The 57671-nt window shown below is 39.4% G+C and carries 50 protein-coding genes (2 of these 50 running past the window's edge); 20 read left to right on the top strand and 30 right to left on the bottom strand.

All coding sequences use genetic code 11. From position 1 onward, the window contains the following. From ACP14V_RS14625 to nagB, 3 genes are all read left to right on the top strand, one after another. On the top strand, nt 1–1382 hold the 3' portion of the coding sequence (locus tag ACP14V_RS14625) for a SusD/RagB family nutrient-binding outer membrane lipoprotein (RefSeq protein ID WP_272608737.1). Its footprint begins 139 nt before the window's first position; the window shows 1382 of its 1521 coding nt (coding positions 140–1521); its start codon lies beyond the left edge, outside the window; it ends in the stop codon at nt 1380–1382. 134 nt (nt 1383–1516) lie between these two features. Then, the gene (locus ACP14V_RS14620; RefSeq protein WP_272608736.1) at nt 1517–4858 is read left to right on the top strand and encodes a VCBS repeat-containing protein; all 3342 of its coding nucleotides are present in this window, start codon (nt 1517–1519) and stop codon (nt 4856–4858) included. A gap of 190 nt (nt 4859–5048) precedes the next feature. Further along, nucleotides 5049–6971 (top strand): glucosamine-6-phosphate deaminase, encoded by a 1923-nt coding sequence (gene nagB, locus ACP14V_RS14615; protein ID WP_272608735.1) that lies wholly within the window; start codon nt 5049–5051, stop codon nt 6969–6971. A 74-nt stretch (nt 6972–7045) separates the two neighbouring features. Here nagB and ACP14V_RS14610 read toward each other — a convergent pair whose 3' ends face one another. From ACP14V_RS14610 to ACP14V_RS14595, 4 genes are read right to left on the bottom strand one after another with little or no spacing between them, the layout of a single operon-like run. Next, on the bottom strand, nt 7046–7708 hold the full coding sequence (locus tag ACP14V_RS14610) for an NAD(P)H-dependent oxidoreductase (RefSeq protein WP_272608734.1): 663 nt from the start codon (nt 7706–7708) through the stop codon (nt 7046–7048). A 1-nt stretch (nt 7709) separates the two neighbouring features. Continuing rightward, a complete protein-coding gene (locus ACP14V_RS14605; RefSeq protein WP_272608733.1) occupies nt 7710–8441 on the bottom strand; it encodes a GNAT family N-acetyltransferase in 732 nt (243 codons plus the stop codon). Next, entirely contained in the window at nt 8438–8887 is a 450-nt protein-coding gene (locus tag ACP14V_RS14600; RefSeq protein WP_272608732.1) for a DMT family transporter, read from the bottom strand. The genes ACP14V_RS14605 and ACP14V_RS14600 overlap by 4 nt, the downstream gene beginning before the upstream one ends. A gap of 35 nt (nt 8888–8922) precedes the next feature. Further along, nucleotides 8923–9546: a Crp/Fnr family transcriptional regulator gene (locus ACP14V_RS14595; protein WP_272608731.1), complete on the bottom strand. Its 624-nt coding sequence runs from the start codon at nt 9544–9546 to the stop codon at nt 8923–8925. Nucleotides 9547–10234: 688 nt separating this feature from the next. Here ACP14V_RS14595 and ACP14V_RS14590 point away from each other — a divergent pair. The 3 genes from ACP14V_RS14590 to ACP14V_RS14580 all read left to right on the top strand — a co-directional run bounded on the left by ACP14V_RS14590 (nt 10235) and on the right by ACP14V_RS14580 (nt 11843). Continuing rightward, nucleotides 10235–10714 (top strand): hypothetical protein, encoded by a 480-nt coding sequence (locus tag ACP14V_RS14590; RefSeq protein WP_272608730.1) that lies wholly within the window; start codon nt 10235–10237, stop codon nt 10712–10714. Next, a complete protein-coding gene (locus tag ACP14V_RS14585; protein WP_272608729.1) occupies nt 10711–10926 on the top strand; it encodes a hypothetical protein in 216 nt (71 codons plus the stop codon). Before ACP14V_RS14590 ends, ACP14V_RS14585 begins: the two co-directional genes overlap by 4 nt. Before the next feature lie 80 nt (nt 10927–11006). Beyond that, nucleotides 11007–11843 carry a DUF6414 family protein gene (locus tag ACP14V_RS14580; protein WP_272608728.1) on the top strand — a complete coding sequence of 279 codons (837 nt, stop codon included), beginning with the start codon at nt 11007–11009 and terminating at the stop codon, nt 11841–11843. Between the two features lie 200 nt (nt 11844–12043). On the opposite strand, the gene ACP14V_RS14575 is transcribed toward ACP14V_RS14580, so the two are convergent. From ACP14V_RS14575 to ACP14V_RS14560, 4 genes are all read right to left on the bottom strand, one after another. After that, on the bottom strand, nt 12044–13048 hold the full coding sequence (locus tag ACP14V_RS14575; protein WP_272608727.1) for a phospholipase D-like domain-containing protein: 1005 nt from the start codon (nt 13046–13048) through the stop codon (nt 12044–12046). A gap of 62 nt (nt 13049–13110) precedes the next feature. Further along, nucleotides 13111–14619 carry a TRM11 family SAM-dependent methyltransferase gene (locus ACP14V_RS14570; RefSeq protein WP_272608726.1) on the bottom strand — a complete coding sequence of 503 codons (1509 nt, stop codon included), beginning with the start codon at nt 14617–14619 and terminating at the stop codon, nt 13111–13113. A 2-nt stretch (nt 14620–14621) separates the two neighbouring features. Beyond that, complete coding sequence (locus ACP14V_RS14565; protein ID WP_272608725.1) at nt 14622–15743, bottom strand: DNA methyltransferase; 1122 nt, start codon at nt 15741–15743, stop codon at nt 14622–14624. 5 nt (nt 15744–15748) lie between these two features. Next, the gene (locus tag ACP14V_RS14560) at nt 15749–16075 is read right to left on the bottom strand and encodes a helix-turn-helix domain-containing protein (RefSeq protein WP_272608724.1); all 327 of its coding nucleotides are present in this window, start codon (nt 16073–16075) and stop codon (nt 15749–15751) included. 388 nt (nt 16076–16463) lie between these two features. Between ACP14V_RS14560 and ACP14V_RS14555 the strand changes: the two genes are divergently transcribed. The 6 genes from ACP14V_RS14555 (at nt 16464) to ACP14V_RS14530 (ending at nt 25692) form a co-directional block, all read left to right on the top strand. Next, on the top strand, nt 16464–18239 hold the full coding sequence (locus ACP14V_RS14555) for a hypothetical protein (RefSeq protein WP_272608723.1): 1776 nt from the start codon (nt 16464–16466) through the stop codon (nt 18237–18239). Between the two features lie 8 nt (nt 18240–18247). After that, entirely contained in the window at nt 18248–19933 is a 1686-nt protein-coding gene (locus ACP14V_RS14550; protein ID WP_272608722.1) for a hypothetical protein, read from the top strand. Nucleotides 19934–19992: 59 nt separating this feature from the next. Continuing rightward, nucleotides 19993–20871, top strand: a complete 879-nt coding sequence (locus tag ACP14V_RS14545; protein ID WP_272608721.1) for a hypothetical protein — start codon at nt 19993–19995, stop codon at nt 20869–20871. A gap of 22 nt (nt 20872–20893) precedes the next feature. Beyond that, nucleotides 20894–21628, top strand: a complete 735-nt coding sequence (locus ACP14V_RS14540; protein ID WP_272608720.1) for a glycerophosphodiester phosphodiesterase family protein — start codon at nt 20894–20896, stop codon at nt 21626–21628. After that, on the top strand, nt 21625–22524 hold the full coding sequence (locus tag ACP14V_RS14535; RefSeq protein ID WP_272608719.1) for a hypothetical protein: 900 nt from the start codon (nt 21625–21627) through the stop codon (nt 22522–22524). Before ACP14V_RS14540 ends, ACP14V_RS14535 begins: the two co-directional genes overlap by 4 nt. A 63-nt stretch (nt 22525–22587) precedes the next feature. Continuing rightward, a complete protein-coding gene (locus tag ACP14V_RS14530; RefSeq protein WP_272608718.1) occupies nt 22588–25692 on the top strand; it encodes a KAP family P-loop NTPase fold protein in 3105 nt (1034 codons plus the stop codon). A 68-nt stretch (nt 25693–25760) separates the two neighbouring features. Here the strand turns inward: ACP14V_RS14530 and ACP14V_RS14525 are convergent, their stop codons facing one another. Next, on the bottom strand, nt 25761–26393 hold the full coding sequence (locus ACP14V_RS14525) for a Hint domain-containing protein (RefSeq protein WP_272608717.1): 633 nt from the start codon (nt 26391–26393) through the stop codon (nt 25761–25763). Between the two features lie 747 nt (nt 26394–27140). On the opposite strand from ACP14V_RS14525, the gene ACP14V_RS14520 reads away from it, so the two are divergent. From ACP14V_RS14520 to ACP14V_RS14500, 5 genes are all read left to right on the top strand, one after another. Continuing rightward, nucleotides 27141–27482 (top strand): single-stranded DNA-binding protein, encoded by a 342-nt coding sequence (locus tag ACP14V_RS14520; protein WP_272608716.1) that lies wholly within the window; start codon nt 27141–27143, stop codon nt 27480–27482. 62 nt (nt 27483–27544) lie between these two features. Then, the gene (locus tag ACP14V_RS14515) at nt 27545–27994 is read left to right on the top strand and encodes a JAB domain-containing protein (protein WP_272608715.1); all 450 of its coding nucleotides are present in this window, start codon (nt 27545–27547) and stop codon (nt 27992–27994) included. Between the two features lie 438 nt (nt 27995–28432). Continuing rightward, the gene (locus ACP14V_RS14510; RefSeq protein WP_272608714.1) at nt 28433–28855 is read left to right on the top strand and encodes a BfmA/BtgA family mobilization protein; all 423 of its coding nucleotides are present in this window, start codon (nt 28433–28435) and stop codon (nt 28853–28855) included. Between the two features lie 6 nt (nt 28856–28861). Beyond that, entirely contained in the window at nt 28862–29890 is a 1029-nt protein-coding gene (gene mobB, locus ACP14V_RS14505) for a MobB family relaxase (RefSeq protein WP_272608713.1), read from the top strand. Between the two features lie 11 nt (nt 29891–29901). Next, nucleotides 29902–31476, top strand: a complete 1575-nt coding sequence (locus ACP14V_RS14500; RefSeq protein WP_409557917.1) for a type IV secretory system conjugative DNA transfer family protein — start codon at nt 29902–29904, stop codon at nt 31474–31476. On the opposite strand, the gene ACP14V_RS14495 is transcribed toward ACP14V_RS14500, so the two are convergent. From ACP14V_RS14495 to ACP14V_RS14395, 21 genes are all read right to left on the bottom strand, one after another. After that, nucleotides 31477–32283 carry a DUF4138 domain-containing protein gene (locus tag ACP14V_RS14495; protein ID WP_272608712.1) on the bottom strand — a complete coding sequence of 269 codons (807 nt, stop codon included), beginning with the start codon at nt 32281–32283 and terminating at the stop codon, nt 31477–31479. 16 nt (nt 32284–32299) lie between these two features. Further along, entirely contained in the window at nt 32300–33217 is a 918-nt protein-coding gene (gene traM, locus ACP14V_RS14490; RefSeq protein WP_272608711.1) for a conjugative transposon protein TraM, read from the bottom strand. Next, entirely contained in the window at nt 33198–33824 is a 627-nt protein-coding gene (locus ACP14V_RS14485; RefSeq protein ID WP_424987567.1) for a conjugal transfer protein TraK, read from the bottom strand. The genes traM and ACP14V_RS14485 overlap by 20 nt, the downstream gene beginning before the upstream one ends. A gap of 6 nt (nt 33825–33830) precedes the next feature. After that, nucleotides 33831–34670, bottom strand: coding sequence for a hypothetical protein (locus ACP14V_RS14480; protein ID WP_272608709.1), 840 nt, complete (start codon nt 34668–34670; stop codon nt 33831–33833). Next, nucleotides 34670–35275: a conjugal transfer protein gene (locus ACP14V_RS14475; RefSeq protein ID WP_272608708.1), complete on the bottom strand. Its 606-nt coding sequence runs from the start codon at nt 35273–35275 to the stop codon at nt 34670–34672. Before ACP14V_RS14475 ends, ACP14V_RS14480 begins: the two co-directional genes overlap by 1 nt. After that, a complete protein-coding gene (locus ACP14V_RS14470) occupies nt 35262–37682 on the bottom strand; it encodes a TraG family conjugative transposon ATPase (RefSeq protein ID WP_272608707.1) in 2421 nt (806 codons plus the stop codon). Before ACP14V_RS14470 ends, ACP14V_RS14475 begins: the two co-directional genes overlap by 14 nt. Then, the gene (locus ACP14V_RS14465) at nt 37675–37953 is read right to left on the bottom strand and encodes a hypothetical protein (RefSeq protein WP_272608706.1); all 279 of its coding nucleotides are present in this window, start codon (nt 37951–37953) and stop codon (nt 37675–37677) included. The genes ACP14V_RS14470 and ACP14V_RS14465 overlap by 8 nt, the downstream gene beginning before the upstream one ends. Nucleotide 37954: 1 nt before the next feature. Further along, nucleotides 37955–38242, bottom strand: coding sequence for a hypothetical protein (locus ACP14V_RS14460; RefSeq protein WP_272608705.1), 288 nt, complete (start codon nt 38240–38242; stop codon nt 37955–37957). A gap of 310 nt (nt 38243–38552) precedes the next feature. Further along, the gene (locus tag ACP14V_RS14455; RefSeq protein WP_272608704.1) at nt 38553–39137 is read right to left on the bottom strand and encodes a hypothetical protein; all 585 of its coding nucleotides are present in this window, start codon (nt 39135–39137) and stop codon (nt 38553–38555) included. A 296-nt stretch (nt 39138–39433) separates the two neighbouring features. Then, the gene (locus ACP14V_RS14450; RefSeq protein ID WP_424987564.1) at nt 39434–40393 is read right to left on the bottom strand and encodes a hypothetical protein; all 960 of its coding nucleotides are present in this window, start codon (nt 40391–40393) and stop codon (nt 39434–39436) included. Continuing rightward, the gene (locus tag ACP14V_RS14445; protein WP_272608702.1) at nt 40365–43661 is read right to left on the bottom strand and encodes a hypothetical protein; all 3297 of its coding nucleotides are present in this window, start codon (nt 43659–43661) and stop codon (nt 40365–40367) included. The genes ACP14V_RS14450 and ACP14V_RS14445 overlap by 29 nt, the downstream gene beginning before the upstream one ends. Next, a complete protein-coding gene (locus ACP14V_RS14440; protein ID WP_272608701.1) occupies nt 43651–44331 on the bottom strand; it encodes a condensin complex protein MksE in 681 nt (226 codons plus the stop codon). Before ACP14V_RS14440 ends, ACP14V_RS14445 begins: the two co-directional genes overlap by 11 nt. Then, on the bottom strand, nt 44304–45623 hold the full coding sequence (locus ACP14V_RS14435; RefSeq protein ID WP_272608700.1) for a hypothetical protein: 1320 nt from the start codon (nt 45621–45623) through the stop codon (nt 44304–44306). The genes ACP14V_RS14440 and ACP14V_RS14435 overlap by 28 nt, the downstream gene beginning before the upstream one ends. Nucleotides 45624–45625: 2 nt before the next feature. Continuing rightward, nucleotides 45626–47086, bottom strand: coding sequence for a hypothetical protein (locus ACP14V_RS14430; protein ID WP_272608699.1), 1461 nt, complete (start codon nt 47084–47086; stop codon nt 45626–45628). Between the two features lie 55 nt (nt 47087–47141). Next, nucleotides 47142–48674 carry a UvrD-helicase domain-containing protein gene (locus ACP14V_RS14425; protein WP_272608698.1) on the bottom strand — a complete coding sequence of 511 codons (1533 nt, stop codon included), beginning with the start codon at nt 48672–48674 and terminating at the stop codon, nt 47142–47144. Then, entirely contained in the window at nt 48655–50562 is a 1908-nt protein-coding gene (locus ACP14V_RS14420) for an ATP-dependent nuclease (protein ID WP_272608697.1), read from the bottom strand. Before ACP14V_RS14420 ends, ACP14V_RS14425 begins: the two co-directional genes overlap by 20 nt. A 130-nt stretch (nt 50563–50692) precedes the next feature. Next, nucleotides 50693–51355, bottom strand: coding sequence for an ATPase (locus tag ACP14V_RS14415; protein ID WP_272608696.1), 663 nt, complete (start codon nt 51353–51355; stop codon nt 50693–50695). Further along, complete coding sequence (locus ACP14V_RS14410; protein WP_272608695.1) at nt 51352–51891, bottom strand: hypothetical protein; 540 nt, start codon at nt 51889–51891, stop codon at nt 51352–51354. Before ACP14V_RS14410 ends, ACP14V_RS14415 begins: the two co-directional genes overlap by 4 nt. A gap of 2 nt (nt 51892–51893) precedes the next feature. Next, the gene (locus tag ACP14V_RS14405; protein WP_272608694.1) at nt 51894–52172 is read right to left on the bottom strand and encodes a helix-turn-helix domain-containing protein; all 279 of its coding nucleotides are present in this window, start codon (nt 52170–52172) and stop codon (nt 51894–51896) included. Nucleotides 52173–52455: 283 nt separating this feature from the next. After that, complete coding sequence (locus tag ACP14V_RS14400; protein WP_272608693.1) at nt 52456–53295, bottom strand: RteC domain-containing protein; 840 nt, start codon at nt 53293–53295, stop codon at nt 52456–52458. A gap of 12 nt (nt 53296–53307) precedes the next feature. Beyond that, a complete protein-coding gene (locus ACP14V_RS14395) occupies nt 53308–55713 on the bottom strand; it encodes an aminotransferase class I/II-fold pyridoxal phosphate-dependent enzyme (protein WP_272608692.1) in 2406 nt (801 codons plus the stop codon). 197 nt (nt 55714–55910) lie between these two features. Between ACP14V_RS14395 and ACP14V_RS14390 the strand changes: the two genes are divergently transcribed. From ACP14V_RS14390 to ACP14V_RS14380, 3 genes are all read left to right on the top strand, one after another. Next, nucleotides 55911–56282 carry a hypothetical protein gene (locus ACP14V_RS14390; protein WP_272608691.1) on the top strand — a complete coding sequence of 124 codons (372 nt, stop codon included), beginning with the start codon at nt 55911–55913 and terminating at the stop codon, nt 56280–56282. Nucleotides 56283–56332: 50 nt separating this feature from the next. After that, the gene (locus ACP14V_RS14385) at nt 56333–57259 is read left to right on the top strand and encodes a helix-turn-helix domain-containing protein (protein ID WP_272608690.1); all 927 of its coding nucleotides are present in this window, start codon (nt 56333–56335) and stop codon (nt 57257–57259) included. 96 nt (nt 57260–57355) lie between these two features. Beyond that, on the top strand, nt 57356–57671 hold the 5' portion of the coding sequence (locus tag ACP14V_RS14380) for a MauE/DoxX family redox-associated membrane protein (RefSeq protein ID WP_272608689.1). The gene runs 137 nt beyond the window's last position; 316 of the gene's 453 nt are visible here — the first part of the coding sequence; its start codon is at nt 57356–57358; the stop codon falls past the right edge of the window.

The raw sequence follows: 57671 nt of genomic DNA, 5'->3' as shown, positions 1-57671 counted from the left end.
CGTCCAGTGAGCGTTATGACAACTGGAGGGCCAACTTAATATACCAATCCACCATGATGCAGCACATTGCTACAACGGCTGGGTACTGGAGTGGTGATAAGTATACTTGGAACAGAGGATATGCTTCCTCACTAATGGACAGATATTATACTGGGGTAGTGAAGCAAGTTGAAGATATGTTGCTTCAATTGGATACCGAAAGTAGTCCTGATGAAATGAAAGCCATTACACGTATTTTGCGAGTTTTTGCTTTTTCCAGATTGACAGACCTATACGGAGACATCCCTTACAGCGAAGCAGGTAAGGCTGTAATTGGACAGATTGTACAGCCTAAATACGATCCGCAGAGTGAAATTTATGCAGACATGCTAAAAGAATTGGAAGAGTCTGCTGCTGCCTTAGGTTCTGGAACTTCTGGTTTTGGTTCGGCAGATGTAATTTATAATGGGGATCAAGGCAAATGGAAGCGTTTGGCAAATTCCCTAATGTTACGATTGGGATTCCGTTTGATCAAAGTAGATCCTGCCGGTGCCCAAGCTTGGGTAACCAAAGCTATCAATGGTGGGGTTATGGAGTCTAACGCAGATATTTTTTATGTGCCTCATTCCAATGGTCCAGAGGGAATCAACCAAAATGGAAACGGAGAAGTTTTCCTTGCTGATGGAAATCCACGTCTAAGTAAGACATTTGTTGATTTTATGATCAACAACGGTGATCCTAGACTGACCGTTTTGGGATCCTTGCCTCTAAGTGTTGGTGATGATACAGAAAGGACTGATGCTGAGCGTTTAGATCCTGCAGCGCAAAAAGGACTTCCTAATGGATTGGATGCTGGATTGTTGGAAGATCTTACAGGAGAAACCAATGTTCAAGCATATTCAGAGCCTAATAGGTTGTTGATTACAGGAGTTGATGCTCCAATGTTCTTCCAAACCTATGCCGAAGTTGAGTTTATGTTGGCTGAGGCCAATGTAAGATGGGGACTTGCTGGTGATGCCGAAACCCATTACAACAATGGCGTTAGGGCTGCTATGGAAATGTTGGCCATGTACGGACCTGGAGGTGAAATTGCCTCTGCCGACATTGATGACTATTTGGCTAATAACCCTTATGATGCTGGTAATGCCTTGGAGCAAATCAATACACAGTATTGGGCCGCTACTTTCTTGAATGAGTACGAATCATTCTCCAACTGGAGAAGAACTGGTTTCCCAGTTTTGGTTCCCGTGAACTATCCTGGTAATGTTACCAATGGTACCATCCCAAGAAGGTTGACCTATTCGGAAAGTGAGCAGGTAAACAACCCTGAAAACTATAACGAGGCTATTTCACGTCAAGGACCAGACGTCTTGACCACTCGTGTTTGGTGGGATGCTCAGTAGGAACCAATCAGTAGTTTTTATAAACTTTAAGTTTAATTTTCAAGTTAATTTTAAGCTGAGTTAGTAGTTGATAAAGGGAAGGAAACTTCCCTTTATTTTTGCTATATTTTCAATGAAATAAATTCATTTGATCAATGCTAAAGCTATCTCTTTGCCAGTTTTTTACGGTGACTCTGGCAGCTATCCCTTTTTGGGTGGCCATTGCACAGGAAAAGAAAGATTCGCCTCGTTTTACATTGATGGATTCCGAATACACGGGAATATCTTTTTCTAACGAGGTAAGAGATCTTAAAGAGCACAATATTCTTCGCTATGCCAATTTTTATGGAGGTGCTGGTGTGGGGGTTGGGGATTTTAACAATGATGGCCTCCAAGACCTGTATTTTGCTGGAAACATGGTTCCAGACAAACTTTACCTTAACCAAGGAAATTTAAAGTTTAAGAATGTCACGGAGCAATCTGGAATAAAGGATGACGGTGGCTGGTCCACAGGTGTTACCGTTGCAGATGTAAACAATGATGGACATTTGGATATCTATGTAAGCCGAGAACTCTATGATGATAAACCAAAATGGCGTACCAATCTTCTTTATATCAACCAAGGGGATGGTACTTTTGAGGAGAGTGCCAAAAAGTTTGGCGTGGACAATGACCAACGAACCAGACATGCCACTTTTTTGGATTATGACAAAGATGGATGGTTAGACCTTTTTCTTTTGATCCAGCCGCCCAATCCCGGCAGTTTATCCGATTATAAGGGAACAACACTCTTGCAAGAGCAATACAATCTTAAATTCTATCGGAACCTTGGAGATGATAAATTTGAGGATGTTACTACTTCTGCGGGTTTGGATATGGTTGGATTTCCAAATGGAGTTTGTGCAGGTGATGTAAACAATGATGGATGGACTGATCTTTATGTGGCCAATGATTTCTATGCCCCGGACTTTTTGTTCATCAATAACCAAGATGGTACGTTCACAAATGCTCTAGAAAATGCCATGAACCATATCTCATACTTCAGTATGGGAGTGGATATTGCAGATATCAATAACGACAACCTTTTGGACATCTTTGTGGTGGACATGGTTTCTGAAGACAATTATAGACTGAAATCCAATATGAGCGGCATGGATCGCAACTCTTTTTGGGATGTGTATAACGATGGTGGTTACTATCAATACATGTACAACAGTCTTCAGCTGAACAATGGGAATGGAACATTCAGCGATGTGGCACAGATAACGGGAATGGAGGCAACCGATTGGAGCTGGTCAAACCTTATTGCCGATTTCGATAATGATGGTCTAAAAGACGCCTTTGTTACCAATGGTCTGCTACGCGAAATACGGAACACAGATGCAGATAAAAAAGTAGCGGAATATATTGCAAAGACAAGGGCAGATTGGATTAAAAATCATCCTGATGGAGGAAATCTAGCCTCAATCTTTGATATTATCGACCTTAAAAAGGCGCTTGAACCAATTCCATCACAACCTCTAAAAAACTACGCTTTTAAAAACAATGGAAACTTACAGTTTGAAAAAGTCAGGGAGGAATGGGGCTTGGACCAAGAGTCCTTTTCCAATGGAGCGGCATACGCCGATTTTGATAATGATGGGGACTTGGATTTGGTGGTCAACAATATCAATGAAATAGCATTTGTGTATCGAAACAATTCAGAGTCATTGGGCAACTCCAATTACATCAGGATTAAGTTAAAGGACAAAGACCATAAGTCGGTTTTTGGGGCCAAGGTCAATGTGTATTTGGGTAATGAATCCCAATTGGGGGAAACAACCAATGTGAGGGGGATTTACTCCACCAGTGAACCCTATGCTCATTTTGGAGTAGGTAATCATGCCCAGGTGGACAGTGTTTCAGTTCTATGGCCCAATGGCACCAAAACTCTCTTGTACAACGTTAAGGCCAATTCAGTATTGGAGCTTTCTATGGATGAAGGAAAACCATATACAATAAAAGATAAGGAAAAAGTACCAATCTTTAGTGATGGAAGTGAGATAGTGGGATTGCAATATCAGCACGAAGAAAACAAGTTTGATGATTATGATATACAAGTGCTGTTGCCCCATAAAATGTCCCAGTTTGGCCCTTCTCTGGCCAAGGGAGATGTAAATGGAGATGGTTTGGATGATGTCTTTGTGGGTGGTGCCACAGGGCTTCCTGCAAATTTATTTGTCCAACAAAGCAATGGAAACTTTATAAAAAGCAACGAAACACTTTGGGATAAGGAAAAGCCTTTTGAAGATGTCGATGCACTTTTTGTTGATATCAATGGTGATGGGCATTTGGATTTATATGTGGTAAGTGGAGGCAATGAATATCCAGTGAACGATTTTCGCTATGTAGATCGCCTTTACATGAATGATGGCAAGGGAAATTTTTCAAAAGCGGCAATCCCCAACATTGGAAGGGATAGCGGATCTGTGGTGAAAGCTTCCGATTATGACATGGATGGGGATATAGATCTTTTTGTGGGAGGTAGGCTTTGGCCTCATCAATATCCATTACCTGCCAGTAGTATGCTTCTTCAGAACAATAATGGCCAATTGGTGAACGTGACCAAACAAATGGCTCCTGAATTGGAAAATACTGGTATGGTGACCGATGCGGTTTGGAGTGATTATGATGCTGATGGGGATTTGGACCTTACCCTCGTCGGCGAGTGGATGCCCATTACAATCTTTAACAACGAAAATGGTCATTTGAGTAAAGTTACCGCAAATGGTTTAATGGAATCTTCAGGGTGGTGGTTTAGTATTGAGCAGGGTGATTTTGATCATGATGGTGACATGGATTACATTGCCGGAAACTTAGGGCTCAACTACAAGTACAAAACTTCCAAGGAAAAACCCTTTGACATCTATTATAATGATTTTGATGGCAATGAGAAGTATGACATAGTTTTAGGATACTACAATGACGACAAGCATTATCCCTTGCGGGGATTTTCTTGTTCGTCAGAGCAGGTGCCCATGCTCAAGGAAAAATTTAAGAAGTACAATGTATTTGCCGCTTTGGAATTGGATGAGGTATATGGAAATCAAAATCTAAAAAGCGCATTGCACTATACAGCAAGTACTTTTGCTTCCTCTTATGTTGAAAATTTGGGGAATGGTGACTTTAAGATACATCAACTGCCCAGAATGGCCCAGTTGTCCAACATCAATGATATTTTGGTCAAGGATTTTAATGAAGACGGTAATCTGGATGCATTGGTAGTAGGGAACCTTTTTGTTTCGGAAATTGAAACCCCAAGAAACGATGCCGGTACCGGTGCTCTATTGTTGGGAGATGGCCAAGGGACTTTTAAAGCACTGATGGGAAATGAAAGCGGATTCTTTAATAATGCCGATGCCAGAAAAATGACGGCAATGAAAATATTGGGCCGCAATTTTGTAATTGTGGCAAACAATGATGGACCATTGCAAGTTTTTGAGATGAACCCAAAATAGTCAGATCAGAGGTCGAAAGATGACCCTTGTGTGATTTTGAGGTTAACTTTAATCAAGATAAACTTAAGAATTTCAGATACAACAAATGGCATAAAAACATAGCATTATCATAACCTATTTCACCTTGTTTTGATAAGGACTTGGGGAAAAATTGAAGTATCTTTGTCAATTAACACTATAAGCAACTGTTATGGAAGTAGCCATAGAACCAAAATCAATCCAATACCAACCTGCGGGTCAATTTGAAGATACCCGCTTTGAGAAAATCCACAATGTTATTTTCAACGATTCCAAAACAGGTTCGTTCGAAGTGGCCAAGGAAATTGCAAAGCTGATTCGGAAAAAGCAGGAAGCAGGCAAAAAATGTGTATTGGGATTGGCAACGGGGTCATCACCCATAAAAGTCTATGAAGAGTTGGTGCGTATGCACAAAGAAGAGGGACTTAGTTTTAAAAATGTGGTAACCTTCAATTTGGATGAATATTATCCCATGGAACGGAACAATATTCAAAGCTACCATTACTTTATGCACCAGCATTTGTTCGATCACGTGGATATAGATCCGGCAAACGTGAACATCCCAGATGGTACCGTATCACCTGATAAACTACAAAAATATTGTCGCAGTTATGAAAGCCAGATTGAAAAGGCTGGAGGATTGGACTTTCAATTATTGGGGATAGGCCGAACCGGGCATATTGGTTTTAACGAACCGGGATCTCACTTTAATTCTGCTACCCGGGACATTACCTTGGACCACATTACCCGTGTGGATGCGGCTCCCGCTTTCAAAGGCCTTGAAAATGTGCCTAGAAAAGCGGTTACCATGGGGATTGGTACCATTAGAAAAGCAAAGCGGATTGTTCTTTTGGCTTGGGGTCAGAACAAATCAGAGATTGTTCGGGAAACCATTGAAGGGGAGATAAGCTCCGAAGTGCCCGCAACATATCTTCAGGAACACTCCAATGCTACCTTTGTATTGGATAAAGAGGCTGCAGCGCACCTTACACGTATAGATACACCTTGGTTGGTACGCACTTGTGACTGGACCAAAGATCTTACCCATAAAGCAGTGGTTTGGCTCAGCTTGCAAAAAGAAAAACCTGTATTGCAACTAACGGATAAGGATTACAATGATTCTGGAATGTCCGATTTGTTGAGTACGGAACAATCCTCTTACGAAATCAATATTAGGACCTTTAACCGTTTGCAACATACCATTACCGGATGGCCAGGTGGTAAACCCAATGCGGATGACACCAACCGTCCAGAACGGGCTACACCGGAAAAGAAACGTGTGATCATATTCAGTCCGCACCCGGATGATGATGTAATTTCAATGGGAGGTACTTTTGATCGCTTGGTTTCCCAAGGACATGAGGTGCATATTGCTTATCAAACTTCAGGGAACATTGCCGTAGCAGACCATGAAGCATTGAAGATAGCCGAAGTGGCCAACTCTATTACCAAAACAGATATATTCTCAAAAGTCATTGAAGACCTGAATGGTAAAACCGAGGAAGACTTTGATTCAGAATTGGTAAGAAAGATCAAAGGCAATATCAGGAGAAGTGAAAGTTATGGTGCTACCCGTTATATGGGAATCCCAGACAGCCAGGTACACTTTTTGGATCTTCCCTTTTACGAAACCGGAGCAATCCGTAAAAAACCATTAGGAGAAGAGGATATCAATATCATGAACGATATTATCGAAAAGGTAAAACCCCATCAAATTTATGCAGCGGGCGATTTGGCAGACCCCCATGGCACACACCGGGTATGCCTTGAAGCCTTATTTGCTTCATTGGGGCAGTTAAAAAGCAAATCTTTTATGAAAGATTGCTGGGTATGGTTGTACCGTGGCGCATGGCATGAGTGGGAAATCCATGAGATTGAGATGGCTGTGCCCATGAGCCCTGCGCAGGTATTAAGAAAGCGAAAAGCCATTTTTTATCACCAGACCCAAAAAGACGGAGTTATGTTCCAAGGAGAAGACCTAAGGGAGTTTTGGGTAAGAGCTGAAGATAGGAACAAAGAAACTGCACAAAAATACCAGTCTTTGGGATTGGCAAGTTATGCTGCCATGGAAGCTTTTGTGAGGTATCACTACTAAGAATAGGATTCTATTTATAACCATAAAAGGCCCATAACATAGTTATGGGCCTTTTAATTTCTGCTTTCAAGAATTTAAATGGATTCAAATAGGAGTTCTAAGGGTTTTCTCACCTTTGGCAAGTTCTGCGTGTTGTCCTCCGGACTTCTATAGCCAATGGGGGCCACTAAGGAAGCATTAAGGCCTTTTTCGGTCAATCCCAATATCTCATTGTATTTTTCGGCCTCAAAGCCTTCCATGGGACAGGCATCAATTTGAAGGTCGGCACACACAGCCAGTAAGTTACCCAAGGCCAAATAGGTCTGATGTTTGGTCCAGGAAGCTTGGTTCTCGTTGGATTGCTCCCCAATTTTCAACTTCATGAAATCTCCATAACCCTTCAGGTCTTCCATATTGAGTTGCCTTGTTTTTGCCGTAAGGTCTAGATATTGATCAATATGATGTGGTTTCACTTCAGCATAATTGCAGAAAACAAATAGGTGTGAGGCATCCACGATCTGACTCTGGTTCCATGATGCTGGTAGCAATTTTTTACGGGTCTTGGGGTCTTCTATGATCAATACTTTGTACAGTTGCAGTCCATATGAGGATGTGGACAGCTGCACGGCCCGTTTTATGATTTCAAGATTTTCTTCAGATACTTTTTGGTGAGGGTCGAACTTTTTGGTGGCATACCGCCATTCTTGTTTTTTGATGAATTCCATTCCTGTGGTTTTAGGTGTTATACTAGATCGCATATCAGTTGTTTTGTGTTGTCAATTGGTAGTTTTCCATTAAAAAATCATGGGAAAATCCCATTTTTAGATACATGTTCTTGGCCATTCCTGAGGCCTGTAAAGCTGCCATTGATGCTCCTTGGGCAAGGCCCATATTCAAAACATGGCGCATAATTTCAGTGGCATAGCCTTGTTTGCGGTGGTCGGGATCAATGCCCAGAGCGTGTACTCCCAAGATAGTTCCAGTAGTGTACATAATAACGGTGCCAACTGGTTCTTCTTCATGATAGACCAAGAAAAAGGGAATATCAGTGGCGGTTTTTAGGATGGTTTCCGCGCTTATCTTATAATTGAAGGCCTTAAAAAAAATGTTACTCCATAGATCTGCTTCCAAATCATGGGCTACACGGACCAATTCAATTTTTCTCTGGGTTTCAAACGCTGTATCGAGCGGAAGGCTCATTCCGTATTGTATGGATTTAAGGGAAAAGCCCGCTTCAGCTATTGATGCATTCTTTGTGGAATCCAAGTTGAAGTTTGAAAAGGTCATACCCTTGTTGCTCTTCATTTGAGCCTCAATTTTTTGTAGCGATTTTTCGGAAAGGACGGCATTGGTCCAAATCCGATTGGGCCACTGTGAATTTTCTATGGTTGAGGTGTGGATGCCTTCATGGTTGTGGTAACCATGAAACGTTTCCCCTGCAAGGCTCCACAATTGGGTTAAGTTGTCAATATTTAATACTGTGGTGTTCATTTTGAATTGATTAAAAATATTCCTGTGATCATGGCAAAAACGCCAATTAATTTTTTGGGTGTAATGGGTTCAATAGGAAGGTTCAGCCAACCAAACTTACCCGCCAAAAGGGAAAAGAGCAGTTGTCCGCATAGTCCCAAAGCAATCATTTTGGAAATTCCCAATTTGGGGATGGTATAGAAATACAGCGAAATACCGATCATACTGAACAACCCGCCCACAAACCACAAATACCAAGGTATCTGATGTACTATCTGGACTGATACATTTCCTTTGTTTGTAAATAATATAAAACAACTCCCGAAAATAGCACTGGCAATAGAGGTGGATACCACCGCCACGACGGGGTGTTTGGCCAAAGCCCCCAATTGGGTATTGAAACCAGCCTGAACGGCAAGAAAAATACCGCCTGTGAAGGCCAAAACATAAAGTACGATTAATTTCATGGGACAAAGGTCCGTAAGGAAACGGACTTTTGTCTTTACATATGTTGATTGGAGCTTTTTTCTTTGATTTTTTTTCGAATACGGCTCAATTGGGTAGGGGTGATGCCCAAATGCGAAGCGATAAATTGTAGTGGAATCCGGGCTTCAATGTTTGGGTGAAGGGTTATAAAGTCAAGATAACGCTCCTTGGCCTCTTTCAATACAATTTCGACTTCCCTTTTTTCTTTATCGATGACCCAGTTCTTTTCAAGGTAGGAAACGTAAAAATTCTTGAGGTCCGATTGGGAGTCTATCAGTTCTCTATATTTTCTGTAGTCAAAACTGATGAGGGTTGACTTTTCAACCACCTCAAGCGCAAAATGGGAGGGTTCATTTTTTAGGGCTGAGACCATGGAACCCACAATGTTGCCCTCCAAGAAAATGTTCTTATGGTACATATCGCCCTCCTTGTTCAAATAATAGGAAACAATGGCCCCTTGGTACAGAATGTGGATATGCCTCGATGTTTCCCCAATGGAAAGTAATGTGGAGCCTTTGTCCAGATGCTGGATCTTCCCCATTGAAATCAATAAGGAAATGGATGCCTCACTGATTGGGCTGTACCGGTTGAACACCTCTATGATAAACTCCCTGTGCGTTTCTATTGGATTGTCCTCCATTTGAGCTTAATAAGGAATCAAGTTACAGTTTTCTTACAGAAATAGGAAAGAGTGGAATTTACAGAATATTAAAAACCAAAAAAGCTCCGAGAAATCGGAGCTTTTTGCGGTCTGGACGGGACTCGAACTTTTTACTTAAAAAGCCCATTTTTCAGGACTTCCGAAAGGGTCAAAATCAAGAGGCACCGAATTGCTCACCTTTTAACAAATTTTAACCTTTTTAACATTAAAAATGATGAATTTTAATCCAGAATAGATCTTTAGTTTCAAAAGAAGTCAAGTCACCTATTTTGAGTTATATATGTGTATTTGAGTGATTCATTTTTTGAAATGGACTTTTTAATCTTTTCGTAGGCTATTACAACAAAATGTATTTGAAAAGTTTTCTGAACATTTCTTTTTTGTTTCCAAATCTTGGGTGTCTGAATGTTCTACTTTGACACAAGGGTAAAGTATTTATCCTCCCTATAAGAAATTAGTAAGAAAAACCAACCAAAATCCGTATTTTATGTGTCGGATTTGTACGAGGTAGTTTGACTGTCTCAGTACTATTGGAACGATTAGATGATTTAAGGACATATTAGTTTTTAGTAGGGCCTATACAAAAGTTTGAGAAGACAACAGTAATTGGAATCTATGTTAAAAAAGTCAAGCATATAAAGAAGTTCTAGGGAATTAAAAAAAGATAATGATAACAGAAAAGCAATATCAATACGTTTATAACATTTATCGTGAAGAAGCAGATATAATTGATAAATTGGATAATAAAGCAAAAATTTATTTATCAATCTGTTCTTTCATTTTAACGGCGCTTTTATTTAAGATTAAAGACATCTCCGAAGTTTTAATGGGATCAGAATCTGTTTTTGCCAAATATTTTTTAATAGCAACATACTCTTTTATTTTTTTTGCGCTCTTTTTCACAATTTTTACTTTGAAAATTTATTCTTACGAGTATCCTACTTTCATTGAAAAATTAACTTCAGAATTTGATGATAATGTTATAGATGAAATTTTCATCAAAAATAGGACAGCTGATTTACTAGTGGCAACTGAAATTAATGCTACGGTAAATTTCAAAAGAAGTAGGTATCTTGTTATTGCTTCGATATGCCTGCTTCTCGGAAGTGTATCTGCATTTACATTCCTAACATTGATAATTTTATGAAAGGAAAAAAAGTACCAGAAAAAAAGAAAAAAAGTAGCTCAAAAAAAGTCACAGAAACTAAAGAGACAAGTGAAAAAAAATTCTCTGAGATAAAAGAAGAAAGAGAAAAACAATCCTCGTTTTATAGAGGTGGTAAATTGAGGAGGAGACGTAAAATAGCTACTTATAAGCGGAGTATTAGAAGAAGCGAAATTCGTCACAAGAAAAAATAAACACTTACAAAAAATAGTTAACAGCTAGTTTTGTTGTGTAGTTCTAGCCGCTACCATTGGTATGAAATAAATCAAACACTATGAGTCCATATATCCATACTTATTTAGACGTAGAAGCTATTGATGACCTTTGGTCTCAAATTAAACAAACAGGTGTAACAACTGAAAAAATTCGTGAAGTCCAAAAAAATATTAATAACAAAACAACGATTGGTCTTGGGAATTTTGTTAAAGCTCTATTTGCTGATTTAAGCACTGAATTTGAAGCAGAGATAGGTACAAACAATGTTGAAACCACAATATTGTTACCCTCTTTAAAATTCATTATGCTGGAAGAGATTCTCGAAAATGTAAAAAAAGTTGAAACGGAAAATTATCAATATAGCAATCTTGAAATTGGAGATTTTGTTAGAATTTCAACGGATAAAATTGAACTTTACCCAGTGCCAAGTCAGGAGGATTTTCTTTTTGTAAATATGTTTTTTGAAATAGTTGATGATAATATTAAACCTCTTGATGTATTAAAGGAAGTGAAGGATTGCACAAATGCTCTCATATTTGCAAGTCATTTAGATGACGTCGGTATTTTTGAAAAAGGGGGTACGTTGAATCAGTTGCAAAAGGTTTTCGAAAAGGAATTGAGCAATCTTTTGCAAATCAGCGAAGATGACCTGACTCTTGGAATTTCTGCATTGAATTATGCCGTGGATGACACTACAATTGATGTATTTGTCTCTACAATACTAAAAAGAAAATTTATTCGTAAAACTAGGGCAACTTATATGATAAATAATAGGGTAGAAATCTTTGGAAGGATATTATCAAAAAATAAAAAGAAGAGGGAATTAGATGATTTCAGCGGGCCTGAATTTAGAGAACATTTTGGAATTGAATGTATTTCGATTAGGATTAAATAGTAAGCTCCTATTGAATCATGAGATTTTACTATAAGCGTATAGTGGTAAAAGCAAACCTCATTTTGTTCCCATAGCAATTTAATTACTAAACCGTTGGGTGTAAACGGAAATACTCAAAGATGAATGATATTCAGGATTTTAAGGAACATTTTTAGTCAATCTTGTTTTGTTCAACAGTAAGTTAACGCAATCAGAACTACCTATTTCAGAGCCTTCATAAATTCTGAGTTTGATAAGTAGCCAAACTTTTTCCCTTGGTGACCTATGAAATTTATGGCGTGAGGTTCTAGATTGGAGAAATCATCTGTCTCCTTTTTTATAATTCTTAATTCATAATCGTTTTCACCAACCCTGGTTATTGCAGCTAAATCTCCTTCTTCTGCAATCTTGGTATATCTTAATTTTCCTGTGCCTAATCTAAAATCTAGATTATTCTCAGCTTCAAAGGTCACTCGGCATTTGTCATCAACTATCCCTAAATCCACATAATTCATGTTTACCAGAGTTGAATACGTGGCCTTGATTCCTAGTTTGTTTCGAATGGTTAAGGCAGGAAAAAAGTCGTATGAATCTTTACTTAACCAAAAATATTGTGACCCAAGTCCAGCTTTTTCACCAGGATTAGCTTGAATTCGTGCAGTATCGGCATGACTTAATGTTACAAGAAGTGTAACTTCCTGCTCATCTTCAATTTTTATGGCACCACCAATTTCGTCATACAATAGCTTCCAGGCTGGCAGAGTCCTGTCAGCTAGATCCGGTTCATAAATATCCCATTTCTGTTTGAAAAAATTGGCAATGACATTGTTCCATTGAAATCCAGTTTTCGTTATTTCTTCATCTTCGATCATTAATGATGCCTCAATGTTCTGGGACATTCCTGGTCCTGTAAAATTGCCTGAAGTGACAATCAACGATTGGCTATTGTTGTAACTATGTCCATAACATTTTGCATGAAGTAGCCTCTTCCTGTTGATCAAATAAACCTTACAACCCACTTCAAGAAGTTTTTCCACTACTTGTTGACTCGACAATCTTTGAGAAGTGCTACCACCAAGAAAAACAATACATTCTCCGCCAGCTTTAATATGATCTTCGAAAACATCATAAAAACGTACTCCTCCATTAAAGTTTGAGAATCCAGATATAATATAGAAGGTGCCATTGCCCGGTGTTCTTCCTCTCACCCATGATTTTTCAAGCATATTGAGAAGACCTTTGGATGAAGGGTCCGTGAAATAGACATTGGGATGTATTGCGAATTGCATTACTTTCTTTTTCTAAAAACTATCAATGATTCTTTATTTACCGCATTTTGTGAATTTATCCCATATCTGTGATATACTTCCAGAGGAGTATTCTCGGATAGCTCCAAACCCACTGATTCAGCAATGGCCACCAACAATTTGGGAGTGTCGATATCAGTTCTTGTTCCTCCAATGGTAGTGTGGTTATGGCCTACAATCAAAGCAAAATGACTGTTTGGCTTGAGTTTTCCCTTTACGGTTTCGAACATATTCATCATTTGGAAAAAATACCTGTACAGCAAAGCGGGGACTGCCTTTTTTCTAAATCCATCCTTTGCGCCTAGTTTCAGGAAGAGGTCCTTGCAAAACACATGGACCTCTTCTGGAAGATTTTTTGAATTTTCAACCAAAATTGAGTTCCATTTGTCCTGTTCATTCTTCACTTTGAATTCGCGACTGCCGATTAACTCCGTTTCCAGACCTTTGATATCCTTTGATTCTACCATGGAAAGCCATACTAAACTGAGTCGTTGGGTATCAATATAGGGGAGTGCAGTGGCGTATGGAGGGCTGGTAATGGCAAAATCAATGGAATCATCAGGAATTTGATTCGGGGTACAATTGTTGATGTCAGTATTTAAGGCCCTGTTGCTTGATTCGATGAGGCCGAAATTATCCTGAAAATCCTTCATTGCAACGACAACCGAATCCATCTTGGTTTTCAGTTCTTCAATAAGAGGTATTACAGGTAACGGGGATTTTCTTCTTCTGATTCGCAGATCTTTGGGCTCTTGATAAGAATAATCCCGAAGTAGATTGCTTGTGGCCACTAAAACCAGATTTGTGATATTTTTGAGTTCGAGAGATGAGAGACGAAGGCATTCGATATCGAGTAGCACGTCTTCAGGGAACCATTTTTTCAAATAGGTTATACGGGTATCGGTTTCACTCTCGAGGGTAAAATCAGGTCTTTTTGTCGTGTATATGTCAATTAGATGTTCAAACTCTTCTTTGATTTCTAGCCATTCAAGACCTAGGGTTCTAATTTTTGTATTGGCAATAAATACAGCCAATGGGTTAATATCCGTACCAACACCCTGCGCTCCAATATGGGAGGCCTCAACCAGGGTTGTTCCGCTACCACTAAAGGGGTCTAAAATTCTACTGCTTTTTGAAATACCGTAAATATTGAAAAGAGAGCGAACTACTTGGGGGTTGAACTTCCCCTTGTACTCATGCAATCCATGCACGGAGTATCGTGTATTTTGCCTTTTGCTTGCTCCGCTATTTTTGTGTTCGGCCTTGTTTTGTCGCGTTTCTATGAAACGGTTGTCGATGGCCGCATGAGAGAAATATACCAGACTTTCAATTTTGGATGCTGAAGGAAAAGATTTCAGCGTTACTTTTTTGTTATCCACGGCTATTTGTGCAGGTGATAATAATGTTTCTATTTCACGAAGCGCAAGTTTCTTTTCGTAAGGGAAAAATTTATAATCCCTCCAATAAATGTTTATCTCTGACAAATCCATACTTAGGCCTTTTGGTGAATGACTATAAATTCCTCTTTTATCCTTGCATGCGACAAGTTAAATGATTTGCGCGAGGATTTGACAGCTCTTTTCAAAGTAGTGATGTGATTGAACCCACTCTTTATACCGGCATTCTCGATTATCACATCGTTGTTGACGATTTCCCCATGGATCTTGGAACGTCCTATGACAAATACCGAATAAGCTCCGTTCTCGGATTTGGCATATAAGAAATCAAATAATATTTCCATTTGATTGATGAAGTCATCTGCCGTTTGATGATTTTTTTTGAAATAGTGGGGCCGCGCACCAATTTCATCAATCTTGACCTTTTCTGCATCATATCCGAGCCACCACATTCTGTATTTGTGATAGAGCCAGTATTCATACGCGTTAGGATATGGAGGGGAAGTAATGGTCAACCCGATTTTCTGGGTAAAATCACTGGAATCAAGGAGCAGCGAGTTTTTGTTTATTACAGTTGAGGTTTCTTTTATTTTTTGGGATTTCTTGGCCTTTTCAAGTTTTTCGGCAGTTTTGAGGAACAATGAAAAAACATCTTCACCGTTCACATTTTTTTCCACTGCGGCGTATCTCGTATCACTATCTTGATTGGATAATCTGACCAAGTTCGAGGATAAACAGAAATTTAAGGCATCCCTTAACTCGGGGTGATCTACTTGGTTAATTTGTTCAATTAAGATGGATACTTTCTTTTGAACATCCTTTTTGAACCAATGATCCAGATTTTTAATGGCAGGGATCTGCACTGGTTTAGAGCCTTTTTGACATCCTGCAACTATCTTTTTTGCATAATTTGATAGTTCGAAATCAAATAGGGACGTTTTGACCCTTGATATAAGACAGGCAATCGGGTTGAGGTCGACACCAATTGATGGGATTCCAACTTTCTGGGCTTCCGTTAAGGTAACCCCGCTGCCGCAAAATGGATCGAACACAACGGAATTTTCAGGGATGTGAAGTTGTCTCAAAATCTCCCGTGGCAGCTCAGGTATAAATTTAGCTGGATAAGGATGTATTGAATGTAGTGCGCTGGATTTTGAATCCTTAATGTCCCAATCAAAAGCTGTTAATTCATCCAATAGTATAGTTTCTTCTTGCATATCGTCTATAGGTTGAGGGCCGTCTGTTTTGTGTTCCTTAATTTCATGTATTTTATTTTTTCCTCGACCAATTCGAATACCCTGTCGCTACATTTGTTATCATATAGTTTTTTGGCAACCATTTCACTGAAGTACTCATCTTTAAGCACATTCAGGTCAAGTCCGAATTCCTCGGCAAGGAGTTCCAGCCTTTTTTCATCAAATTCCCTTTTCCCTGTTTCAATCTTGCTCAGATTGGCAGAGTCCATATTGAGTTTAGCGGCTAGCTGCGTTAGGGTAAAGTCTTTGGACTTTCTCAACTGCCGAATGTATTCACCGAAAGTTGCTTTCATTGGACTTGAATATATTTTCTTGTCAACTACTGACAAATTTAGAATCTTATGCCCGTTTTCAAAATTTTAATTCAGTCTTTTTGCATAGTAAAGAAGTAAACCTTCGAATACTTTTGCTTTTATATTGCTATAACATGGCTATGGACCAATTCAAAGGCTTGTTGCCACAATGTATTTACGAGGTTGCGAAATGCATAGTTTTACCACAAGCGGCTAACTTTATAAAAAGTTGATTTTTTACGGAAAAACCCTAGTTTTTTTAAGGATTTCACCCAATTACATTTAAATTCTTTTCTCTAAATTTAAAGCAATTACTTCCCCCACCTATTTTCTATAAAATTCGTAAACGATTTGGCTATCAGTCAGATACGCATAAATTTTTTATGTGATGATTTTTTACACTGTTTATGGGTATTCCATTGTTCCACATGTTTCATACATCATGGAGCAAGGTGCGGAAGGGGACATGAGCCTTACCGAATTTTTGATAGCATTCAGCATTGTTATGATGATGTTGAGTTTTGTATCTGAAAGGGTATCCAATTTCTTAAAACTGCATTTTCAAGGTAAGAGCATATGGATACCCTACCCCCACACGAATAATGGATTTAAATGGGGGATGCGTACGAATATCAAAATATTGGCACATAAGCAACCTACCGATGTCATGGAGAAGGAAAGAGAGTATCGGATACTTCTCATAAACATTATTGTAGGTATTGCCATAGCCACTTTTTGTAATGCCAACTTCTTTGAGATTGTCAATAATATTTCTCGATTACCTGATGATGATTCGACAAATAAGACATTCAGTATCATATCGGGATGGAGATTTAGCGATCTGGAAGAATTTAAGTGGGAATTGATTGTGGGAGGATTTTATCTACTGGCCTTGGTTTGGTCACTGAGCTTAATATTCTTCAATCGTTTGCCCGAAAACAATGCTAAGATTTCCCCCAGTGCCATTAGAATACCGTTTTACTCCATTTTGACAGTGACCCTTATTTTGTTGTTGGTCCATATTATAGAAGACAACTTTCCTTTCACCATGATTGAACATGCTTTTGGATTTATTATCACTGGCTTGTTTTTGAGTTTGGGATCTAAATTTTGGCATGATTTATTGGATTTTCTGTTTCGGGTCAAAAATGTACAACAACGTGTCAATGAGAGGGACACATATACGCAATTTGACAAACCGGATAGGATTTTGGCATTGGCCAATACATCCCATTACCAAATTGCCGAAGAATTGTTCAAGGAGTATGAAGATGAAATCTGGAAAATACATGGGGTGGTTTCAGTTGGATTAAAATCAAAATTTGATACTATCGATGGCTTCTTCAAAAGAAAAATAGAGGTGGAATACACCACAGCAGAAGCACAGGAAAGACTTCAACAACTATCGGAAAGAGGTATGGTCACCATTGAGTTGAATTCTTACTATTTAAGGGATTACTTAGTAACCCTTTATACCGAGGAACTAATTGCTGCATACCCTTTAACAGAAGTTGCCGCTACAGTCGGTTCTGAGAGAAGCATTAAGGAGGTGCGTCCCGTTTGTTATGCCTATAACATGGATTCCACTTCCTCAATGGGTTCATTCGGTGTGTTTAAGGAAAATGAAAAATACTTTGCCCATAGTAACCTTCATGTATTTGCCACTCCGACTGATTTAAAGCGGTTTGATCATGGTAGTGTTAAAGAATTAAAAAGCAACCACGTAGGTTTTAGAATCAATGAAAATGATTATCAAAACAGCAAAATCTTAAGTTTCAGCTTTGGCAATGGCGGAACCTATGGTGAAGATTACTGTTTGTGCGAAATATCAAAGGAAATTTATGATGCTTATAGAGCTCATGTTGGAATGGATCAGCTTGAAGCTTCGGTTTCAGAGGATAAGATGACAATGTTTGGGGCGGTGAGCAAGACAATGTCCTTTAAGAAATACAGGGAGATAACAAGATGTAGGGTCAATTATGGATCCTTTATCAAAGAACTGAAGTTGATAAAAATTGAAAGCACTTATTTAAATGTGAGTAAAGGGGACAGTGGTTCGATTGTCAAATACAAAGTCTATGGAGTAGGGGGGCAACTGTTTTCCCGTGAAGGAATGATTGTAGCAAAAAGTAGAAAATATGCATATATGATGAAATTATCCTAACCTAAAATATGAGCAATATGAAAATCCAAATGCTGTTCCTGCCGTTGTTTTTGATACCACTTATTGGTCTGTCCCAATACGAGGTGAAAATTGAAATAGAGAACGCTGTCCCGATTATTGAAGTGGATCCCCTTAGTGAAGATCTAATTAAAGAACATGATGAATTTAAACATCTGTTGCTTCTCAGCCAAGCTGTGGAGTTCAAAAGTTTAAGTGCGTCCGAATTTAAGGAAACGGGCGAAAAGATGTTTTACTACTACAGTATCGATACGCTTGATAACAAGATTAGCTTGAAAAAAATTAAAGACGAAGTAAATTTAAAGAACAAGGATTTTAGACTTCAAATCATCACAGAGAGTAACAGTAAATTCACCTTTCGAATTCAAGCCAGTATTGCGGATAAAATAATTGACCAAGGAGGAGAAAAGACATTCTTGTATTGCAAGAAATCGGATGTTTTTAAAACTGATGGGGAGCCCTGTAATGACTATGATCAAATCACACAAGTGCCTTTTCCCCAATTCCAAGATTTTGAGGATGAACTTCCAAAGAGTAGAAATCATAGGTATCTGGTCATAGATGCCAACCCCAATCCATTAAAAAAATCAAACGTAACGCTCTACAAGTTCAGGAATTCCGTACCCGAATATGATAAGGGTTCTACGTTTACCGATAACTTTCAAGCTCGCTTGAAAAAAACCAGGTCCATACCTCGGAACAGCAGTTTTTCGGTTTTTGTGGCATATCACAGTTTGAGGACCATTAAAAGTGTATCCATTGAGATCAGTGGTTTGGATTATAGCTTTAACAAAGGTATAAGTGACATTCTGGGTTTGATAAATACTACTGAAAATAAAGAGCAGCAAGAGGAAAAGAAAGATGGGGAAGAAGGGATGGAAGCAGCTTCATTTGACAAAAACGATACCAAAGAAGAGTCCTATCTGAAAACCGTTGAAAAATACCTTTACGAGACCGAATCCATCCAATATCTTAATATCAACGACCTTCTGGCTATAGAGGAGTACAAGAAAACATTAAATAATGCCATCCAAAATGGTAACATCCCGCTGAATGCAGAAGGTATCCAATCACTTTCTCGCATTATGGAATGGTACCCAAAATGGATTTCAATCACACCTATTTCACTTATGGTTCCTGATGCGGACGAATTTGAAATAAAAACAGTGATCGCATACAATAATGGTACAAGTATGAAGAACACTGTGGCAAACTATCGGGTTTCGGGGGGAATGGCCTTTAATTTAGGAAGCAGGGTTTATCTTACTGGGCTTAAAAATAATAAAGTGTACACCGAGGACATTGAAAATGGAGATGGGGCAATGGAAAAAAGGGCACGAATCAATAAGGACCATCAAACCTCGGTCGGGGTCGGTCTTAATGGTGAGATTGCCTTTAGGACAGGAGGAATAGTAAATCCTACGTTGAACCTTGGGTTTTTTGTGCCGTTTGAAGAGGACATTTCGCCTTATCTGGCGTTTGGTCCCGGATTTACTTTAACAGCGGCCAAGGTAAAGTTTAGTTTTAGTGGGGGGGTGGCCATTGGAAGTGTCAATGCGGTGGCCGAAAGGTTTATTGATAAAGATGTCTCAAGTGTCACGGATGTTACCACTTTGTCCGAAAAGGTTTGGGACAGTAGCTGGTATTTGAGCATTGGGCTCAGCTACAAGCTATAATTTTTGAAATACCATAAGATAGCCAAACAGTTAGAATCCTTATAAACCTCAATCCCATCATGGATTTTTTGGGCAGTATCAACTTTATAAAGATAGCCTCATTGCTTTTTTCAATTTCTCTATTGACATGGGGATTAAAAGTCTATGTTGAGAACAATGATGTGGCCGAAGAGTATCAGGGACAGTTTGATAAAATTTATTCAAGTCAGCATCCCGATGAGAATGACCTATATGGGCTTTTCAATCTAAAACTTGGACATTATAAGGATATCGTCAAAAGTTTGGGAGAAATTCAAAAAGGAATTATAATCATCATCATCATATCACTGCTCATGTTGTTTTTTGGGGCTGATAAGCTGACCGTGTTCGGGTACACTGTTCCGGATAACCTTGCCTTCATGATCATTTTTTTTGGAGGTCAATATCTCTGGGCCAATTTTGGGCTTACCTTGAATGCCCTTATCGAAAATCGTTTGTCTCTCCATGCATATATCAATGAACTGGAACAACTGAAGGGAGGACTGGAATATAGGAACAGTCTTCGACACGTTTTGTCGGATTCCACGTTAGGGGATAATTGGTTCAGTCACTATTTTGATATTTATAAAGGCCGAATGCCGAACAACGATCAAATGGTCACCTCCAAAGCGATTGGTTGGTTAGGGCTTTACGGAATATATGCCGTTGTATTGGGAGTTTTCAAATTTAGTGTAATAGCAAGCACGCTTGAGTTCATCAAAAGAAAAGGCCAGTCAATGCCGTTGTGGGCTAGAATTGTAATGCCATTTTTTCTTTTCATGATGCTGATGGTCAGTACACTGACATTTGGATTAAAAATGAAGTATTGTATGATCTGGCTTGGGTCAATTTGGTTGGTCAATACGTTGGCCTTATTTTTTTGGCATTCCATAGGGCTGTCCCACCGATTTAAAAAATAACACTTGCAAACTAATCTGTCATATGAAAAAAAGGAACATTTGGATATATCATAAACCAATTGCCCATAGGGGACTCCATTCCGGAAATGCTTTGATACCGGAAAATTCGTTGAAGGCATTTGAAGCCGCCATTGATAAAGGGTATCCTATTGAACTTGATGTCCACCTGTTAAAGGATAATGAAGTTGTGGTTTTCCATGACGAATCACTTGAAAGAATGTGTGGTTCCAACGAGGTAATAAATAACCTCACATCCAAAGAGATTAAGGAGTACCGCTTATTGGAATCCAGTGAACAAATTCCACTTCTCAAGGAGGTTTTTGATTTTGTCGAAGGTCGGACACCCATTCTGATCGAAATTAAAAGTTCCAAGGAAAACAAAGGCGTACTGTTGCCATTGGCCAATCTGATTAAAGGCTATTCTGGGTATGTTGCCATTCAATCCTTCAATCCATTTTATCTGAGATGGTTTGCAAAAAATGCCCCCTTGGTTGTCAGGGGTCAACTTTCAGGTTCTTTTGAAGGGGAACCTCTGGGGTATCTGATAAAGTTCTTGCTAAGGAATTATGTATTCAATTTTATGGGCAAGCCTGATTTTATTGCCCATGAGGTTGAGGATTTGAAAGAGAACCGAAAAGTGAAGCGGTTGCGAGAGAAGAACATGCCTGTTTTGGGATGGACGGTAAGGGAGGTGAAAACATTTCAAGAGTTCAAACCTTATCTTGATAATATAATCTTTGAAAACTTCCTGCCATGAGAGAACAATGGGAAGGATTGAAGGAAATGTTGAATAGTCCGGCAACATTTATAATGAGTATCACATGGACCTTGCTGTTTTCTTTATTAACCTACTTTTTGGGAGTGTTCACCGGTTGGTACCGAAAGAATATATTTTTATTTCGTTATACCTTGAGAAGAATTTGGAATATCATTCCACATAAAAAATATGTTATTCTATGGAATGACGATAATGAATCGGTGAGTGAGAATATCAAAACGCTATTGGGATCAAGGGCACCAGGGTTTAAATACAGGATAATCAGTGAACCTGATAAGTTGTTGGGGTTTCCACTTGCACCAAAACATGTACATATCATATTTTTAATCGTTTCGGATGTAACCAAGCTGGCAGAAGTCGAAAAAGTTAGGGAGCTTATCCAAAAAAGACTTATAGACTACGTTAGAAAAGGAGGAAATCTATTTGGAACCCATGATATTATTTATAAAAGATGCCGGAACACTAGTTTGCAAAAGGCGTATGGTTGTGAGATATCGAATTTTAAAAGATTTTCAAGACCAATCAAAGTAAAGATAGACGATGAGAATAAAAATCACCCCCTATTGGAGGGAATTCCCGAGGAATTTGCAATTGACGATGGTGAATTGTGTTGGGGCCAATGGGGCAATGGGGCAAAGACTTTGATAAGGACAGTAGCCCAACATAAGAACAATTCGGATGATAAGAGAATCAATGTGCCCACCTTGGTAATTCGCCATACGGGTGAGATCGGGACCTTTATCTGGTTCAATAGTGCCGATAAGTACAATGATATTGCACGGAGCATAAACGAGCCCCAAGAAGAGGTTATTCGAATCTTTGAAAACGCAATTAAGAATTCTGATAGAATAAAGAAATTTGACAACCCCATTTAATGATGTCATATAAAACTAAGATTGAATCATCTACAATGGGGATCGTGAAGATCGTTTGACAACATGGCAACCCTCACTATTAATACAGCAGCTAAGAATTACAAAGTGGTTTTGGGAGATTCTCCCAACAACTATGATTTGGCCATCGTTTCCATTGACAGTCAAGGTAACTCCGGGGAATTAAACGATTATGTACTGGAAAAATATGGTTATGAATTTCTGGGAGTAAGTGAAGAAAGTTTAAAGAAAGGTTTTCATTTCCTACGGACCCCGGATAAAAAGCCAATATTGTTTGTTGTAACCGTTGGAGAAAGCAATACATCCGAAAATCTTATTAGAAATTTGACCAATGCCCTTTTTGAAACCTCAAAATTTCTCACCTCAAAAGATATTTGGATTCCCCTCATGGGAACGGGAACGGGAGGCTTGGATTTCTTAAGCAGTTATAATGCCATTATCGGTGTCATCCAGCAATTTCATGACCTTTTTTTTACTGTAGCAATACCAAGGGATGAACGGGGAAAAACCTTCGTCGAGGAAAATAATATCGAGGTGTCTGACCCTTTGAAGAATTTACTGCCTGACATCAATTATTATTTGGGGGGCCATCTTTGGGGGGCTGATAATGACCAAATGGATCGCTTTGTTTCAAATGGTATTTGGGAGAATGGCCATGATAGCAAGGATATTGAAATCGTGAATTCGGCAAAAATTGGGGACATTGTTTTGCTTAAATCCACCTTTCAGCAAGGGGGCACCAGTTATTTACGATTAAAGGGTATTGGCTTTGTTCTAAAGAATCATGCTGATGGCCATAACCTGGAAATGAACTGGCACATCTTTGACAACTATGTGGACATTCAGAATCTAGGGAAATACAGAAATACTTTTACAAGATTGAGTGCCGAAGATGTGGAGCTGGTTTTGAATCGATTAAAGGAAGAGGTCCCCAACTTTTATCTAGTGATTGATGTGCTTTCTGCCCAACCGGCCAATATGGACATTGAGTCCAATGAATCTGAAATGGATGAAAATGCGACCATGTTTTATGGGCAGGAAGTTGGCCAGGAAATAAGGGATTATGATATCATCTTTCTTCCCAAGAGCTCATACGGTGGAGTTGGTAACAATAGTATCGCGACCCATGTGCTGGATCTTTTGGGCATTGATAAAAACGTTCTTTTGTTTTCAGAAGAAAATCTTATAGAAAATCGATATTCATTAAATGATATTGAGGCAAATGGTAAGGTCTACTTCATCGCGTTTATTGTTACCAGGGATGAGTTGAAGGAGTCCCTACCATTTGAAAAGCATTTTTTTATTGCGATTGAAAATTTTAGGAAGTCCCAATACTTTATTCGTCTCAAAGAGGAAGGGAAACATCTTAAAATCTTTGTGCCGTTTTTGGGGACTGGGCAAGCAGGAATGACCGTATACGACAGTTATAAGAATCTAATTCCTGGTATAAAGAGGATTAAATCTTTGGACATACCAAAAACGATTCGCATAAATTATCCAAGGGAATCGGATATATTCGAAATAACCAAGTTCAATGCGCGGTTCTTAATACAATTACATCTTCGGCCTTATAAAAGTGAAAGTGCTGGGGCCAGTACCATAGACAAGATTCCGTTTCATCTTGATCAAGTTGTGGATGAGGATGAATTGGGAAGGGAACCAGTTGCGAAGGCATTTGTAAACCTCATTAAGAAGGACATTTTTACCGATAAGCTTAATTATTCCTTTATGGTTCACCTACAAGGTGAATGGGGGGCCGGTAAATCTTCTTTTTTGAACTTCATCAAAAAGCATTTGTGCCTGCATGGTGAAAAATGGATAATTGTAGACTATAATGCATGGCAAAATCAACATATTGATCCGCCGTGGTGGACCATGATTGATCATATATATAGAAAATCAAAACCACAATTGGATCGCCGGGCTCGATTTCAGCTATGGCGAAAAGAAACCATTAGAAGGATTTGGCGCTATACCGGTTGGGAAAAAGTAACAATTTTACTGGTTTTTCTAGTCTGCATACTCTGTATTACTTATTTCGGGGAAGGAATTATTTCATTCTTCAATGGCATTAAAGAAAGTGAGAAGGGAATAATGACCAATGTCGAGAGTTTTGGAAAGCTCATCATAACTGCATGTTCCATAGTTGGAGTTTTGTACACATTTTCCAAATTCATTACCATTCCTTTTTTTATCAATTCATCCAAAGAGGCCAAATCTTTTGTTTTAAGGGCTTCGGACCCAATGAATAAAATAAAGAAACACTTTAATGACCTGGTAGATGATATCAACTCAAAAAAGCAAAAGCAGCAATTGGCAATTTTTATTGATGACATTGACCGCTGTGATAAGGAGTTTATTGTAAATCTATTGGAGGGTATTCAAACCCTGTTCAAAGAGAAGCGGGTCCTATACATTGTCGCAGGGGATAAGAACTGGATCACTACCAGTTTTGGTAAAGTATATAAGGACTTTGTATCCCCAGAGACCACTGAACAACGACTAGGAGAGTTTTTCCTGGAGAAAGCATTTCAGCTTTCTTTTCGAATGCCCAATATTTCAGAGGAAGCGAAGAAAAATTATTGGAACACTATTCTTGGTATTGGAAATGACCAAGGGGAAGCAAAAATAGAGCATGTGGACCAGTTATCGGAAACAAAACAAAGAGAGATTAAAAATAAGCTTTCAAATTCAAAATCTGAATTGACAAGTCCCGAATTCATGAAGCAAATGGAAGTGGATTACAATCTTTCAGAAGATACGGTATCCGATATAATAATAGAGGAAAAAAACAAGGACACAACGGAAATAAGACATTTGCTAAATGATTTTCATGAGGTGATCGATACGAATCCAAGATCTATTATCCGTTTGGCCAACAACTATACCATGATAAGGTCAACCTTGATAGCTGAACGTAGAAAGATTGATGAGCAAAAAATATTTAGATGGCTTGTGATAGAAGATTTAATGCCCGAAATAAGTAATAATTTTGTAAATCTTACAGATGTTTCCCTCATAGAGGAACGTTTGAAGGAAATAAAGGACCCAACTAAACGGAAAAACTGTTTAAGGCTACTTTTAGGCGCAAATTCAAACAATGAAGATGCTATGACCATTGAAGAGATCAAACAGATAAAAGGCTTGTGAATATAAATTACCATGGCCATGGCCATCATTCTTCATGGCCCAATTGTCGAAACTGTTTTTGATTTCAACTATCCCTCCCATACAGGGAGTGAAGTGTCGGGAAAACTTTGCGGGTTTATATACTTGAAAACCTCTCTACCTTTTTTGATGGTTTGCCAGAATAAAGTTCGAATAACTTTACAGTTTGCAAAACAATGTGCCGGAAAGCCTTCTGCTATAAAGCTGAAATGCCCATCCACGATAAGATTATATACTTCTACTTCATGATCGACCGGTATCAGGTTTTTTATTTCCAGTGAACCCGATGTTCCATCTTGGGCATGTCGGACCATTTTTTGACCTGACTTTAGTTTTTTAGCCTTTATCCATTTGCCATTACTGAGGAAGGGATGATTTTTGGTGACTTTCAAACTACTCCCATTATCGAATTGTATTTCTATTACATTTTTACTGATATGTCCTTTGACAAAGTGTAAAACGGCTTTCTCTTCAAGCTTGTTCGTTCTGTTGCAAAAAGAGAGAACTTTAGTTTCCCTCCTGATATCCTGAATCTTTAAATATCCATTGGAAGTCAATATCCTTGTATCTTTTGGAAAACAATCAGGGCCTCCTGTACGATTGTTTTCTGGACGATAGGAATGTTCTTGTTGTCTTTTTCTTTGTTCGTTATAGGTCCTGTTATTTTCTTCATTGGTCGGCATAGTCTTTTGGTTTAGATTGTTCCTAAGAAAGATAGTGATATTAATCTTTGGATTCTTGTAAGGGATATCAATTTTATGTAAACTTTCGAAAATTTAATAGAATCTTCTTTTTAAGGGATAAATAGCATTCACATAGCGGTTTAACTTATGGCAAAATGATTGTTTTTTGCCAAAATTTAATTCTTCAAGGGTCTTTAAAAATTGGTTTTTACCATCGGTAAGCCGCCCCTTGGTTTTCGTAACGGAATGTATGGCAAAACCTTCTTATGGCTTTGCTCATCCCTTCCTAAAAACCTATGGATTGGCTTGCTCATTTTAAGGGGTTTATAATAAAAGAAGCCCTTCGTTGTTTTTCGGGACATCGAAAAACAGGGCAATGCCCAAGGACTTCCAATCAGGACACCATCGCCTGCAGTCGCTTAACTTCCCGTTCGCTCCCTTAACAATGGGTCAGATGGAATTCCTAGGGCCCTCATCGAACCTGTCAAGGCCAAGACAGGTTTTGTCCATAAATAGGGTTTCCACTTCCTTGAAAATCCTAGGATTTTGCTACGTCGCGGAGCCTCCCGATTTCAGTCCGAAAGCCTTGACAGAACCCCCTTATTTTATGGTGCTACGCACGTAAGAAGCAAACAAACGCCCCTTAAAATTTGGGAAACAAAGACCAAAAAATGGAGGGGGAATTTTTAACCCTGTTTGCTGATTTATTCCAAAATGGAAAACGGCAGGCCTTTAAAACTTTTTATCATGAGTACATTGAAAAACAAAGTGCAGTTGATCGGAAACGTGGGGCAAGACCCCACCATCACAGACCTTGACAAAGGGAAACGAGTAGCGAGGTTCACCATGGCTACCAATGAACACTACAAGAATTCAGAAGGGGAACGCATCACCAATACCGAATGGCACACTGTCATCGGTTGGGGAAAATTGGCCGACATCATTGAAGGGTTCGTGACCAAGGGCAAGGAAGTTGCCATCGAAGGAAAATTGACCTCCCGTTCCTATGAGGACAAAGAGGGCAACAAACGGTACGTGACCGAGGTAGTGGCGAGTGAAATTCTATTGTTGGGCGGTAACAACGATTGATGAAATAGGGGTGTCCAAGTTTTTGGGCACCTCCTTTTTATCCATCCTTAAAAACACATGATATGGAACATCGTGTCAACGAAATACAGATCAGTTATAGGGAAAAACTCAGTACACTGAAATCCCTTTCCGTGACCAATTCCAATGAGGTAGCGAACCTATTGTTCCAAAATTGGGACAATAAGACGATAGGCCTACACGAGACCTTTAAGATCGTGCTGCTCAACCAATCCAACAAGGTCAAAGGTATCTATCCGCTCTCTCATGGGGGCATAACTGGAACCTTGGTGGATATGCGTATCCTATTTGCCATCATCCTAAAGACCCTCTCCGTGGGAATCATTTTGGCCCATAACCATCCCTCTGGACAACTCAAGGCAAGCGAACCTGACAAGCAATTGACCCGAAAGATTAAAGAGGCTGCTCAGCTTTTTGATGTCAAGGTGTTGGACCATATCATCCTTGCACCTGACGGTCGTTATTACAGTTTTGCGGACAATGCAATGATGTGAACAGAGGCTCATAGTTAAAGACCATTACTGACAATAAAACTGTCAATTGGAACCAAAACGACCCAATCATTATGATTGGGTTTTTCTGCATTTAAGCACTTAATTTCCATATCTTTATGGGATGGGTTATACCCTGATTCCAGTACGGCGATCTAATTGATTTGACTTTCCAAAAGTCCGTACCCATCGATTTAATTTTTACATAAAAGGGCAACTGGCCTTGGCCAGGTTGTTCGAGTTTTTGGTCCCGCATCGCGGGACAAAGGAGAAGCAAGAGGGTAACAGGCTGACGCCATGTTACGGTTTTGCGGTTTTTGTCAAAGCACTGATATATAGGTGATTATATGATTGTTGAAAATGAATTTTAGGGAGTTGTTGTGCATTTTTCACGGAAAAACGCCGCCAGCCCCCTAAAACTGGCAAATTTTTCACGGAAAAATGGATAAAGGATACGAAAAGGAACGGTTTGAAAGCTTGAGCATCAAAACATCGATTGCCCAAAAATTCAAGAAATTCAGTAAACAGATGGGAGCTTCCCAATCGATGACCTTGTTGTTGATGTTGGACTTTTTCGAGGCCAATAGGATTTCCCCAAAAGAATCCCTGGGACCTCATATCCATACCTTGGAAAGCCTGATCAAAAAACGGATCAATGCGGTGATGGCCGTGATCAAGGATATCGAAAAGAACCAGACCAAACCCACCGCGGCCATGATGCATGCCCTCTTCGAAGGAGAGGACCCTTCCGAAAAGAAGCCCCTGTTGACGGAACGCAAGCAAACGGCCAAGACCCTGGAATCCGAACTTCAGAACTGGATAAAGAAGAAGGAGGCACAAAAACACCTAGAACCTAAAAAATGAATCGCTATGTATATCACCATCACCCCACAGCAGACCAAGGGTAATTTCAGCCAAAGTGCGGCTGATTATGTGGCCTATCTGGAAAAGGAAAACGAGTCGCTTTCCCTTTCTGAACAGGAACACTTTTTCAATCAGAACGGGGATAAGATTACCGCGGAACAGGTCATATCGGAAATCGATGGCAATACCAAAAAGCTCAGCAAGCACGAGCCCAAGTTCTATGCCATTACCGTCAGTCCTAGCCAGGTGGAGCTGGGGCGGTTGAAGGACCATTCCAAGGACCTGAAGACCTATACCCGGGAACTGATGAAGGTCTATGCCCAATCCTTCCACCGGGAAATCCATGGCCGGGCACCGAACGTTGATGACATAAAGTATTTCGCCAAAGTGGAACACCAACGCTACTTCAAGGGAACGGATCGAGAGGTCAGGGAAAATCAGCCCATGGCCTCAAAGATCTTGGAACTCCAGCATCAAAAACGCAGGATAGTGCGAGGGGAGGAAACAGGTAATCTTGATCGAATCAAAGAAAAAATTTCCGTATTGGAACAATCCGCTCCCCACCAATTGGATGGTAAACGCATCGTCCAGGGGATGGCCAAACCCGGCCATCAGACCCATGTGCACCTTATTGTCAGCAGGAGGGATGCCAGTAACTCCGTCAGCCTTTCGCCTGGGAGCAAGTACCGGGCCTCTGAAGTGATGCTCCATGGAAAGTTGGTCAAACGGGGTTTTGATAGGGATCAGTTTTTTACCCAAGCGGAGAAAGTATTCGATGCAAAATTTGAATACCAACGGAATTTTGTGGAATACTACCCGTCCCGGAAACTGATGGTTCAGAACCCAAAACTGTACTACAGTACGATTTTAGGACTGCCCACTAATGAAAAGGCCCTTGCCCTTAAGTTGCTGGGCAAGTCAGGTCTTCACCTTCCACAGATCCCGACCAACAAAGTACAGCTGGCCCTAAAGACCATCAAGGCCCTGAAACGGGGCGTGGATGTGGCCATCAAATCAGGCTCAATCGGTATCTAAATACATCGCTTATGGAAGGAGAATGGAACATACTTTTTGTAATCGCAGTCGTGGGGGCTTTGCTTTCACTTGCACTTTACCGGTGGATACGTTTTGCCTTGGGAATCGGTTTGCTGTTCATGGTTTGCCTGGCCATAGGCCTACATAGTTTTGCTGGGTTTCCTGGACCGCAGTTGATTCTGGGATTGGTCTGTCCGCTGCTTTTGATTAATGTGGTCGGTTATGTCTTTGTAACGCCGGAAGCCCTTACGATTAAACCCACTCCTTTTCTGGTCGATATACCCTTGCAAAAGGGAAAACTCGTTTTGCAGAACATCCGGAGGGGCATCTCCATCATAGGAGCCGCAGGCAGTGGTAAAACGGAAAGTGTGGTCGCACCCCTGTTGGACCATTTTGTCCAAAACGGATTTTCAGGGGTCATCCATGATTACAAGGATTTTGAGCTTACCGAAATCGCCTATCCCTTGATTGATGCTGAAAAGGTGGACTTTTACCCCGTCGGTTTTGATCCCATCCATTATCGGGTCAATCCCATTGCACCCCGGTATATGGACTCGGAGGAAAGTGTCAACGAACTCTCCCGCGTATTGGTCGAAAACCTTTTGGAACAAAAGGAATCCGGTGCCACGGGCAGCGGAAAGTTTTTTACGGATGCCGTGGAGGGATTGTTGGGTGGGATGATCTGGAAACTGAAATCGGACTATCCTGACTATTGTACCCTGCCCCATTTGATGGCCCTTTACCAATATCTTGATATGGAAAGTCTGGAAGCCTTTCTGAAAGGGAACCATACGGCCAAGGCCATGGCCGATGCCTTTGTCAATGGCATCAAGTCGGAACGCCAGACTGCCGGGGTCCGCAGTACGCTTTCCAATGCCCTGAAGAAAATCTCCACCCAACGAAATTTTTATGTGCTTTCCGGAGATGAAGTACCCCTTGATATCAAAGAACAAAAACACCCCGTTATCGTGTCCTTGGTCAACAATCCCAAGTATGAAACGGCCTATAGTCCTACTATTGCCACCATCATCCATACCTTGACCAAGCAGATGGCCATACGCAACGCCAAGCCATCCTTTCTCTTGATGGAGGAGGCACCAACCTTACGGCTATTGAACATGCACCGTATCCCGGCTACCTTGCGGAGTTATGATATTGCCACGGTATATGTAATGCAGGACAAGGTACAGAACGATATCCTCTATGGGGACAAGGCCAGTAGAGCGATTCTGAGTAACCTATCCTACCAATTTTTTGGAAAAGTAAACGACCCGGAGACGGCCAAGTACTATGAGCGGTTTTTTGAACTCGTAAAGAAACCCACCACCAGCATCAATCGTAGCCATACCATTAATTTTGATACCCGTGTGACCACAGGCGAACGGGAGGTGAGCAAAATACGGGCCGATGTGTTCTTTCGGTTGCAACAAGGGGAGTTTATCGCCTTTGCGGATGGGAAGGAAAAAAAGGTGCAGTTCAAAAGGCCCCAGCTCCAAAAGGGGTTACCTGAACCCCCTAAGGATATAGATTTGGAGGGGAACTTTTATCGCATCCATGCGGAAATTAGGGCCCTGTTCGGGAAATGATCAGCGTAGTTTTAAGGTAAGATTTCGGCTTCCTTTGGCCTCCAATACCTTTACTTGTAGGCGTTCCTCCGAGTTCAAGGTAAACTTGGGATAGACCATCACAAAGCGAACCGAACTATTTTTGCCTATTCGTTTGGGCATTTGGAATTCGAACAGGGGAGTGATAGGCAATTCCTGGTAAGAGGCTTTCCGTTTTGGGGTGCCCAATACCTTGGATAATTGGAACTGTCCAAGAGCATATGGAACAGTGGATCGGTTCCTCAGTTCATAAACCATATAGACATGGTCATCATGGTACACTTGGTCCATGAGTTTGACCCTTATTCCTTTTTGATGTTTGCTGTGGCGGGTAGATGATTTTTTGTGCAACAATTGGGTACAGAAAAGTGTAAAGTGTTCCTCTTTGGTAGAAGCGGTTTTCTGTATGCAATCTTGTGCTGAAGGACCATTGGAAGAATGCTGAAAAGGGTTTGCCAAGCGTTGGTCGGGGTTTATGAAATAATGCAATTGGGGAAGGTGTTCCCGATAGGCGAGGTTAAAGGAATAGAGGTCCCCTGTGGTGGTCCGTACCAATAAATTGCTTTCTTGATTTTTTTCAGCCTGCAGCAATCCCAAGTTGTCCGCTTGTTCCCTATTGAAATTAAAGGCAAAGTTAGAGGAACCGGTCATGCCCGTTTGGATGGGATCCGTAAAGGAAAGGGACACCACCTGATGGTCATTGGCATAGATGGTGTCCAAGCTTTGACCTGGGGCTTGGATAGCGAAAAGGAGACATGAGATGATGGGGAAAAGGTTATGATTTTTCATGGTTTTGCTTTTTATGTTACTGTTTTGGTTTTAGAAGCAGGCGATGGCCATCCAAAATGGTCACCTTCTGCTTGCGCTGGCTGCGTTGGAATATGCTCTTAAGACCCCTTACTTGGGGCAAACCGGCAATATTGATATCCTGTACCATATCGTCCATGACCTCTTGGGCAGCTTCCTCCCGCAGGGAGTTTTCCAAGTAGAGGCCTGCAAGGCCATCCTGGAGGTCAAAGGCTTCCCATTGCAAGGGAACGTGGTCAATTTGGGTGATGTTTAAGATGGTCCGATTGGGTCGGAAACGCACCGTACCGAATAAAGTCGAGTATATTGAGAAACGATGGCCGTTGATAATGGTAGGTTCCACCAAGCGCAACCGGATGCGGCTGTTTTTTCGTAAGACTTGTTTGCCGTCCACTTCGACCACAATGCCTTTAGTGGTCTCACTTTCCAGAACCTTAGGATGGGAGGCAAAGAACAGTTGCTGGTCCAAAGTCATTTCGGCAGCGGTAATGGAGTTGTCCGGTAGCGGTTCTTCGATTTTGATTGGTTCGGCTTTCGGTTCGACTCGTGGGGTTTCTTCCAAAGGTTGAACACGGTCTCGATGTGGGGAAAAGTTGCCTGAGCTGTACACACTATCAATGATACGCTGTTTCTCATATTCCATATAGTCCGGATTGAAATAGCCCTTGTCATCGACCATATGATCCGGGTAGATTTGGGGAGCTGTGGTCTCGCGCTCTTCATTGAGATCATCCAGAGCCTCCATCTTGGATCCATACACTTTTTGGTTTTCCTCCAGATCGGGCATGGGGATACGGTCCGGTCTCAGTTCGGTTTTCTTGTCCTTACCAAGGGTGAAGATGGAGTAGGCCACGATAAAAAGGACCACCCCTATCAGAACCAATACAAATACAATCTTATTTTGCTGGGGTTTCATAGGCTTCTATTTTACGGAGGGAGTTTTCAAAAAAATCAGTGATCAACAACCCATGGGGGTTGTGAGGGAAATTTCGGGCCACTTGGATGAGTTTGCCCGTAGTAATTAATTCATAGGTGTCGGTGACAGCACCTCGATTGATGCGGATTAAGGTCCGGGTCTGGAAGGCATAGGGTTCCTGGGTCATATCAATTTGGGAATCGATGCGTTCCACCTGTTGGACCAAGGAATATTGCAACAATCGGTTATAGAAGCCATCGGCTTTCTTTTGCCGGTATACGGCATCCACAGATGCATTGCCCAACCATAGGGCCTTTTCCATGTTCTTTTCATAACTGTTGGCTTCCACACCATAGAACCAAGTGTGGAACTGCTCTAGGTGGGCCAGAGCCTCGACTTCTAGATTTTCCCGTTGAGAGGCCAGTTGAAGGGGGATGACGGCTCCAGTTGAACTTACTACAAAGGCTTTGTCCATACTTTCTTTGTAAACCTTGACCATTAGGCTGACGGAGATGATACAGACTAACCCTGTCATGATGATTAAGGCCAAAACCACAAATCGGTTCAGCTGTAAAACCTGTTGGATATTTTTAAAAGGTATTTTCATAGGTATTTATCCGGTGAACAAGCGCAACGTAAAACCCGTGGCCTTCCGGTACAGTTTGAATTTGAGCAACACGATAAATCCGATGGACCCCAGCTGGATGACCGGGGCAAAGAACTCACTGCCCCAATCCGAACCGAACAGGCTGCCCCAAAAGTTGGTGTTGATCTCGGTATAGAGGTTATTGACGAACACATTGACCAAGAAAAAGGCGGGAACCAACATATAGACCCCGGCATAGAGCTTGAAATAGGTGTAGGCCAGATTGCGGAACTTTTCAAAAACGGACAAACTGATGACCAAAGGGAAAAAAGCCTGAAGGATTCCCAAAAGAAAATAACGCTCCGCTAGAAAGAGGGGATAGATAAAAATATCCAACAACCATAAGATGACGCCTATGATAAAAGCGAGCATTTTTAGGCCGTATAAAGGAGTAACAAGGGCCTCATACAATATGGCCATGGCCTTTTTGGCGGCTTCCAAGGCACCCACATCCCGTTCCAGGTCCACATCCTGTAGCTGTAAGGGGAGGAGTGCCGGAGCCGTGTCTCGGTACTGGGATTCGATGGCGACCAAAATGCCGTCAAAGACTTCTAATACCTGTGTGGAAAAGATGACCAAGAGGACAATTAAAAGGTTCTTGGCCAAGTCTGTAGGGGTGAGACCCCAGGTATGGCCATCAGTGGTGGCGATGCCCTCGTTGTATTTCTTCAGGATGTTGATCAGAAAGAACAATACGGCCAAGGTTTTCATCCCAACAATGGTGTATTGGGAAAAATCACTGTCCTTGATGGTCTGAAAGACCGCGTCCACATATTCCAAACCGATGCCTAAAAAGAATCCAGCCATTAATATTCGATTTCGCGGTTGTTGATGATGTCCTGCATTTTCCGAAAGGAGATGATTTCCCTGTAGCGTTTGGTCTTGACCTCCAGTTCGGCCACCATTTCTTGGGATTGGACTTTCTTATCCATCAATATGGCAGTACGCTCAGCGTCGGTCATCTTCAAAAAGTCGCTAGAAAGGATCTGGTTGACAAAGTCCAAATCATCAATGGCCGTATCCATGATTTGCTCAAAGGAGCGTGATACTTGCTCTACTTCCCCTGCCTTTATATAAGGGGAGTTCAATATCTCCCTGAGATCCGTCTGTACGGTACGGAAAAGAATCTCATTGTTCTTGGTCAGCTCCTGTAGGGCCTTCAATTGTTTGATCGTATTGTTGACCCTAACGATATTGTCCTTTTGTTCTTTTAAAAACTGTACGGTTTTCAACAGTTCAGAGGTCTGTTTGGCAGATTCGACCAAGGATTTGGCCATGCTGATAAAATTGGTATTGTCATATACCGGCATCCCCTGGCAGGCAGCGCCTGCTGGCAGTAATAGGGTAGTGGTTAGGGCGAATATTAAGATTAGGGCGTTTTTCCTGATGGACACATTCTTATTTGTTTTCATAAGAGTTCTTTTTGGGGTGAATAAATGCTTTGATGGCCTGCTCCATATCCTGGGTCTTTTCATAGAGCTGTATGATCTGGGTGCTTTCTCTGCCATCAGTGAGGTAGGCAGCGTACACTTCGGGCGGGACTTCCAAACGGTAGATGTTGCTCTCCTTCCCGATTTTGATAAATATCTCGGTGTGCTTTCGTTCCCCGGTCAAATTGTTGCGAATGGACTTCAACTGGTCAAGGTCATGGCTAGAGAGGTTGAGCCGCTTCTGCAGTGCGTCGTAGCCTTTCTCATTCCGCAGACTGTAGATAACCTGGGTGTTTTCAAGAATACTGGCCGAAGTGGAGTTCTGGGGCAATTGGTTGATGGATTGCAGGATGATGCCGATGGCCCCGTTCTGTTTTCGGATGGCCTGATAGTAGAACTCCACACTTTCCAAGACGTTGGGGAATTTCAACTGCTTGGCAAATTCATCAAAAAGGATGATGCCTCGTTCGGAACGGTTACGCCAAATGGTCCGTTGGATGGCCGACTTGATGAGCTTGAGCATCACGGATAGGATTTCCTTATTGTCCCTGACCTCGTCGAGTTCAAATATGATGAGCCGTTTGTCCTCGATGGTATATGTCTGATCAGCCCCGGTATTGAATAGAAAGCTGTAGGGACCAACTTCCACATATTCCGATAGGATGTGAAGAAAATCATAGGTGCTGAAGTGGGATTCCTTGATCTGAAGTTCTTGGATCAGTTTGTCTTTCCAGTCATCCACAAACTGATAGAGGGAAGCCAAGGAATGATTCTGTCTGACTTTTTTGTAATAAAGCAGCAACACCTTTTTGATGGCTACTTCTTGCGATTTGGAAGGTCTGTCAGCCGCAAGGAGTTCCAAGAGAAAAACAGCAAGGTCTTCCAAACGCTCTGGGGTCAAGTCGGAATCATCAGAAATATAAAAAGGATTGATTCCAAGGTTTTTTCCTTGCTCGTAACGCAGGATGATATGTTGATCGGGATAGAGCTTTGCAAACTTGGCATAGGAGCCGCCCAAATCGATAAGTACCAGCCGAACACCCTGCTCAAAATACTGTCGTAAGATATTGTTCGCCAAAAAGGATTTGCCTTCCCCTGTTGGGGCGAAAATGGCAAAGTTCCGGGCCTTGATGCGTTTCTTTTGTTCGTCCCATACATCCTTCAGTACCGGGATGTTGTACTGGCGGTCATTGAAGATGATACCTGTGGCATCGGATGTATAGTTCGTGTTGTTGATGTAGAGACATAAGGCATGCTTCAAATCTGTTACATAGAGATCTTCGTTGGAAAAGTTGGTGGCATGGCCGGGATGGGAATTCAAAAAGTAATGCTTGCGTTCCTCGCCATTTGGGTAATAGGGAAGGATGTCCAACTCCTTAAAACCCGCCTTGATTTTGGATGCAATCCGTTTTACCTGTTCGGCCTCCGAATGCCAGAAGATGATATTGAGATGTCCCCGGATGATGCGTGACGAATCATCCGTATTGATTTGGTCCAAAATATGCTGGACCTTTTTGAGGACCACCTTGTTCTGGGAACCGAAATTGGAACTTTTGGTTAGTTCCTCCACTTTTTTGTCCAAGAGCTTACGCCATTTGTGTTTGTCATCCAGATAGAGGATATGATTCACCATGTGGGTCTCGTTAAGGTCAAGACCCAGGCCGTCGATAAAACCTTGATGAAAGGTAAAATCGTCCGAGGTGAATTTTTCATTGGTCTTACTGCTCTGGACAGGTCCTCCAAAACAAGCTTCGTTGTTGACGGCAATGACATCAAAGAAATGGTCGCCGATTTCGATTTGTTTTTTATCCATTAGAACATCCGTGTCAAAACCAACATTGAAACCGTTGTAATAATTGTTCGTATGAGTAAGAATGTCAGCGGGCGCAAGTGGCACCAACGACACACGCTGGCTATTGTTGATATATGAGACGGCATCATTGACGGAATTGATGAACTCCGCCACTTGTACATCTAGTTTTCGATGAAAGCCTTTTTCCGTTTTCCTGAATGGGTTGACATATTTGGAAGCGTTGAGCGTTTTGTCCAAGGGCAGTATGAAGAATAGATAGCTTTGATGGCTCAGGTGCTCCCTACCATGAAAATAGTCATGGGTGGCCTTTTCCAAAAAAGTACGGTCAGGCAATTGTTCGGCATCATATCCCACTTTTTGGTAAATGTCCTGTTTATGGATGACCGTGCCTGTGGGAAGTGACTTGAATGCTTGAAACCACATGCTGTGCAGTTCCTCAAAATCTTGCCCGGAGAGGGAATGGATTTCGGGAAGAACTACTTCATAGCACAAGACCACATTCCCGTTGTTAGCAAAGACCACATGGTTTTGGATGTCCAGGATGGGATGATGGGAATGAAGATTGATTCTATGCATAGGAAAGAGGACTTAGTTTTTTGTTGCTGATGATGCGGGGGAAAACCTTTTGAACGGAAAGTAATTGAGGGGCTTTGGCCCACTGCACCAATACCCCATATAAGAAGGTATTGGTGACAAGCAGGACAACGATGACACCAAAACTGAAAGAAAATATGATGATTAATAGGGAGCCGATAACGGATACCATCATCAGGGCAAAGAGGGAGATGGGAAGTCCCATAATCATGGTCCTCTTACGGATGTTTCGATAGATCTCGAACTTCTTCATTTTACACCACAATTCCGATGAGGTAGGTAAAGATGCCTACAACTGCCCCAGCAATTAGAACAAAGACCAATACCCGGGTGATGCCTTTTTTAAGATCGGCATTTTCGCCGAAGAAGTGTCCGGCATTGAACAGGAAACCTACTAAAAAGATGACACCAAGGATGATGGGGAAGATGGTCCGAATGGTATCGGAAATATCATTGACGGAATCCTCGATACCACCGATCTGGGCCAAAATGGAACTGGAAACAAATAATAAAAGAATAGTGATGAAATGTGATTTTCGCATATCGTAAACTGTTTGGGATTACTCGGTTTTTGATATGTGAAAAGTAGTGGATAATAAATTTTAAAAAATTGATTATCAGTTATTTGTGAATAAAATAAAATATAGTTTCGAATGGTTCAATATAGTGTCAGTTGAGATGAAAATGAATGAAATTCCGAACGTTGATGTTGATAACCACAAAATTTGAGCAAGGAAGGACTTGGGAAAAAGCCCGATTCAGGCCGTTCCCATGGCTTATAGTGTCCATAACTCTTCAAGAATTAAGTAATCGGTAGACCATTTAATTTATTTGACAATCAGAATGATTAGATTATTCATGATCCTTTTCCAATGGATCGATCTCGTTGGCCTTTTGGGAAGCCCAATTCAAGTATTCCTGAAGTTTTTGTCCCTGGAATTCTTCCTTATGGTTTAGTTTTTTGCCCAGTGTGTTCAAGTAACTCCTAATCATAATAGCTTTTTGATGTTTTTCGGCGTCTAGTATCAATTGATTGAACTTTTCTGCTTCAAGTGCTTTCTTCTTGGCAATCTCAACTTCTTTCTCCTTTTGGATACGATTTCTTTCCTCTTGGATGCGCTGCTCTTCCCTGAGATCCGCCCATTGTCTGCTGTCCTTGTCCAGATATTCATAAATGGTCATCAGGTAATCCTCCAACCTTTTAGTTTTTTTATCCATCCACCCCTTTCGGGCATAGGACCCAATCTGGAATTCGAGCAGTTCACTTTTTTCATAGCGTTCGCTACCATACCCCAATGCATCCTTGTCCCTTTTCCTGAAATATTTTTGCCTTAGGTTGATCTCAGTAAGTTGTCCGTACATTTCAATATGACATCGATTATATTCGAAAGTGATACCATGGCCATTTTCCTCCAAGAGGAAGATTATATCGCTCATGAACCTAAAGGCTCTCCCCCTCAATTTAGGCTCAACGGATATCGGTAAAAATGAACCATTGTATTTTTGCTTTTCCTCCCAGCTCCTTCGCTCTTTTATTTTATCTAATCTTTTTAATTCGATTTTTGTTTTTTGAACGAGTGGGTGTAAAGTTTTTTGCATAAGTGTAATCCTATAAAATTTTATTTATATGTATTTTCGGGAAGCAACTTAAATCGTAAATTTTTTGGATTAGCCAGGCGCAGAAAATATAGAATCAATTTATTGAGAGAGGGCACAAAAATGTTAAAATGGATTTATAAAAGGTCCTTTATTATTCTAATCAAATCGAATGATTCCTCTTCAATCCACTCCTCCTTTTCAATTAGGGTTTTGATAAGTTGTATATCTCTCTTAGAAAAGTTTTCAATTTTGAGTCCAGAAAAGGTTTTTGTTAAATCCCAATGACTGTCATGATAATCAATATAAGTACTTCTTCTTTTATGGGGCTCATTTGGATATAGAAGCTGAATATTCTTATTACGTTCCTTAAGTTTCTCGTTAATTCTGGTAAAAATCTCAAGCCCAGCTTTATCCCAATCGCAAGAATAATAGATGGGTTTCATTAATTCATATTCGTCGATATCGTCAATGATCGCGATATTGTTCCCCCCTACATACCACATTTTTACTTGTGCTTCTTTAGCAATCCAAGGTTGCTTTAAAAAGGATTTGTTCTCACACATCACAATGGCTTTAGGGCTCTTATTATCAACAACTAATCGCCATTGATTCTCTTTTTTATCTAAGGAGAACCTTTCTATATTTAATATCTTAAAGACTGCATCTCTTACGCTTTTTTTGTTTTTTAAATATTTGGATATATCAAAAAATTCGTTTGAGAAATCTTCTATCGTAGTCGGGTTATTTTTTAACTCTTCTTTATTTTCAGCGATGAGCATTAGGGTTTTAATGTCTTCAATCGAAAACCCTTTATTAGCTGTAGGTTTTATATCATTTTCTATAAGAAACCTTTTGGCCTCATCATGAGTTTTTTTAAACTCCTGCTCGTAAAAATCCTCATATTTTTCGGTTGGAATTATAACTTTTATATTATCTGGTTTTAAATCCAGAATACCCTTATCATGGATTAGGTAGTTAATATATGGATGGCTTTGAATGACTGCTCTTGTTCTTTTAAGATGATACAAATCATCAAGTGCTTTCAACTCTTTCCAAGTAATATTCTTATTCATCATCTGATAAGGATTGGACATATAGGTCTATATCCTCAGTCACTTCATCTGAAAATATTCCTAGGGGAGGTACAAAACTATCTACATCTGCCAAATTGTTTTCATTCATAATATAGATATATTGACCATTATAGGTGATTTCTCCAGCAGTTTCAATGGCCATGGTAACAATTTGATACTTTTCCTCTTTCGCTAGTTCATGTAGCATATCATAATTACTTCCTAAGCCTTCTGCTTCATCTATTGGCATGATTTTTAATCCATCCCTGCCTTCTTCCTCAATTAACGAAAGTCTTGCCAGGCATAATAGTGCGTTAGCTGCATAAGTTTGACCATTACTACCAGAATTTACTTCTTCGTTTTCGAGTTTAAGCTCAAAAACCAAGTCGAAATAAGATTTGGGATTCATTAAATCTTCTGGTTCCACTTTAGTACTACCTCCAAGTTTTCGAAACGCCTTGATCATCATTTCATTAATGTCAATTTCCTCTCTGAGTTCACTAAACAAACCTGTATAGCTCAACTGGTTGTGCAGCTGCTTCCTGAAAGTTGTCAGCCAATTATCTGGGTAGTGAATTGACTTTTTAGACGTCAATGATGCCTTGTTACCACCTGTTATACCTCTTTTTCCCTTTTTGAGAAAGCTGTCAATTTCATTAATCTTTGTTAGATAACCAGAATAGATTTTATAAACATCATTGAATATGCTTCCCAAAATTTCTACTTTTCTGGATCCAATTTCCTGAATGTCTTGAGTTAGTTTATTTAATCTATCAACTATATCATTTTCAATTAGATCTTCATTGACTTTGGTGCTAGGAAATACGGTTGGTAAAAGATGATTTGCCAATTGCCCAATTGAAGCCGTTTCATCATAGGGAAGATCTTTGGTTATCATTTTTAAATACTCGATATAGGAAAGTTGCGCCGAGTTTGCCTTAGATTGAAAAGAATCCCTCCCATCATCTGGATTCTCATTTTCTTCAATTTTTTCATCAAACTTAAGTGACGATTTAAGTAGTTGCTCGTTTAAACTTTTTGCTTCATCGATTTCATCTTCTGCCAAGGTAAGCTGCTTTTCCTTCTTCTCAATTTCTTCATCCAATTCCTTGATAGTACCTAAAAGTTTATATTTTAAATCAGATAGTTTTTGTTGATTAATTATGTTTTTAGTGTGCGCATTAAAATATGATTTTTCATCAAAGTCTTGTTCTTTCAAATACTCAAAGTTCTCAGCCAACCGTTTTTCTTCCACCATAATTTGTTCTTCTATTAATTGGTCATCGATAGAAATATCATCTTCAAAAAGTTCGGTCTCTAATTGTTTGGCTCTTTTTTGGTAATTTTCCTGTTGGCTCTTTCTGCTAGTATATTCTTCATACTGCTTCTTTAAAGAATCATGTTTTAGGAGAATTTTGGTTTTGTTTTTATGTACCTGCAGGTGATGTGTAAAAGAATCTTCCGTAATACCTTTCAAACCTTCATCAATTTTGAATTTGAGTAATTCATCTTTTCTGTTGAAAAGGCCAATATGCTTTTCAAGATTACTATATTCAAAAAGTTTGTTTTTAAGGTGTTCTTTATTTTTCTTTTTATCTTTTAGCTTTGACAATTTCTTTTCAACACCTTCCTTTAATTTAGATAGAGAATTTTCAACCTCACTTGGATCTTCAATATTTAAAACTTGATGCTCTGAATATGTAATGAACTCATAGACACCATCTAAATTGAGCCAAAATCCATTTTTGGTTCTGTCCTTGATGTTTGAGTCAATATTCTGAAATAGATGCTCCGGATACGGGACATACCTTTTGGAATTTTCCTCTAGAGGCTTGATTTTACCGAATTTTTGGAAGTAAATTAAAATACTTTCAAGGGTATGTGATAGAGGAAATTTTAGATTATCAATAGCCCAATTTACCAAAGTTTCAGGATTGTTCAAATCAGAAAATCTTGATAATGATTCGAGTTCTTCTATTTCCTTTTCAAGCTCTTTAATTTTTTCGGGGTATTCATTTATTTCGATTTTGTATTCCGTTAACCAATTAGACACTTTAAAGGAATCCAGAATAGTGTTGTCAGAAAGGAATTTTATGAATTCTTGTAATTCCGTTTTATCATTATTCTTTACCTGCTGAGACGTATACCATTGATTCACTTTTTGTATATCATTGCCATGAGTAGAAAGCCATTTTTCTACAACTTCAATTTGCAGTTTAGATTGACTAACATCAAAAAATTGTTTTTCTATGTCATCTCCACTTTCATCCTCCTTAGTCAATTGCTTTACTTTGATTCTAATATCAAGCAACTCTTTGAAGTTATTTATTTTTAACTTCAAAAGTTCGTTATCAACAAATCTAAGTTCGTCTCTTTTAATTCTTAGATCTTTAATAATTCCAAGCTTTTCCTCGGTGCATTTCCTCTTAAAGCTGTTCCAATAGCTGAACTTTTTTATTAGGTAATCTGAGTAGATAGTTTTATAGTTTTTTTGTTTTTCAAGAACAGTTTTCAGTAATAACTGCTTTTCATTTATTAGTCTGATTTCTTCAGAATATCTTTTATGCTCATGGAAATCATTACTTATATTTTCAACTTCTTCATTGTATTTTTCTTTTATGGCATTTTTATCATCATCACCAAAAAGAAATCTTTTTAAATCCTCAGATTCAGTCTTAAAACCTTTACCCCTCGAGAAAGACCTTAGAATACTTGCATAGGTTTTGAGAGTTTCATTTTTAGTTAAGTCTAACGACAGGATATTATTTGCATAAAGGATTTGATGGTAGTTTTTTCTTTTGAAGGATTTCATTCTAGCAAACTCAACCTTTTCGCACAGATTCTTTAAGGTATCAATCTTATTATCTATGAGTAGTTCCTTATTCAAAACAGGCTTATCCAAAACAGTCAGATTATCCCAATCATAACCATTTTGAATGATGAACATTTCAACCGCATTACTTGTTCCTTCAATATAAACTCCAATGACTAGATATTTTTTTGGACTAACTTCAATATTTAGAAATACGTAACCTCTAGATACTGAATGTCCTTTTTTGGAAATTAGCATTCCTTTGACATCTCTCTGCTTATTATTTCCTTCGGTCGCAGATTTAAATTCACTAGAGCCAATTAAAACCAATTGGATCATATCTGCTATCATACTCTTTCCACTTCCACTCTCGCCACTGAAATCTGTTCTATAGGGATGGAAAAGATAATCGGCATTAAAATGCTGCTTAATGCCAATGGTGGAAAGACTATATATACGAGGGTAATTATTCTGCATTTTTCATCTCATTTATCAAATCATCAATGGTTTCAATTTGAGGTTGATAGATAATTCGCAGGCGCTCAAACGATGGCATTACTTTGAATTTATCTTTCTCATCTTCGCTTTCCCACATTAACCAACCCAAGTCCCCAAATTTTTCAAAGGCCTTGGATATTACTGCTTCAAATCTTTGGTCACTCAAGTCCGTTCCCTTATCGGAAGAATTATCATTAATGAGTTTTCTCAATGCATTTTTTTGTTCCTCATATTCTTCATGCAATAGGGTCGTGAATTCAGATACACTATCTAGCTCTATATTTCCATCTAGCTTGGACATTTTTAGGAATAACATTCCTATAATAATATATTCACTCTTTAAATAATCCCTATTGTCGGAAGGTACATTTCCTCTTCCATCTTCGTTGAAGTTTAAATAGTAGTAATTGTTAAAATCGGTACCTTCTTTTATGAGATTAAGATTGAAAAAATCCTTATAATAGTCCTTTAGGGATTCGTAGTTATCGGACTCGTTTAAAAACCGATATAAATTCACGTTCAATGGATATTCCCTTTGAATATGGATACCACTTCTGAGTGTATAATCAAGCTTTGCGAAAACACTTTTTGACTTTCTGTTGCTCAAAAATGCGTACGGTACTATTTTTTCTGAATTACCATTTTCCATAAGGATATTCCATTATTTATTGCGTCATGTACAGGTTCTGTTTCAATACTCAATTTGTATTGATTCCTATACGTTGCGTTTTTTCTAATGATATTGTGGGCTGTCTTAACGGCGATTGGAAGTTGGTCTTCTTCAAGAATTTTGAAGAAAAGGCGGGTGAAGTCCAGATAATGTTTTTCCTCCACTTCTTTAAATATAAAATCGGTCCAGTATCCTATTCTTTCTTTATCCCTTTTCCATTTTAGTGTTTTTTCCAACAATTCTTTCCTCTTTTTGAAATCAACTGTTCTTTGAGTGACTTCAATAGGCAGTTTTGGACTTATTTCTCTTGAGGGAACAACATTGAACTTTAAATTGTCTATAGAAGACTTTACGATTATCCCTGAAAGACTATTGGGAAACTGTATTCGTTTTGTTCCTTGATCTTTAACCACCACCGAATGTTGAAGTAAATAGTCAATAAACTTATTAGTTTTTCTATCAAAATTCTTTTTGTTAAAATCGTAAATAAACTCTCTAATTCTTGGCTTTATTTTTTCTATTCTTTTACTTACTTGCTCTAATTGGCTTCTAGAATTATCATGAAATTTTTGAACCCTGTGAATATTTGAAATGTTGTTTTCCGCTTTATTCTCTTCAAGAAGACCTATCAAGAGGTCATCTATGTCATAAGAAATTTGAAATGCATTTCTGAGCTCTGATGCTTGTTCCTTGATTATTTCCAAACGTATCTCAATACCTTTGAGAATTTCCAATATATTTTGGTTTTCTGAATTTATTCCTGTTTTAAAATCTTTTACGGACTCGTTTACCTGTTGGTCCAATATTTCGATTTGGGAAGTAAGTTCAGGAAGCCTAATCTCAAAATGGTCTTCGATCCATTCATTGAAATCCCTATTTTCTTCGATATTTTCAGTGAGACTTTTATGTAATTCTGCAAAGAATCGCTTAATCTTTGCTGGATTATACTTTTCGATTAATCGTTTTTCGATATTCTGACAAAGCTCTAATCCATATTTTTTGAATTGGTAGGTTTTCTTTGAGGCATTGCGCCACAGGAAAGACTCTTGAAACCTAAGTATTATTGAATTGTTTCTGTTGTATTCTGTCCGAGAACTTTCGTTGCCTTGGTCTTTGAAAACCTTAGTAATAGTTGAAATAATATTCTCTTCTGTAAAGTCTTTATCCTTATATTTTGCATATAGAGAGAGAAGAATCAATCCATCATTTTTCTCTGGAATTAATTTTTCATATTGTTCTTTCGCCTCTCTATATAGGTTAAAGCTGTCCATAACTAGACAATTTCTTTTAAATAGTAATCCCTTAAAATTTCCTTGAATTTCTCGGAGTTCAATCTATTGGCTCTTTCTAATATGTCTTTTTGATTTAGATAATCGAAGTCAAATTTTCTCACTTTGGACTTTGTGTCTTTCAAAAGCTTGGCTGAGTCCTCAGTGAACCCTCCTGTACTCCATATCTCAAATCGTTGTCTTTTTTCTGGGTATCTTGTAGATAACCAACCTCTAATTTCCTTAACCTTCTCAGATAAATAAACCTCTATGTAATCTAGGTCAACAGGATAATTATATCCCTTACATTCAACCACACATACTTCATTTTCTGTAATAGCAAGAACATCAATCTCTCTAGTTCTGGTATTATTTAGAACAGGTATTCGTTTTCCAATATTGATTGATTGAGCGTATTTGCTGAAGTAAAAGCCAACAGCAAGTTCAAATAAATCTCCTCTTAAGTTATTGGTTTTACCATCAATGAGTTTGGACAGTTTACTCATAAGAGAAAGGTACTTTTCAGGCTCTTTTTTTAATATGGCACCTGCATTTGTAACCGTATTTATCAGACTTTTGATTAATTCACTGTAATCCTTACCATATAATTCCTTAATAGATGCTACTAATACACCATTACTTTTTAATTGATTAAGTGCTTTTACGGCTATTCCATCTACTATTAGAACCGGTAATAATTTAATAGTTGGATTGGAAGCTTTGATTGCCGCTAACTTTTTAATAAAAAAACTTATCGAGTCTTCATCAGTCACGTTACCCATTAAAATATCTGCAACTAAAAACCCTGGTTTTTTTTGTTTACCATTATATCCTACTAAGCCTTCTATGTATGTGGGAGCTGTAAATGCAAATTGAAAGCCTCCAACAACATTATTATTTTTACCTTTCTTAAAGGAAACTAGACCTATATTTTTGCTCCATGTTTCAAAGTGTTGAAGAATGAGTTTCTTTGATAATTGTATACCCTTAATATGACGAAAATTTGGAGCTGCTTGCTCAGCAATAAGTATGTGAAGACCATATTCACCATCTTGCGTTTCCCTTACTAGGTTGTGCTTTTTAAGCTTTTCAATTAGTGTTGAGAATTTCATATGCCCAGATAGCGCTATTACGGGACTAATTGAATAGTTTGGCAATTCGTAAATTGGAACTATTCCATGATGGTACTTAATTGCGTTTATTACAGCAAAGCATCTCTTAGCATCAGATTTAAATGCATTAACTATTGCATCAAAATAATCTGAATTTTGAAAATTGTCTGCATGATAAATAAAAGATTTTTTATCAGAAAAAAGACCTGTAATTTTATGAATTGGGCTATTCAGTCTTTGGATTCGTTTGCGTGCGGCATCATTTGAAACCCTTTGATTTTTCTCGATATATTTGGCCAAGTCCCCAGATAAAATACCCCCCTTTTTTTTAATGTAGTTCTCTATTTTTGTCACACCACGCTATTTATATTAAACTAACTATCTCGGACATCTATTTTTTTTAAATCAATTAGATAATCTCAACATTCAACTCACTTAACTTTTGTTTGGTTTTGTTACCAATAGGTTCTATACAAGAAATACATAGAACTTTTCTAGCCCTACTAAAAGCAACATAACCTAACCTTGGATAATCACTGGTGTTTTTATCATTATGCGAATCCCTAACATCAACGTTTGTTTCTAACCATAGATTGAGCTCATTCTCTGTTTTTGCAACGGCTAGAACTGCATCAACCTCCAAACCTTTAAATCTGTGTATGTTTGATACCATTAATGCATCAGTTCTTTTCTGAGCCTCGATAGACATCCTTAGATTATCTATTTTAAAGGGTATTCGATTTTTAGCTTGAAGTTTTAGTGTTTCAGTTATAAATTTTACAAATGTATTCTCGTTGGTAATTTCACCTTTTCTAATAGCTCTTACTATTTTCACGCATTTCACACGTAGTTCAAAAGGTGTTTCTTTGTACTTCTCACAGTATAATGATTGACTTGTATCCAAAACTGCTAAAAGAGTGTCTTTGATTTCATTTATGGGAGATACATTTATGGACTTATCTGGAGATATATAATTTCCATTTAAAGCGGCAATTGCCTTTTTTACTAAATGATTTTCCTTAGCAATAATACCCCGTTCTTCAAAAGAGATGCGGTGCTTTTCACAAATCGAAAAAAATGATGGTAGCATCTTTGTTATATCAGCTGATACGTTAATAAATTTGACACCCTCTCCAGTTATAGAGTTAACCCTTTCCTGTTCGAATGTTTCATCTCCATACCTCCTTTGGCTGAAATTGTTTAAAAAATCAACAATGGGCTGTGCTGATCTACGATTAGATTTATTTAGTGTTGTAATATATTGTGAGTTTCTCGAAGCCTTTAGAATTGGAAGGTTATTGAATTTTTTTATTGAGGAGTCAAAACTTTGAATATATTGCTCAGGATCACCTACACAATAAATAATGGTTTGCTTTTGTTTGCGAAGCCCTTCAATAATTCCAAATATTTTATTGTTAGTGTCCTGAAATTCATCAACAAAAAGGTATTGAATTCGGTAACCTATTATTTCTTTTATGCGCTTGTTACTAAAACACTCCTCTGCAAGAACTAATGTTTGGTCATAGGTAATGTAACCGTCTTTGAGCAAAGCACGTTTTACTTTACTGCGGATAGCACTAATAGCTTTTATATCATCTGGTTTTTTCTGACTCTTGAACAACTTTTCTAAAACATTTTCTGTACCACACTGAATGAACAATTTTTCACCTTTTATTTCATTGTTATTTATGCTCGCATATGGAATAACAATAAATCTATTTAGGAATGAATGGGTGGTGCCAATAAAAAGGTTTGGAGGAATTGATATTCTTTTGGAAAGTCGTTTTTTTATGTTCTGAGTTGCGGAATTTGTATATGTGATTACCACCATATACCGATGACTCTCAAGGTTAGGCAAAGTCTTTATTATTTCATCAACCATCCCATGGGTCTTTCCAGCTCCTGGTCCGGCTATTACCAATTTAGGTTTTACTACCTGCATCTAATTTAGTTTTAGGCAAGTGAATGTTATCTATACCTTTGACAATGTAATCTGGTATTAAAAATCCTGAATCATCTTCGTGCAGTTTTAAAGAAAGCTGTAATGCAAACTCACTTTTATATCCAGCTATTAGAGAAAAAAACGGTTCAATCGATATAGAATTTTCTCCAATACTATGTACCAATTCTTTACCTGCAATTGGTCTCACTGTTTTTAAAACCTCACATAAAATATCTTTACCGGAGCCTGAACTATTAGACGCTATAATGTCCTTTTCAAAGGTTGATAGTGTAGTTACCCGAACATCTATTCTTGAATCAGTTTCATATTCCTTTTGAAGTGCTTCTCCACGATTTTCATTCTTAGTACCTGTGTCTCTATCGGTGAGAACTAAGCATCTGGTATGAAAGCCATTTTTAATGACAGCCAGAAAATTTTTAAATGCTAGGCCATTGACATTAACAACGGCACAAGAAGTTTGTTCGATAGTTTGTTTTGTATGTATTTTATAAAAGGTTGGAAACAATAGTTTTTCCGAAATTCCTTCAACTAAAACCAATTTTCTAGAATAGAACAAGTTTATATTTTCTGAATCGAGGTACTTTTTTAAGTAATTAATTTGGCTTTTTTCTTCAACACTATCACCGAATCCTTCTAGTATGTAATGAGGTTGAACTTTATTATCCTTATAATGGAGTACCACCGTGTTTTCAAAATCAATCTTTGTTGTTATATGATTGGAATGCGATGTTAGTATAAGTTGAATGTCTTTTCTAAATTTTCCTTCACTATCCTTGATTAAAGTTTCTATATTTTGAGCAAGATGATTTTGGAGGTTAGCATGTAAATGTGCTTCAGGCTCTTCAAGACCAACAATTCTGAAATATGTTGACTGCAACCTTTTAGGGTCTTCAATAAAAGAAAGCATGAGAGAAATAAATAGAAGATTATTTCTTCCTGTTCCATTACGCTCAATCTTTATTGGACTATCATTGTAAATAAGACTTAATTTGCGTAATAAATCCTCTACATTGGGTAAAGCGAAGATTAGGTCGACAATGTTGTTTGAGTTCTCGGTGCTTAAAGATATTTTATCAAGTTGTTCTGAAATGCGGCTTTTTATTCCAGAAATTGCATCATTATCTTCAATGGCTTTCTGTAGACCAACAAGCTGCTTTTTTAAGTCTTGATAATCTGTTTCTTCGTTTGCATTAAGTACCCTAAAAAGTAAGCGATTGTTTTGATTTGCAGAAAGCTCGACCTTAGCATCTCTTAGAGCATCTAAAAGTTCAAACTTTAATTGATTTAAATGGTATACGTTTGCTAACGTTTCATTTTGATTTCCTCCATAGATACGATAATGATATTTTGAAATAGGAAAGTTTAATAAATTCAATATTTCATTTTCTGGGATTTTCGAGTATTCTTCTGAACCTATTTCTTCTTCGTATTCCTTTAAAAATTTTCTTTGTTGTTCAATTTCCTCAATGGGTTTAAATGATGATATTGGCGCAAAAGAATATGTTAAGGTTGCTTCAGTAAATCCTGTGTTACTTGTCCATTCAGTAACTATTGCCTCTTGTTTTTCATCAAAATCAGTTAAAATAGCTTTGATCTTAATGACTGGGTATTTTATTTTGTCACTTGGTATTTTTGTATTTACAATTGCTTTTTTAAGAGCTAAAATTGATTCATAATTAAAATCAGAAACCTCTAGTGTTCGTTTTTTGAAAAATGAAACTTCTTGACTAAATATCAGCCCTAGAGAATCAAGCAGATTTGATTTGCCTATATTGTTTTCTCCTATTATTTGGGTAAGTGGTTTTAAATCAATTGAAAACTGCTTAAAATTTCTATAGTTTTCGATTTCTAGTTTTGATACATACATAATTTAGTATTATCGCTATAAAAACAATAAAAAAGCCAATGAAATACCATTAGTTCAATAATGCTTAAAAATTTAGAGGGGAGATATAAATATATCTTATTTAAAAGTCTTTTCCTACAAAATTTGAATTTTAAATCCTCTTATCTCTACTCCTGTTTTCAAAAGCCACCAAATTAAAAAGTTCCCGCATCCTTGAACGCACTCGATTTCCATAGCGTTCCTCCAACTCCTCAGCATTGAGATTGGTTGTGACATGTGTCTTACGTTTCTCATTGATAAAGAGCTCATGACGGGATAGCAAAATCTCACCCATAACGTTACAGTCTTGGCCAAAGTGCCGCCCAATGGGTTCGGCCCCTAAGTCATCAAAACAGAAGAAATGGGAATTTCCATAATCCTCGATGGTCTTATAGCCGATATGATTAAAACCAAACACAATGTTCCGGCAGGGAATGACCTCATAGGGTCTTTGATGGGGGACAATGTGTTTCAATAGTTTCATAAGGCTGGTCTTGCCGCAGCCGACAGGTCCTGACAAGAGGAGGCCTTTGTTGATATCGATTCCCATTTGTGAGCAACGGGCCTTGTCCTGGATAAAGTAGAGACAGAGCTTGTAGAGGATATCCCGATCTTCTCGATGGATTTTGAACTTTTTACCGAACAAGAGTTTGCCTTTGGCGTCAAGGTAGATCAAGATTTTTTCAAAATCATAGTGAATTTCCCTGCCATTGAGGGTGCCTAGTGGATATTGGACGGCTCCCTCGGTGATGATATGTGGAGCACTGTATTTCACAAGGGTTCGTTATAATTTTTATGCTTTTTGGTCTTTAAGTTGTCCTGATATGGGACACTAGGCTTCTGTTTGGTTCCGTTTTCTAAATCCTCAAAATCCAAAATTTTAAAATCAGCCTGTTTGTTATTGTTTTTTTGGTTTTCTATGGTTTGTATATGTTTGTTTATAGGTACCACTGCTTGTCCATTGCTTGTCCCGATATTGGTACGGCTTTGGTCCACCACTTGTCCACTACTTATCCCAAAATCGAACATCTTGATACGGCTCCCCTTAAAAGGATTATGGGATGGGGTATAGACGATATAGCTCCAATGGTCGAGTTCCTTGATGCATCGATGATAGGTGGATTTGGACCCGATCTTGGCATACTGCATAATTTCACCCCGGTTGATAAAGAATTCCGATTTAAAGAAGTTGTTGTTCCAGAATTGGAACAACGCCACATAAAGACTGATATGGGTTGGGTTCAGCCGGCTGTCCTTGGAGAATTGTCCAAAAACCCCATTGAGGTGTTTTATATAGTTGACTTCTTCCAAACCTAGATGCGGTTATGGATCTTGTTCTGCTCCAATACTTCCATGATTTCATGGTACTCGTAATACAGGACCCCGCCGACTTTGGTGTATGGGAGGGTGCCGTTGATGCGAAGGTTCTGCAAGGTGCCAGGCGAGATACCCAGCAGTTCCCGGACCTCATTTGATTTAAGCCATTTTTTGTTCGATTGTTTGTTTTGGTTGTTCAATAAATATTTAATGTCCTCCAGCAGTTCGACTTTGAACTCCATGAGGTCTTCGGTGGTAATGATGGTAGCTCCCATGTGTTTTGTGTTTTAAAGGAAGGACCACCTCCTGAATATCAAGTCAATTGATGGCCCATCCATAGATTTGACTTTCATCACAAAACTGAAAAAGCATTTTGGAAAAACTTCCCAAGTTGGTACCAACTTGGGAACGATTTTTTTGCCATACAATTTGTATCGATTTGGGCACAATTGAACTTTTCATTGGTGTCAAAAAGCCTAGAAATTGTAAAAATCCGACCTCAAAACGGCTGAAACCCAAAAATACCAAGTTGGTACCAACTTGGGAAAAATCCGGATGCTATTCTTCGAGGGATTCCATCCGCTGGTTCAGCAGCTCTATAAGCCGATCCAAAAACCGAGTCCGACTGCTCTTCCGTGAGCGGATATCAATAAAGGTGTGATAATAATTGCCTAGGTCCACATTGTAAAAGTACTCGAAATGTGAGGCCAGTTCTTTGATATCAACGGTACCACCATTGATGCATTTACTGGTATGCAGGGCATATAGGAGCTCGATTAGCTCCGTCTTGCCCCCGGTCCAAAATAATTTTGAGGGTTTTTCCATAGGTGTGTTCTTAGTAGGTTCCATATTGTTGTTGAGGTCGTCCACTTCCTTTCTTAGGTAAACAATGAGCATGTCATAGGCCATGATGGTGGCCACGGTACCGTCCTGACAGGTGGAAAACTGGTCATCGATTAAAAAGTGAAAGGATTCCAAGGGCATGCGCAGGTCCCGATTGCCCCGGACAAAATACTGTTCGTCCATGGACATGGCTCCGCGCCGGTAATAGTTATAAAATTCCAAATTATCGTTAAAGAAGGTCTGCAGCTTATCTATCTGTTGCTGGAGGTATTTGACCTGGGCCACATCCTTTCCACGGGGCCGTTTGCTCTCAATGCTGAAAAGTTTGATGTAATAGATGAGCTTGCTAAAGATCTGGGGCTTTACATGCTTAAAAAAATAGATTTCATCGGCCTGTGTCTCAAAATCCTTGCCCACAATCTGCTTTTGCAGTTTACGGATACATTTTTCCACTAGTGCAATGCCCTTCTCCGCTTTGAAGAGGATATCGCCGTTCCCGCTTTCCAAAGTTTCCAACTGGCCTTCAAATTCCGATAGCAGTTTTTGGTATTTCATGACAACCGTCCTTTACTGTTGCCCTTCCATGACCCCTATCATTTCCAAGATAAAATTGTCATTGGTTTGGAGATAGGCATATTTCTCATATACCATTGCTCCCAGTTTTCTTTTTTCAAAAGAGGCGGTCATCCCAAAATCGATTTTGGGGATTTTGATGGCTATTGCCCGTTCAATGGTTCGATACAATAATTGACGGTAGGTGGAATAGTTTTCCAAAAGGTCATATTCCATGCCCACAAATGCAGGAACATAGACATTTCTCTGATTGATATAACAGAACATCACCCCGAGAATGGTATTGGGTTTCCCCTTAGGGGTCAGTACGATAAATTCCCAAAGTTCATTGTCGTTCATTTCTTCAAATAGTTTTTCGGGAAATGAAAAGGTGTTCAAGCCAAGATTTCGTTTTTGTACCTCCCCAAAAAGACGTTTGAATTCCTGTATTTGGATAGTATTGGCCTTGGGAATGATCTCGCATTGTACCAACTCGAAAAAAGGTTGGATATCTTTCCGGTAATGCCTTCGGTTTCTGGAAGATAATTGTTCAATATACTTCGTCATGGAATCGACCCCCGTTAAGTCCAGGGTACAGGAGTTGGGCATCTGCACCCGCAAGAACCCATGGCCATACAGCGTTTCATGCCAAGAGGTCCTTGCCCCAAAGTCTCGCAAAACGGTCATTTTTGCCCCGAATTGGTGTTCAATTTTTTCAAGGAGTTCCAATAGGGCACCTGTAGCTTCTTTACTGGATTGATGTGATTCATCCCAATAGCGGTGGTTGCCTTCGGTGAACAAGCAGCCCAAGGACAGGACCATGGACGATAAATGATAGGGGTTTTCTTTCCGGTCTTTTTCAATGACGGCAGATATTTGTGCCTGAGCGAGCATATCATCCTTCCACAGGGAAAGGGTCATAAAGGTCACCAAGATGGGAATGCCGTGGGAATCCTTTATGATTACATACCGGAACAACCAATTGTGTTCCTTTTGAGAGTTTCCATGAAATGCCTCTTCCAAAAATTTCAGTCCTTCCCAATCGTAGACACCTTGACTTACCATATAACGGTTCCATTGTGTTTGATCGACTTGATCGATGGTGTCGAAAATTTCGATGGTCAGTTCGGATGACGTTTGAGATTTACTTTGGGTGTTGTGTTCCAATTTAAAGGCATGGAAGACCCTTTCGGAATTTGTTTGGGTGTCTTCCAAGGCCAATGGAAAATGATATTCCATGGCTTCTACCAGTCCTTTGATTTCCTTCCTTTGATTATGTCTTGAAATGGTGATTCGTACCCCGGTGTTCTTGACCGGTACTGCGGGAAAAATACCCAGATTGACATAGTAGCCCTCACGCATCAATCGTTTCACAAAATTGTAACCGGTCTTGGGCATTCCAGTACCAATGTAAAATACCGGGGATTCGTTTTGATCTATCAATGGTAATTCGGTGGAGGAGAGACATGCATTGAAATAGTCGATGCGTTCCCGCAATTCTTGCTGAAGCTCATGGATCTCGGGGGAAAGATGAATCTGTGCGGAGGCCATAGCAGCGGCCACAGAAGCCGGTTCCAATTGGGCGGAAAAGGTCAGCGGCCCACCAAAGATCTTTATCTTTTCATACGTTTTCGGGTTGGAACAGACCAATACCGCACCACTTGCCCCAAAGGTCTTGCTCAGTGTACCGAAGAGGAGCACATTTTCTGGTAATTCTCCTAATTGGTCCAGGACATACCCTGTCCCATTTTTACCGACCCAACTCATCCCATGGACATCATCAAAATAGAAGTGAAGTTGCGGGTATTTTTCAGACAGCGCCATCAATTCCCTGACGGGGGCATAGTCTCCGTACATCGAATAGATGCCATCCGCCATATACCATATGTGTCTTTTGGAATGTTGGTACTTTTTGATTTTGTCCTCCAGCATCTCCAGGTTATTGTGGCGTATCATTTCGATGGGTACGCTTCGTGTCTTTAACATCTTGGCTGCATTCTGTACACTCCAATGTACCTGATGGTCCAAAATGATCACATCATTATCATCCACTGCACTGGGTATGACACCCAAATGTCCAAGTGTGCTGTTTTTTGTAATGACTATGGGCTGACCGTACATTTCCTGAATGTAATCCTCCAGTTCCTTGTAAAGCGGATTGGAGATATAGGATTTGGAAAGTGGAAATTGGGTTCCGTATTTTTCTATGGCATTCATGGCCGCTGTCTTCAATCTACTATCCTGTTCAAGTCCTAAGTAACCCGTAGTCCCAAAATGGTAGAGATTCCTGCTCCCAACTTCTATGGTCCTACCGGAAAAGGAGTTGCCCCCTGCATAAAGGTGCAATACCCCAGCTTGCTTTGCATCGGTGAATACTTCGTGTACGGTATTCAAAAAATTGTGGTGTTTGATCTTTGCCATATGGTTTGGTTTAAATTGTCCTAAAAAGTAATGGCATTTGTAGGATTATAGGTAGTTCAAAATAGTTTTACTCCGTTTCAATCAAGCATTATTCCGTTTCAGTCAAGTCAAAGTCCTTTATTTTAAAGTAATAGAGATGTACAACAAATCCTTTAATTCAATTTTTGTAAATTCAAGGTTTTACCAGTTTTCACCACATGAGGAAGTCACATGAAAACAAATACGCCATTTATCTTTTGACCGATGAACTGCTCCATATCATATACAAGGAAGACCAGTGTATCGATTTAAAAGCTGCACAATTGATCGTCAGGGATCGAATGATGCTCCAAAATGGAAGGAAAATGCCCGTGCTCTGTGACATCCGTGAGGTGAGAAGGATTAATAAACCTGCGAGGGACTATTTGGCCTTGGAAGGTTCGCAATGGATCACTGCCTTGGCTTTCTTGGTCGACCCTCCTGTCACGGATGTAATCAGTAGCATGTACTTAGGTACTCATGCGCAAGATATACCGACCAAGTCCTTTACATCAAAATCGGAGGCCTTGGCCTTTCTAAAAACGGTTTGAACAAAAGTTGAAATGACTTGGTGTTCAACCACTATTAATATGACTCAACCATGCCGAACACTGACGATTTTAGGGTAAAGCGCATCCATAGGATGCTTCTGGAAATGGCCAAAGGCAATTTCTTTTACAGCTTGGAACCCACCAACAAAAATGACAATATCTCTTCTTTGATCATTATGCTCAACATGGTCAACGAAGAAATCAGGGCCTCTTTCATCCATCAAGGTTTTGCCAATGCCCATAACACACCCCAATGCATTATTCAATTGGCATTGCTTATGGATTCCAAAGGGAATATAGAGATGGTCACCAACGGTTCCTGCTCCCTTTTGTCAGTTCTGCCAAAGGAAATCATTGGAAAGAATATCACGGATTTCATGACTGAACCATCCAAAGAGATATGGGCAAGAAAGATGGTCAAACATTTGAAGCGGGACCGTTCGGAAACAATCTTGTTTCTGGAACTCATTACAAAGGATGGTCTTTTACTTGCCCAGGATTGTCAAATATCGGTCTACCAGTCTTTGGATGGGAGTGGTCAAAAAGTTCTGTTGAATTCTGTCTTCTTTTCCAAAGGGGAACCCTTTGGAACGAGCCTTCCCAAAAATAAACTCAAGGTGACCAAGGGGATTACAGAACATAAGGTCACTTTGACGCCTGAAGACATCCAAATGCTTAGGGAAGTCCATGATATGATTCTAAATAGTCTGGACAAGGACCTACCATTGCTTAAAGACCTTGCCCTTCAAATGGGTACCAATGAATACAAATTGAAATATGGGTTCAAACAACTCTATGGTACTACCATCTTCCGTTTCCTGACCCAAGAACGTCTTAGAAAATCAAAGACCTTGATCCAGCACAGCAACCTCGCCCTGAAAGAAATTGCCCATATGACCGGGTTCAAGAGTGCTGCCCATTTCTCTCGGGCCTTTCGGAGTAAATATGGTAAGACTCCTACCGATTTAAGAGGTTAACCCGCTCATTACACATGAATTACTCCGTTTGGGTCAAGGATTACTCCGTTTAAAGAAAATTGGACTTCCGAACTTTATCATATCAAATCAAAAGATATGTCAAATAACGGAATCTATCCCAAACTTGTCACCTTGTTCAGCCTTTTGCTGACCATTCTATTCGTTTATACCGCGGTAAGTAAACTGAACCATTTGGACACCTTTCAATTGCGATTGGAAAGGATGCCCTATATCTCGTCCTACGCCTCTCTGATTTCATTAGGTGTGCCCTTTCTGGAGTTGGTAATCGCTGGCCTATTGTGGTTTTCTAAATACCGAACCATAGCACTTTATGCCAGTTTTATTCTATTGGGGTTATTCACTACCTATATCATTATAGTTCTAAAGCACAGTGATTCCATCCCATGCTCTT

It is taken from the genome of Flagellimonas alvinocaridis (assembly GCF_965248585.1).
Lineage (GTDB): Bacteria > Bacteroidota > Bacteroidia > Flavobacteriales > Flavobacteriaceae > Flagellimonas > Flagellimonas alvinocaridis.
Note: the sequence above shows the minus strand (reverse complement) of the source record. Positions and strands in the feature narration are given on the sequence as shown.

Bases quoted from the DNA above. Each gene is read 5' to 3' on its own strand.
- ACP14V_RS14620 (WP_272608736.1), top strand. From the start codon at position 1,517: ATGCTAAAGCTATCTCTTTGCCAGTTTTTTACGGTGACTCTGGCAGCT.
- nagB (WP_272608735.1), top strand. From the start codon at position 5,049: ATGGAAGTAGCCATAGAACCAAAATCAATCCAATACCAACCTGCGGGT.
- ACP14V_RS14610 (WP_272608734.1), bottom strand. From the start codon at position 7,708: ATGCGATCTAGTATAACACCTAAAACCACAGGAATGGAATTCATCAAA.
- ACP14V_RS14605 (WP_272608733.1), bottom strand. From the start codon at position 8,441: ATGAACACCACAGTATTAAATATTGACAACTTAACCCAATTGTGGAGC.
- ACP14V_RS14600 (WP_272608732.1), bottom strand. From the start codon at position 8,887: ATGAAATTAATCGTACTTTATGTTTTGGCCTTCACAGGCGGTATTTTT.
- ACP14V_RS14595 (WP_272608731.1), bottom strand. From the start codon at position 9,546: ATGGAGGACAATCCAATAGAAACGCACAGGGAGTTTATCATAGAGGTG.
- ACP14V_RS14590 (WP_272608730.1), top strand. From the start codon at position 10,235: ATGATAACAGAAAAGCAATATCAATACGTTTATAACATTTATCGTGAA.
- ACP14V_RS14585 (WP_272608729.1), top strand. From the start codon at position 10,711: ATGAAAGGAAAAAAAGTACCAGAAAAAAAGAAAAAAAGTAGCTCAAAA.
- ACP14V_RS14580 (WP_272608728.1), top strand. From the start codon at position 11,007: ATGAGTCCATATATCCATACTTATTTAGACGTAGAAGCTATTGATGAC.
- ACP14V_RS14575 (WP_272608727.1), bottom strand. From the start codon at position 13,048: ATGCTTGAAAAATCATGGGTGAGAGGAAGAACACCGGGCAATGGCACC.
- ACP14V_RS14570 (WP_272608726.1), bottom strand. From the start codon at position 14,619: ATGGATTTGTCAGAGATAAACATTTATTGGAGGGATTATAAATTTTTC.
- ACP14V_RS14565 (WP_272608725.1), bottom strand. From the start codon at position 15,743: ATGCAAGAAGAAACTATACTATTGGATGAATTAACAGCTTTTGATTGG.
- ACP14V_RS14560 (WP_272608724.1), bottom strand. From the start codon at position 16,075: ATGAAAGCAACTTTCGGTGAATACATTCGGCAGTTGAGAAAGTCCAAA.
- ACP14V_RS14555 (WP_272608723.1), top strand. From the start codon at position 16,464: ATGATTTTTTACACTGTTTATGGGTATTCCATTGTTCCACATGTTTCA.
- ACP14V_RS14550 (WP_272608722.1), top strand. From the start codon at position 18,248: ATGAGCAATATGAAAATCCAAATGCTGTTCCTGCCGTTGTTTTTGATA.
- ACP14V_RS14545 (WP_272608721.1), top strand. From the start codon at position 19,993: ATGGATTTTTTGGGCAGTATCAACTTTATAAAGATAGCCTCATTGCTT.
- ACP14V_RS14540 (WP_272608720.1), top strand. From the start codon at position 20,894: ATGAAAAAAAGGAACATTTGGATATATCATAAACCAATTGCCCATAGG.
- ACP14V_RS14535 (WP_272608719.1), top strand. From the start codon at position 21,625: ATGAGAGAACAATGGGAAGGATTGAAGGAAATGTTGAATAGTCCGGCA.
- ACP14V_RS14530 (WP_272608718.1), top strand. From the start codon at position 22,588: ATGGCAACCCTCACTATTAATACAGCAGCTAAGAATTACAAAGTGGTT.
- ACP14V_RS14525 (WP_272608717.1), bottom strand. From the start codon at position 26,393: ATGCCGACCAATGAAGAAAATAACAGGACCTATAACGAACAAAGAAAA.
- ACP14V_RS14520 (WP_272608716.1), top strand. From the start codon at position 27,141: ATGAGTACATTGAAAAACAAAGTGCAGTTGATCGGAAACGTGGGGCAA.
- ACP14V_RS14515 (WP_272608715.1), top strand. From the start codon at position 27,545: ATGGAACATCGTGTCAACGAAATACAGATCAGTTATAGGGAAAAACTC.
- ACP14V_RS14510 (WP_272608714.1), top strand. From the start codon at position 28,433: ATGGATAAAGGATACGAAAAGGAACGGTTTGAAAGCTTGAGCATCAAA.
- mobB (WP_272608713.1), top strand. From the start codon at position 28,862: ATGTATATCACCATCACCCCACAGCAGACCAAGGGTAATTTCAGCCAA.
- ACP14V_RS14500 (WP_409557917.1), top strand. From the start codon at position 29,902: ATGGAAGGAGAATGGAACATACTTTTTGTAATCGCAGTCGTGGGGGCT.
- ACP14V_RS14495 (WP_272608712.1), bottom strand. From the start codon at position 32,283: ATGAAAAATCATAACCTTTTCCCCATCATCTCATGTCTCCTTTTCGCT.
- traM (WP_272608711.1), bottom strand. From the start codon at position 33,217: ATGAAACCCCAGCAAAATAAGATTGTATTTGTATTGGTTCTGATAGGG.
- ACP14V_RS14485 (WP_424987567.1), bottom strand. From the start codon at position 33,824: ATGAAAATACCTTTTAAAAATATCCAACAGGTTTTACAGCTGAACCGA.
- ACP14V_RS14480 (WP_272608709.1), bottom strand. From the start codon at position 34,670: ATGGCTGGATTCTTTTTAGGCATCGGTTTGGAATATGTGGACGCGGTC.
- ACP14V_RS14475 (WP_272608708.1), bottom strand. From the start codon at position 35,275: ATGAAAACAAATAAGAATGTGTCCATCAGGAAAAACGCCCTAATCTTA.
- ACP14V_RS14470 (WP_272608707.1), bottom strand. From the start codon at position 37,682: ATGCATAGAATCAATCTTCATTCCCATCATCCCATCCTGGACATCCAA.
- ACP14V_RS14465 (WP_272608706.1), bottom strand. From the start codon at position 37,953: ATGAAGAAGTTCGAGATCTATCGAAACATCCGTAAGAGGACCATGATT.
- ACP14V_RS14460 (WP_272608705.1), bottom strand. From the start codon at position 38,242: ATGCGAAAATCACATTTCATCACTATTCTTTTATTATTTGTTTCCAGT.
- ACP14V_RS14455 (WP_272608704.1), bottom strand. From the start codon at position 39,137: ATGAGCGATATAATCTTCCTCTTGGAGGAAAATGGCCATGGTATCACT.
- ACP14V_RS14450 (WP_424987564.1), bottom strand. From the start codon at position 40,393: ATGTCCAATCCTTATCAGATGATGAATAAGAATATTACTTGGAAAGAG.
- ACP14V_RS14445 (WP_272608702.1), bottom strand. From the start codon at position 43,661: ATGCAGAATAATTACCCTCGTATATATAGTCTTTCCACCATTGGCATT.
- ACP14V_RS14440 (WP_272608701.1), bottom strand. From the start codon at position 44,331: ATGGAAAATGGTAATTCAGAAAAAATAGTACCGTACGCATTTTTGAGC.
- ACP14V_RS14435 (WP_272608700.1), bottom strand. From the start codon at position 45,623: ATGGACAGCTTTAACCTATATAGAGAGGCGAAAGAACAATATGAAAAA.
- ACP14V_RS14425 (WP_272608698.1), bottom strand. From the start codon at position 48,674: ATGCAGGTAGTAAAACCTAAATTGGTAATAGCCGGACCAGGAGCTGGA.
- ACP14V_RS14420 (WP_272608697.1), bottom strand. From the start codon at position 50,562: ATGTATGTATCAAAACTAGAAATCGAAAACTATAGAAATTTTAAGCAG.
- ACP14V_RS14405 (WP_272608694.1), bottom strand. From the start codon at position 52,172: ATGGGAGCTACCATCATTACCACCGAAGACCTCATGGAGTTCAAAGTC.
- ACP14V_RS14400 (WP_272608693.1), bottom strand. From the start codon at position 53,295: ATGAAATACCAAAAACTGCTATCGGAATTTGAAGGCCAGTTGGAAACT.
- ACP14V_RS14395 (WP_272608692.1), bottom strand. From the start codon at position 55,713: ATGGCAAAGATCAAACACCACAATTTTTTGAATACCGTACACGAAGTA.
- ACP14V_RS14390 (WP_272608691.1), top strand. From the start codon at position 55,911: ATGAGGAAGTCACATGAAAACAAATACGCCATTTATCTTTTGACCGAT.
- ACP14V_RS14385 (WP_272608690.1), top strand. From the start codon at position 56,333: ATGCCGAACACTGACGATTTTAGGGTAAAGCGCATCCATAGGATGCTT.